Raw genomic sequence first — 57,671 nt, 5'->3', positions numbered from 1 at the left:
AAAAACCTCTCGAAATGAGAGGTTTTAATTATTTATATATTAAAAAGTTACAGTAACAAAGTTAAAGGACTTTCTAAATATGTTTTTAATGTTTGTAAGAACTGAGCTCCTGTCGCTCCATCTACAACTCTGTGATCACAAGCTAATGAAAGCTTCATGATGTTACCTACTACAATCTGACCGTTTTTAACGATTGGTTTTTCAATAATTGCACCTACAGAAAGAATTGCTGCGTTAGGTTGATTGATGATGCTTGTGAAAGTTTCAATTCCGAACATTCCCAAGTTTGAGATAGAGAATGTAGAACCTTCCATTTCGTTAGCTTTAAGACCTTTAGATTTTGCTCTTCCAGCCATATCTTTTACAGCAGCAGAAATTTGCGTATAATTCATTTGGTCAGTATTCTTCAAAACAGGTACTACCAATCCGTCAGGAATTGCAACAGCAACACCAACGTTGATATTTCCTCTGTGAATTACCTTATCTCCTGCCCAACTAGAATTTACCTGCGGATGTTTTCTTAAAGCAACTGCAGTCGCTTTAATCACCATATCGTTGAAAGAAATTTTAGTATCCGGTAAAGAATTGATTTCTTTTCTAGCCTCAATCGCTTTATCCATGTTGATTTCAACCATCAGATAATAATGAGGAGCAGAGAATTTACTTTCAGAAAGACGTTTTGCAATGATATTTCTAACCTGAGAGTTTGGAGTCTCCGTATCTTCACCTTGTACAAAACTTAATGCAACTTGTGCAGCTGGACTTGCGGCCGGAGCTGAAGCAGCAGGTTTTGCAGATGGCTGATAATTTTCAATATCTTTTTTAACGATTCTTCCGTTTTCTCCCGAACCTTGAACACTGTTAATATCAACTCCTTTTTCCTGAGCCATTTTTTTAGCTAAAGGAGAAATTGCTACTCTGTCTGAAGAAGAATTTGCAGTTGATGCAACCGATCTCTCTTCTGTTTTTGTTTCAGATTTTTGTTCAGCTGGTTGATCTGTAGATTTTGCAGCAGCTTTTGGAGCTCCAACCGCAGAAACATCAGTTCCTTCTGGTCCAATGATAGCCAAAACGGTATCAACAGGAGCAGCACCACCTTCTTCAACACCTTGCTTCAAAAGAATTCCGTTAAATTCAGATTCAAAATCCTGAACAGCTTTATCGGTTTCAATTTCAGCAAGAAGATCTCCTTCTTTTACGGTATCACCTACATTTTTATGCCATTTCGCCACTTTACCTTCCGTCATTGTATCAGAAAGTCTTGGCATTGTAATCACTTCTACTCCAGCCGGAACTTCCGCAGAAGTTTCTTCAGTTGCAGTAGTATTAGATTCTGTTTTTGGTTCTTCTTTTTTGTCTTCAGAAGCAGCACTGGGAGCAGCAGCTCCGCCTGTTAATCCTGAAATATCTTCTCCTTCATTTCCGATAATTGCCAAAACTAAATCTACTGCAGCAGCTGAACCTTCTTCAACACCTACATAAAGAAGAGTTCCTTCAACTTCAGATTCAAAATCCTGTACTGCTTTATCAGTTTCGATTTCGGCTAAAATATCTCCTTCTTTTACCTTATCTCCTACTTTTTTATGCCATTTAGCCACTTTTCCTTCCGTCATTGTATCGGAAAGACGTGGCATTGTAATCACTTCTGCCATAATTTATATTGATTTGAGATTCGAGATTCGAGATTTGAGATTAGGGAAACTCAAATTCGAATATCAAATTAATTATTATTTTTTAGTTTTCTAATTTATCTAAGAACGGATAGTTTTCCTGAGCATAAACATACTCGTAAACTTTTTCTGCATCAGGATATGGAGAGTTTTCCATAAACTCGATACATTCTTCTACAAAATCTCTTGATTTGTTATCCAAAGTTTCCAATTCTTCTTCAGTTGCCCAGTTGTTTGCCAAGATTCTTTCTTTGATTAATTCAATTGGATCATCTTTCTTATGAATAGCAACTTCTTCTTTAGATCTGTATGGTTCTGCATCAGACATTGAGTGTCCTCTGAAACGATAAGTTCTAGCTTCGATAAAAGTAGGTCCGTCACCTCTTCTTGCTCTTTCAATAGCTTCGTAAGCAGCTTCAGCCACTTTCTCAGGATCCATTGCATCTACAGCAAGACACGGCATTTCGTATCCTAAACCTAATTTATAGATATCTTCGTGGTTAGCTGTTCTTTTTACAGAAGTTCCCATTGCGTACTGATTGTTTTCAACAACAAATACTACAGGAAGTTTCCAGTTCATTGCCATGTTGAAAGTTTCGTGAAGAGATCCCTGTCTTGCAGCACCGTCTCCGAAGAAACAGATGTTTACAGCTTTTCTGTCGAAAAATTTATCTGCAAAAGCAATACCTGCTCCCAAAGGGATTTGTCCTCCTACAATACCATGACCTCCGTAAAAACGGTGTTCTTTGCTGAAAATGTGCATAGATCCACCCATACCTCCGGAAGTACCTGTAGCTTTACCACAAAGTTCTGCCATGATTCTTTTAGGGTCTACTCCCATTGCCATTGGATGAATGTGACATCTGTAAGCAGTGATCATACTATCTTTAGTTAAATCCATTGCATGCGTAAAACCAGCCGGAATAGCTTCCTGACCGTTGTACAAATGTAAAAAACCTCTGATTTTTTGTTTTAGATAAAGAGAACGGCATTTGTCTTCAAACCTTCTCCACATTGTCATATCTTCATACCACTTCAGGTATATCTCTTTAGAAAATTCTTTCATGTGTTAGCCTTTGCTTATTTATTATGAAATAGTTGAGCAAAAATATAAAAAAAACTTCGTTTTTATTATATGCACAGCAATTGTTTTTTTACTTATAATGTTATATTTACATTTCAAACTTATTTATGGAAGAAAAAAAGACTTCGGCACTACATATTATTTCAAGAATTATCTCAGACTTTTTCAATCCTTTGGTTTCTCTGTTTATCTATTTTCTGTATATGAGTTTTCAGAATTACACCTTTAAACAAGCGACTTCTCATTTTCTTCCGATATTATTAATGGTTATTATTCCGGTAGTTGCCTGGTTGGTTTGGAATGTAAAAACTGGCAGATATACCAATATGGATGTTTCAAACCGGGTACAGAGAAAATCTTTATATATCTTTATTGCAGTCTTCATTATTGCTTATCAAATTTACCATTACGTTATGAATGGTTTTCTTGATTTTGTCATGCTTTTTATTTTAATCTTGCTTTTTGCGCTTCAATACAGTAATTTATATATTAAAAGTTCGATGCATACTGCTTTCAATATATTTGTTGCCACATTGTTTTATGCATTCGACTGGAAAGCAGGAATTTTTTGGTTCGGAATTGCAGCTTTGGTAGGAATTACAAGAGTGATTTTAAAAAGACACACCGTAAAAGAGGTATTTATGGGCGCAGGAATAGCTTTTCTGGTATCTTTTATTTATCTTTATTGCAATATTCAATTTCAACACTAAGAATTTTTTATGAAAATAAATCATCTTACTTCTGCCGAAGAAAATTTAATGAAGTTATTCTGGAAACTCCAAAGCTTTTATTTAAAGGACGTTATGGAGCAGCACGCAGAACCAAAACCGCATCAAAATACTGTTTCAACTTACCTGAAAATACTGGTTGAAAAAGGCTATTTGTCTACCGAAAAAGAAGGCAGAATTTTCAAGTACTCAGTAATTGTACCTTTTGATGATTATAAAAAGTTTTTATTGAAAGAACTTTCACATAATTTCTTTAATGATTCAGGAAAAGAAATTCTGGAGTTTTTATTTAGTGAAAATTTGATTTCACAGAATGATCTTAGAACTTATTTTGACCTTAAAATCGAAATAAAACCTGTAAAAGTAAAAGAAGCCAAACTGGAATATGCTGAAGAAATCTTAAATCCTAAAAAAGACAAGAAAGGAAAGGATAAGAAAAAGAAGAAGAAAAAGAATGAAAATTAGTTGTTGGTTTTTTGGATTTTGAAGTTGAATAAATAAAAGATTTATTGTAAAAACGCTTTGACTCCGCTCAGCGTGACATAAATTCAAATAAACTTTGATCAGACAATTATTATTAGAGATGTCATGCTGAGCGAAGTCGAAGCATATATTTAAATAAAAACTATTAATTTTTATCCATCAATTTTAAAATAAAGACATAAAAAAAGCGGCTTAAAAGCCGCTCCAATTTTTTACCAACGACTTCCGCCGCCTCCGTTACCTCCACGGTTGTTGTTTCCGTAACCACCTCCAGAGTTACCTCCTCCACGGTTGTTACCATAACTTCCACCACCGCTTCTGTTATTATCAAAACTTCTTCTTGGTTTTTCTTCTCTTGGCTTAGCCTCAGAAACGTTAAGAATTTTTCCGTTAAATTCTTTCTGGTTAAGAGCCTCAATAGCTTGACCTCCTTCTTCGTCACCCATTTCGATAAAACCGAAACCTCTAGAACGACCAGTCTCTCTGTCTGTTACAATTTTAGCTGATGATACATCGCCAAATTCTGCGAATAAATCGTGCAACTCATATTCTTTAGTTGCGTAATTGATGTTTGAAACAAAAATGTTCATTTTAAAAAAAAATTAAAAATTAATATATAAAATTGGTATATAAAAGAAAAGCAACATAATAATGAACATGATATTGATTCCAAATATAAACAGGTGCAAGATACAATTAAAAACTTCAAATCAAAACTTTTTAAAGGTTTAATTCACTTCTATTCAAAACTTGTAATAATATCGCAAAAAAATGATGAATTTTTCATTAAATAATCTTTTGAAAAGCTTTTTTTTAAAACTAAATTTGTACTGAAAACAATCATAAAATGAATTATCATACTCGAAAATGGGTAAAACCAGAAGACCTTAACCCAAACCAATCATTATTCGGAGGAAAACTATTACAATGGATTGATGAAGAAGCAGCCTTATACGCAGTGATTCAGTTAGAAAACAAAAAAGTAGTTACCAAGTTTATTTCTGAAATAAATTTTGTGAGCTCAGCAAAACAAGGCGATATTATCGAAATTGGAATTGAAGTTTCATCTTTTGGCTCCACTTCTCTTACACTAAAATGTGATGTAAGAAATAAAATGACCCATCAAACCATCATCACCGTTGATAAAATTGTAATGGTGAATCTTGATGAAAACGGAAATCCTGCAGCACACGGAAAAACAAAAGTAGAATTTGTGAAAGACAGACTCAATAATTCATTATGAAAATTTTCATAAAAAATATGGTCTGTGGAAGGTGCATTGCTGCAGTTTCAAATATTTTTAACGAACATCATATAAAAATTACTCAAATCAGTTTAGGTGAAGTAGAAACCGAGGGTGAAGTTTCAAAAGCAGACATTCAATTCATTGAAAATAGATTAAAGGAAACAGGTTTTGAAAGAATAAAAGATGCAACGCAACAATTAGTCGATAAAATTAAAAACTTAATCATCATTAAAATCGGAAAACTTGATATTGATGAAAACTTTTTACTGTCAAAATTTTTAAGTGTAGAACTCCATAAAGATTACAGTTCATTATCAAAAGCCTTTTCACAAAATGAAAACATTACGGTTGAGCAGTTTTTTATTCTTCAAAAAATTGAAAAAGTAAAAGAACTCCTTCTTTATAATGAATTCAATTTAACAGAAATTGCAGGAAAACTGGGCTACAAAAGTGTGCAGCATTTATCATCACAATTTAGAAGCACTACAGGATTTACACCTACGGAATTTAAAAAACTGAAAGTTCATAACAGAAGATCTTTGGATATGGTGCAAGAAACTGATACTAAAGATTAATAAAAAGACCAAAGTCTTAAAGCCAAATAAAGAAAACACAAAATACAACAAAGTGAAAATAATAATTACCGGAACAACAGGAATGGTGGGGGAAGGCGTTTTAATTGAATGTCTGCAAAACATTAAAGTGTCCGAAATACTAAGCGTGAGTCGTAGGTCTTGTGGTATAAAGCATCCAAAACTGAAAGAACTTATCATCAGTGATTTTTTACAGTTAGACAATTTCCATGATCAATTGATTGGCTATGATGCCTGTTTTTATTGTGCTGGAATTAGTTCGATAGTTTTAGACGAAGAGAAATACACAAAAATAACTTTTGACACTACTCTCCATTTTGCTAAAACCCTGTTGAACTAAACCTTCGGTAGCTTTCCCAATCGCATAAATCAGTTACTTTGTAAAGTTAATTAAAAAATCAATAGAATGGCTACAAAAAAAAGAGTTTAGACGAGCTCAGAGAAAACAAAATCATCAATCAGGCAAAGCGCGAAGTGCCTGGTTTTACAGAACTTTTAAGCCGTTTTGAACGTACGGTTTCGGTGTTGGGACGCAGTCAGAGCACGTTCAATAATTACTCCAGACACGTCGCGGCGGTGTCGCTGCATTTCGGGAAAATCCCGACAGAATTGGATCCTGAGCAGATCCACGATTACCTTTTTTACCTTCAGAAAAAATCAAGATCACCCTCGCAATCGTATTTTAAACACACGGTTTACGGACTTCGGTTTCTGTTGAAATCGGAAGGTTTGAGCTACGATTATCTAAGTCTTCCGGAAATTAAAAAAGAGAAAAAACTGCCTGTTGTGCTCAGTAAACAGGAGGTTTGGCAGATGTTGTCATGCTGTAAACTTTTAAAACATAAAATCTTAATCGGGTTGCTTTACGGTTGCGGATTGCGCTGTCTGGAGGTCAGAAATCTCCGTTTATGCGATTTGGATTTTTACCGAAAACAGCTGAAAGTGGTTCAGGGAAAAGGCAAAAAAGACCGCTATTTGCCTTTGTCGGAACATTTGATTCGGGGTTTGAAAAAATATATTGAAGCGGAAAAACCGGAAGATTTTCTCTTTGGAGAACCTCGAGCAAATCGTGCAGGTGGAGAATTCGATTCAAGATATTCGCAACGTGGCGTACAATGGGCGGTGAAACAGGCTTCAAAAACGGCAAAAATATTGAAAGAAGTGAGTGTTCATACGCTTCGGCACAGTTTTGCGACGCATCTTTTGGAGGATGGGATGAACATTGTGAGCATCAAAAATCTCCTCGGCCACGAAAACATCGAAACGACCCTCGTTTACCTTCAAATCGCCCAACTTTCTACCCAAAAACTCTTCTCTCCACTGGATACTTTGTTTGAGGAATGCAGAGCGAAGTAGTTGGTTTTGAATTTGTTAAAAGCCAAAATTCAAGCTTTAAATTTAATGAAAATCAACGTTTAGAAATCTCAAAAATACAGTCTGCTCAACCTGAATCTCAACCTCGATACGAAGTCGCAGATGTGTTGAATATTTTAGGTTCAAAACTAGAAAATTTAGGATTAAATTCCTGGCAATTAAGAACTTTATTTGCGTTAAAAAAGTGCCGTACATCGGCTTTGGGCGGTCATATTGACGCTTGTGACGAATGCGGAAATATCAGCATCAGCTACAACTCCTGCCGAAACCGGCACTGCCCGAAATGTCAGGGCAAAAACCGCGAAAAATGGATTGAAAACCGGGAAACCGAACTGCTTCCAGTGCCTTATTTTCACGTGGTTTTTACCGTTCCGGAAGTGCTGAACAAAACCGCACTTCATGCTCCGAAAATGTTGTATGATATTTTATTTGAATCGGCTTGGGAAACGCTGCAAACCTTTGGTGAAAATCGAGGTTTAAAAATGGGAATGATCGCTATTTTGCATACTTGGGGACAGAATCTGAGTCTGCATCCGCATTTGCACTGCATCGTTCCGGGTGGCGGCGTGGATGAAAACGGAGTTTGGAAAAACATCAGAAGCGACGGTAATTTTTTGTTTCCTGTAAAGGCTTTGAGCAAAGTTTTCAGGGCTAAATTTTGTGAGAAGCTGAAGGTTCGGTTATCATTAAAATGTAATAAAAATCAGACGGAAAATGATGAAAATCAATTTGAAAACCGAAAAAATGAAGCAGAAACTTATGAAAAACTCAGACAAAAACTTTGGGAAAAACCTTGGGTAGTTTTCGCTAAAAAACCCTTTGGCAGCCCGAAATCTGTGGTGGAATATTTGGGAAGATATACGCACAAAATCGCGATCAGCAACCAGAGAATCAGGAAAGTTGATGCGGAAAATGTAACGTTGGAGTACAAAGATTACCGCCAAAAAGGCATCAAAAAGCAGATGGTTTTGAGCCATGAGGAGTTTATCCGCCGTTTTGCGATGCATATTTTGCCGAAAAGATTTGTGAAAATCCGCCATTACGGTTTTCTCAGCAGCACATGGAAACGAATGAAGCTAAAAAATCTGCAACAGAATTTAGGCATTCAGCCCAAAGGAAAATTTCCACCCAAAACTTTTCAGCCGAAATGTAGTTGCTGCAAAGTTGGGAATTTGGTAACGATTGCAACGTTCGATTTGCGCGGTCCGCCCCTTTGGTTTTTGGAGATGAGCCAAAACTTTGAAAAGCCAAAAATCTAGCATTTTGGGTAAGGGTATTTATGCCTAAAAGTGAAGGAAAACACGATAAAACCAAGAAAAACCATCAAATTCACCCACAAAAAAAGAGACCTTTCTGAAAGTCTCCTGTATATCTTTAAAATCCTTCGTCGGTAAACCCATAATGCTGAAAAAAGCTCCCGAAGCTTCCGTTCAACAGGGTTTTCATTGTTCGTGCTTCGCACGCAACGAAAACTTAGCTATTAGATTTGAACCCAAATATGACATTCAATTATATATCCGGTAAAAGTACAGACAGCTCAGAAAAAGGCAAAATAATGTGGGCAAGAGTAAAAGGAAAAACTGAAAATGCCTTAATGAAATTGAATTTTAAAGGACAATACAATTTCCGACCAGGTTTTATGAAACATTTTAAAGAGCAGAAAAACGTAAAAACAATTTTTAAAATTTTCGGGGCATTCTACCCTACACTTTTTCCGAAAAGCTCATTAACATTACAAGAAGTCGGTAGAGCAATGATTAATATCTCAGAAAAAGGCTATTCAAAACAAATTCTGGAAGTAGCAGATATTAAAAAAATTGCTCAATAAAATCTTGCTTAAAAACAACTTAACTTATTGTATAAATTAGGTTATCTGTAAAATGTCAACCACAAAATTTTATAACAATTATCCTTAAATCTATAACAGTCTTCAATCTATATTTTGGAAATTTGTACCATAAATTATGACTTATGCTACAAAAATATAATATCCTCGGAATGACCTGTTCTGGTTGTCAGAAAAAGATTTCAGAAAAACTAAACAGTGTAAACGGAATTTCGGCTGATGTCAATCTTGAAACCAGCTCTGTAGAAATCACTTCTGATGCAGAAATCAATCTTAATGAATTGAATAAAGCACTTTCAGAAATTGGAAATTATAAATTAGAAGATCCTAATAAACCTGAAAACACATTTGTAAAACCTCAAGACTGGGTTTCGCCTTCTTCCGTCTATTATTGTCCAATGGAATGTGAGGGAGACAAAGTATATTTTCAACAGGGAAAAAGATGTCCAGATTGCAATATGTACCTAGTTCCGATTGAGGAAAAATTAGCAAAAGATCCTAATCATAAACCAACGTACTCTTCGACCAACTTGCCTGAAAATTTCAAAGACCATATCGGAAGCTTTTATTGTCCGATGTTCTGTGAAGGCGATAAAGTGTACGAAGAAAAAACAGATTGCCCGGTTTGCCAAATGCATCTGGAAGAAATTACCGAAGATTTGGTTAAAAATTCAGCTTCCCATTCACATCACCATCATCATAATCATCAACAACACGAAACCCCAAAAGTTACGGATGATATGGCAGGAAGATATTACTGTCCGATGTTTTGTGAAGGTGATAAAACTTACGACAGCAATGTTGGTTGCCCGGTTTGCGGAATGGATTTGGTAAAATATCCTGAAAAAGGCGAAGAAGAAACCGATGATACTTATCTTATTTTAAAAAGAAAATTTATTATTTCTTTGATTTTCACTATTCCCGTTTTTATTCTTTCAATGGGTGGAATGTTGATCGATTTTCCTTTTTCACACAATCTTCAGGGAATTTTTGAATTGATTTTAACCATTCCTGTTTTATTTTATTCCGGGTGGTTTATTATGAAAAGAGGTTGGGTTTCATTTAAAACATGGAATCTGAATATGTTCAGCTTAATTGCTTTAGGTGTCGCTGCAGCTTTTATTTTCAGCATTGTTGCTTTAGTTTTTCCAGATTTGCTTCCTCATGAGATACAAGGTCACAATCAAAAAGCACCATTATATTTTGAAGCCGTTTCCGTTATTCTGACTTTGGTTATTTTAGGCCAATTAATGGAAGCTTTAGCGCACAAAAAAACAGGAAATGCCATCAAAGAATTGATGAATCTTTCTCCTGATGAAGCCAATTTAATGGTAAATAATGAAGAAAAAAGAGTTCCGCTTTCTGAGGTGAAAATTGGAGATCTATTGAAAGTAAAACCAGGCGAAAAAATTCCTGTTGACGGAAAAATAATCGAAGGAAATTCTGTAGTTGACGAAAGTATGATTACCGGAGAGCCTATTCCTGTTGAGAAAAATATTGATGACCAGGTAACTTCAGGAACAATTAACGGAAATCAGGTTTTCCTGATGAAAGCAGAAAAAGTAGGCGACGAAACCTTGCTTTCGAAGATTATAAAAATGGTGAATGACGCAAGCAGAAGCCGTGCTCCGATCCAAAAACTGACTGATAAAGTGGCTAAAGTTTTTGTTCCGACTGTTATTGTTGTTGCTATTATTACTTTTATTTTATGGCAGATCTTTGGTCCGGAAGGTCAGAAAACTCTATTTGCTTTTATCAATGCAGTTGCGATTCTTATTGTCGCTTGTCCATGTGCTTTAGGATTGGCAACTCCAATGTCTTTGATGGTAGGAATTGGTAAGGGTGCTAAAAACGGAATTCTTATAAAAAATGCAGAAGCTCTTGAATTAATGCACAAAGTAAACATCTTAATTACAGATAAAACAGGAACTTTAACTGAAGGAAAACCATCTTTAGAACACATCGAAATTATTAATAATTCTTCTGAAAATTTAATTTTAAAACTAGCTTATTCTTTAAATCAAAATTCAGAACACCCTTTATCAAGTGCTGTCATCAAGAAAGCAAAAGCCGAAAATATTTCAGCCGAAAAAGTTGAAAAATTCGAAAATATTTCTGGTCAAGGCGTGAAAGGAATCATTAATGGTAAAACGGTTTATTTAGGAAACGAAAACCTTTTAGTTTCTAATGGAATTCAAATTCCGGAAAATTTAAAATTAAAAGCGAAAGAAGTTCAGTCAAAAGCACATACACTTTCTTATATTGCTCAGGAAAATGAGACTTTAGGTTTTGTAAGTTTTAGCGATAAAATTAAAGAAAGTTCCAGAAAAGCGGTTCAGCATTTAATGAATGAAGGAATTGAAGTGATTATGATGACCGGTGACAACGAAAATACTGCAAAAGCTGTTGCAGATGAATTAGGAATTAAAAATTACAAAGCAAGCTGTCTTCCGGAAGATAAATTGAATGAAGTAAAAAAACTTCAAGAGCAGGGAAAAATCGTAGCAATGACCGGAGATGGAATTAACGATTCTCCTGCTTTAGCACAATCCAACGTCGGAATTGCTATGGGAACAGGAACCGATGTAGCGATAGAAACTGCAGAAATTACCTTACTGAAAGGTGATATTTTAGGAATTGCCAAAGCAAAGATCTTAAGCGAAAAACTCTTGAGAAACATCAAAGAAAACCTGTTCTTTGCTTTTATCTACAATGTTTTAGGAATCCCGGTTGCGGCAGGATTGTTGTATCCATTTTTCGGAATTTTATTGTCTCCAATGATTGCAGCAGCAGCAATGAGCCTGAGTTCTTTATCGGTGATTTTAAATTCATTACGATTGAATTCTGTGGATTTAGAAATTAAATAAGGTTTAAAAAATTCTCGCAGCCTTATTGGGTAACACAGATTTTTGAAAAAAAATAATTAATCTGCACAATCCGATAAATCTGCGAGAAAAATAATATAAGTATGAAAAAAGAAAGTTTTCACATTGGTTGTTCAGGTTTCTACAATAACGATTGGAAAGGTTCACTGTATCCGGAAGATGCTAAAAGTAAAGACTTTTTGATTTTATATTCAAAAGAGTTTAATGCTGTAGAAATTAATTCTACATTTTACAGAAAGCCAACTGCAAAAACACTTCAAAAATGGTTTGACGAAACGCCTGATGATTTTAGATTTTTCATTAAAATTCCTAAAGTAATCTCTCACGAAAAACGCTTAAAAGATTGTAAAGAGGAAATTGCAGAATTCTGTTCGCATATTCAAAAACATTTGGGTGAAAAGCTTTCAGGCTTTCTGTATCAGTTTCCACCATCGTTTAAAAATACACAAGAGAATCTGGATTTAATTTTAAATAATGTAGATTTTAATTATTTAAATGTTATTGAATTTCGTCATGAAACGTGGTGGCGTGATGATATTTACAAAATCTTAAGTTCAAAAAATATAATCTTTTCTGGAGTAAGTTTTCCAGGAAATCTTCCTGATGATTTCATTATCAATCATTCTGAACTATTCTATTACCGACTTCACGGAAAACCCATACTCTATAAATCTGAATATTCGGAAGATGAAATAAAATCTCTAAGTGAAAACATCCTAAAATCAGGAAAAAAAGGTTTTGTATTTTTTAATAATACCTGGGGAAATGCAGCGGTTAAAAATGCTATTCAACTTAAAAATTATTTAGCTAAATAATTTTAATTAAAAAATCCTTAAAAAGTGATATTTATATAAAAATTGGCATTACCTTTGTTAACTAAAATTTGTAAAACTTAACATTTTTTAACAACTTAATTTCCAACAATCTTTATGAAAAAAACTTTTGCGGAAAAGTCTATGAATAAGACTTTTCTAAGGATGTTTACAGTAATGACTGTAACATCAACACTATTTACAGGATGCAATCAGAAAACTGAAGTAAAAGAAACCGAAAAAATTCTTACCAAATTGTCTCCCGTCGCAAAAGTCGCTCAAATAGATGATGAGAATGTACCCACCGATAAAAGAGTAATCTATCTTACCTTCGACGATGGACCGAATCGCGGCACTGAAAATCTTTTAAAAATATTACACAAAAGAAATGTTTGTGCGACAGCTTTTGTCGTAGGAAAACATGCATCAGACAGTAAAAGACAGAAAGAAGATTTCGAAAAAATGAGAAGAGATCATTTAATTGAGCTTGCTAATCACAGTCATACTCATGCTCACAATAAATATTCAGATTTTTACAAAAATCCTGAAGCGGTAGTTAATGATTTTAATATTGCCAAAGACAGCTTAAAACTTCCCGGGAAAATTGCAAGAACACCAGGAAGAAATATCTGGAGACTCAATAATATTAATGTTACCGATATTAAAAGTTCTTCTGAAGCAGCAAATAGATTAAAAAACGCAGGCTACAAAGTGATAGGTTGGGATCTGGAATGGAAACCTACCAATAAAATGACTTTAAAGGGAAATCACGAAGCGATGCTTAAAAAAGTAGATAGCATCTTCTTTAACGATCTTGAAAAAACGTCAAGACATTTGGTTCTTCTTACCCACGATCAATATCTTAACGATTCAGATTCCATTAACGAACTTGATTTATTTATTGAAAAATTACAGAAATCAAACCGGTTTGTTTTCAGAAAAGTTTCGGCTTATCCGAAGATCAATGAGATTTTGAATTAATATTTTTCACTTATATGCTTAGACTTCGCTCAGCATGACATCTCTAATAATAACTTTTAAAATTGAACCATTAAGGAAATTTAAGAAGTTAAGCATCATTAAGAAAAATCAAATAGATTTAAAAAAAGCAAAGCTCAACTTAATATTCTTAACTCCTTAATAAAACCTTAATGGTTTAAAAAATTATTTAAATCCTTAAAATTTATTTTAAAATTCAGAAATTTGCAGTTATGAGTATTCAGGAAAATTACAGAGATATAAAAAGCCGTCTTCCGGAAAATGTACAATTGGTTGCCGTTTCAAAAACGCATCCCGTTTCTTCTATTCAAGAGGTTTATGATTTGGGTCAAAAAGTTTTTGGTGAAAATAAAGTTCAGGAATTGGTTGAGAAATACCCTCTCCTTCCGAAAGACATTCAATGGCATATCATCGGACATCTTCAAACCAACAAAGTAAAATATATTGCAGAGTTTGTTGATACCATTCAAAGTGTAGATTCTGAAAAGGTTTTAAATGAAATCAATAAAGAAGCGGGAAAACACAACCGTAAAATAAAAGTTTTACTTCAGGTAAAAATTGCCGAAGAAGATACAAAATTCGGACTTGAGATTTCTGAAGCTAAAGGTTTATTTCAAAAATTTATTAATGGAGATTTCCCTAATACCGAAATCACAGGTTTGATGGGAATGGCAACTTTTACTGAGGATGAAAATCAAATCAAAAAAGAATTTTCAGTTTTAAAAAATCTGTTTGATGAACTAAGCCAAATCAAAAAACTGGAAACATTATCGATGGGAATGAGTGATGACTTCCCGATCGCCATTGAATGCGGTGCCAATTCTGTGCGTGTAGGATCTGCAATTTTTGGAAGAAGAGATTACTCAAACTAAAGATTTAGGAATGATATTTGCTAATACTCAAGCAAAAAATACCTAAATTTGCAACTATGCAAAAAATCCTTATTGTAGAAGACGAAAAAGCAATTTCCGGAGTACTTCACAGTATCCTTTCGGACGAACTAACTGACTATGAATTTGTCATTGCCGACGATGGCTTAGAAGGCTATAAACAAATAGAGAAAGAAGATTTCGCATTGGTGATCTCAGACATCAAAATGCCAAAACTTTCCGGAACTGAGCTTTTAAAGCAAAGTTTAGCTCTTAAACCCGAGACTACTTTTATTATGATTTCCGGGCATGCCGACATTGATTCTGCGGTTTCTTGCTTAAAGGACGGTGCATACGATTTTATTTCTAAACCAATTGATATCAACCGATTGATTACAAGTGTGAAAAACGCTTTGGTGAAAGAAACATTAAAAAAAGAAAATAAAAATCTTCAGACCGAAAATAAAACCCTGAAAAAGAAAGTCAACAAGAAATACCAAATGATTGGTGAATCTGCGGCTTTAAAGAAAATTCAGGAAATGATCGAGAAAGTAGCTGTTTCTAATGCAAGAGTTTTGATTACCGGACCCAACGGAGCTGGAAAAGAATTGGTAGCTCATGCTATTCACAATTTAAGTGAAAGATCGAGAGGACCAATGGTGGAAGTAAACTGTGCGGCAATACCTTCTGAATTGATTGAATCTGAACTTTTTGGTCACGTAAAAGGATCATTTACAGGAGCTATCAAAGATAAGCAGGGAAAATTTGAACAAGCGAACGGCGGAACCATTTTCTTAGATGAGATTGGAGACATGAGCTTAATTGCACAGGCAAAAGTTTTGAGAGCATTGCAGGAAAGTAAAGTTTCTCCGGTAGGAAGCGACAAAGAAATCAAAGTTGATGTAAGAGTTTTGGCTGCAACCAATAAAAATATGCAGACAGAGATTGAAGCTGGAAGATTCAGAGAAGATTTGTATCACAGACTTTCTGTAATTGAGATTTATGTACCGCCTTTGGATGACAGAAAAGAAGATATCAGTCTTTTGGTAAGCCATTTTTCGGGAATGATTGCTGATGAGCACGGTACTGCTTTGAAAAAATTTGATGAGTCTGCAATTGACGCATTAAAAGCCCTTTCCTGGACTGGAAATATCAGAGAACTGAGAAATGTTGTGGAAAGATTAATTATTCTTGGAGGAGCTACGGTTTCCGAAGAGGACGTTGCAAGTTTTGTTAGAAAATAATTTAATTATAAATTAAAATACATTATAAAAATTTGCAGTACCTATACTGCAAATTTTTTTTGAACTATTATGAGCTTTTTAAATAAAAATTACACGAAAGAAGCCTTAACGCTGGCTCTTCCGGTAATGCTTACGCAGGTGGGACAGGTATCTGTCAACCTTTTTGATAATATCATTGTAGGAAAACTCTTGGGAGCAGATGCTTTGGCATCGGTTTCTTTGGGAAATGCCGTGTTTTTCTCGATGTTTGTTTTGGCATTGGGTTTCTCTTTTGCCATTCCGCCATTGGTTTCTGAGGCACATTCTAAAAATGACCACAAAACAATTAATTCAGTTTTCAGTCACGGTTTTATCATCAACATGACTGTAGGCATTATTTTAATGTTGATTTTATTTTTAGGATTACCACTACTCTATCACTCTGGTCAGCCGGCAAAAATTATTCCTGATACGGTAGATTTCTTATGGATTATGGCGATCAGCATTGTTCCGTTTATGGCATTTCAGACTTTGAGGGAGGTTTCTGAAGGTTTATCTTATACCATTGGGGTAACCAAAGCAACAATTATTGCTAACGTAATCAATATTGTACTCAATTATGTATTGATTCAAGGAATTTGGATTTTCCCAGAAATGGGCGTAAAAGGTTCTGCTTTAGCAAGTTTAATTGCCAGAATTTTCATGGTTTTCTTTCTTTATTTTGTTTTAATGAAAGAACCAAAAACCAAACAGTACATCAAAGATTTTTCATTAAAATTGCAGGTTTTTTCTAAGAAAATGTTCGAAAAAATGGTAAGATTAGGTTTCCCGACTGCATTACAGATGTTTTTTGAAGTAACGGCTTTTGCTGGAGCAGCGTTTATCTGCGGATTGATTTCATCGCATGATATTGCTTCACACCAAATCGCTTTGAGTATGGCGTCATTTACCTTTAATTTATGTATTGGTTTTAGTGTGGCTTCAACGGTTATGATTGGTAGAAAATTGGGTGAACAAAATTTTGTGGAATTAAGAAAAATAGGAATCAACAACTTAAAAATCGCATTTCTCTTTATGTGTTTTTGTGGAGTTATATTTATCTTAGGACGAAATATTTTACCTACATTTTTCACAAAACCAGAAGAAGTTGAAGTAATTATGTTAGCTTCAAAGCTTATGATTATTGCAGCATTATTCCAGCTTTCTGATGGAATTCAGGTAACTGCTTTAGGAATGTTGAGAGGTTTACAGGATGTAAAAATCCCGTCAATTATTACATTTATCGCGTATTGGTTAATTACAATTCCTTTAGGATATTTCCTTTGTGTAACCTTGGAAATGGGTGCTTTTGGAATGTGGATCGCACTTGGATTAGGATTAACGATTTCAGCATTTATGCTCGTTAAACGTTTTCTCAATATGTCTGCCCGAAGAATTAAAGCAAACAAAATATAATATTGAAAGCGGTCTGTGGCTCGCTTTTTTTTATTTGTTATCTTTAAAATTCAAATATTTACCATGAAAACAATACTAGAAACCGACCGTCTTTTGCTTAGAGAATTTTATGTTAGTGATGCAGAAAGTTTTTATGAATAAAATTTAAATCCAAACGTTATAAAATATACCGGAAATTCTGCTTTTAAAAATATTAAAGAGGCTAAAGCCTTTCTGGAAAACTATTCAGATTACCAAGGAAATGGTTTTGGAAGATGGGCAGTGATCAATAAATCGACCCAACAATTTATCGGTTGGTGCGGATTAAAATATGATGAAAATCTAAATGAAACAGATATTGGTTTCCGTTTTTTTGAACATTTTTGGAACCGCAGATTTGCTACCGAAAGTGCAGAAGCCTGCATCAATCATGGTTTTGAAAAATTAAATTTAAAAACAATTGTAGGAAGAGCAATGAAAGAAAATACAGCATCTGTAAAAGTTTTAGAAAAAATCGGACTTCAATATGAAAAAGGCTTCGATTTTGATGGGCAAGAAGGTGTGATTTATACAATTAAAAATAAAATGATAAGATAAGTATGGAAAATATAGTCATTGAAAAAATTAAAATCGACGATATTGAAAAGCTTCAGCGCATCGCGAAAAAGACTTTTTTCGAAACCTTTTCGCCCTATAACAGTGCAGAAAATATGGAAAAATATCTTAACGAGAAATTTTCTGAAGAAAAATTGCTGTCAGAACTTAAAAATAAAGATTCTGAATTTTTCTTTGCTATCTATCTTGGTGATGTTGTCGGCTATTTGAAAGTCAACTCAGGAGATGCACAAACTGAATTACAGGATAAAAATTCCCTTGAAGTTGAAAGAATCTATGTTTTAAAAGACTATCATGGTCAAAAAGTTGGGCAGATCTTATACGATAAAGCATTGGAAATTGCACAAAATAAAAATCTACAATACGTTTGGTTAGGTGTTTGGGAAGAAAACCACAGAGCCGTTCAGTTTTATAAAAAGAATGGTTTTGTAGAATTTGATAAACATATTTTTAAGTTTGGAGATGAAGAACAGACGGATTTGATGATGAGAAAAGATTTATTTCAATGATAAATTATACTTCTGAAAAATTTAATTTGCCAATAATTAAAATGGTAAAATTGTTTTTCGTCTCGGAATTGACCTTAAAAAAATACTTGCCATATTAAAGTTTGAAAAAGCTATAAAAAGGTGGCGTGCTTTTCATAATTACACGCCTGTTTTTTCTAAAAGCTCGCGTGGATTTGTGTAAATCGACGGGAGCTTTTGGTATAATCTTCATGAAAAGTTTATGATTATTTAATCAGATAAAAACTATACTTTTAAAGTAAAATTCCTCCGTAACCTAAATAAAGCTAAGTTTGCATCTTTAATAAAATATTCAAAGCTGGTATTTTCACCAGCTTTTTTTAATTTCGAAAAAATAAATATTTGGATTTAATTTATACCTTCTTTTTCTTTTCATAATCTTTTATGGCTTTGGTAAGGCTTTTTACAGTTGTTCCCAAGTAGGAAGCCATATCTTCTTTTGAAATTTTCATTTCTTTAGCTTTGAGATCTAAAAGCTGAGACAACGTATGTTCTGTAGCATGAAGTTGCTGATAAGACGATCGGTTTGAGGTATTTGCAATACGTTCTGCAAAAACATCTAACAGTAAATTGTTTAAATTAAGATCACTTTTAATCAACGACTGGAAATACGGAATCGTTATGGTAAATACAGTAACCTCGGTAATCGCTTCAATGCTGCAGATACACGGAACATTTTTCATCATCTCAATTTCCCCAAGTATTTCTCCTTTTCCCAAAAACTCAACGATGTATTCCTCATCACTTTCTTCTGTAAAAAAGCATTTGGTAATTCCGCTTTTTATAAGCATTATTTTGTCGGAAACTTCGCCTTGCGTTAATAATTTTTCGTCTTTTTCGAAGAATTCTAAAATAATATTTCCTTTATGTTCCTGGTTATGAAAAAGTATCTCAAGATAATTTAGAAATGGTTGGTTCGTTCTTAACATTATTTTTTATTTCAGATAGATACCTTTCGGAATCTATTATTTATACTCACTTTTATCAGCAGAAAATTACAAAAACTAAAATGAATAGAATATGAATTATTTAAATTAATCCATAAAAAAACTCGCTCCTAAGAACGAGTTTTAAATATAATTATTTCTTCAAACATTTTTCCAGGAACTGATCTTGTTCCCAAAGCAAATGCAGAATATTTTCTTTGGCTGCATAACCATGAGATTCTTTTGGAAGAAGAACCATTTTCACAGGCGCTCCGAGGTTTTTTAAAGCCTGAAAATATCTTTCGGTCTGCAAAGTAAAAGTTCCGGGATTGTTATCGGCATCACCATGCACCAATAACATTGGAGTTTTCATTTTATCAGCATTCATAAATGGTGACATTTTGTTGTAAATTTCCGGAACATCCCAATAGTTTCTTTGCTCACTTTGGAAACCAAAAGGCGTTAATGTTCTGTTGTACGCTCCACTTCTTGCAATTCCACACGCATAATCTTTAGAATGTGTTAAAAGATTTGCCGTCATAAAAGCTCCGTAAGAATGTCCTCCAACTGCAACTTTTGTCCTGTCGATATATCCTAACTGATCTACCGCATCAATCGCAGCTTTTCCGTTAGCAACCAACTGTGGAATGAAGGTATCATTCGGCTCAGTTTTTCCTTCTCCGATAATTGGAAACGCCGCATCATCAAGTACAGCATATCCTTTTGCCGTCCAATACACAAAAGAACCGTAATAAGGGAAGGTAAAATCATTTGGATTCTGAGTATTTTGTCCTGCAGTATTTTTGTCTTTATATTCTGTAGGATAAGCCCAGATTAATAAAGGTAACTTTTCTTTTTTAGCTTTTCTGTCGTAGTTTGCCGGCAAATAAAGTGTTCCTGTCAAAGTAACTCCATCATTTCTTTTGTAAGTAATCACTTCTTTGTAAACATCTTTAATGCTTTCAAAAGGATTGGCAAAATTGGTTACCGCTTCCGTTTTATTAGATTTAATATTTTTCTTGAAATAATTCGGATACTGACTTGCCGATTGCTGAATCGTCAACACCTCTCCTCTTGCAGGATTGATAATATCGATGATTTCTTCTTTAGCATTTTTAAGATTTGAGGTGTAAAGTCTTTTCTTTTTTAAAGATTTCATATCCATTTCATCGATAAAAGGATGTTGGCCATCTTTTGTAAATCCGTCTCCAATAAGATAAGATTTTTCGCCTTTCATATCTACAACATATCTTCCGAAGTCATTTTTTGTGGTGTTAAAATTTCCGGGATCACTGTAGACATCCTGATAATTTCTATCTTCTATTACTTCAGATCTCCCTGTATTTAAATCAACTAAATAAGATTTTGTATTTCTTGTATCGTACCAGCTTTCACCAACGATAGCATAGTGATTGTTGGTCCAGCTTACGCCACCATATCTTTGTTTGGTTTTAAAGAAAGATTTTGGCTGAGCTGTAAACGGTGCTTCCCAAGTGAAAACTTCATCTCTGAAATCAACAGTTTTAGACTGATCTCCACCATCCAAAGCTTCGGTATAAACCAAAGTAGCAGGTTGATCTGCTCTCCAACCCATATATCTTTTTCCGGTTCTTACAGATGAAAATCCTTTCGGCATAATTTCATTTAAAGGAACTTCATTCACTACTTTTACTGTATTTCCTTTTGCATCGTAAACCGTTGTGGTCATTGGAAATCTATTGAGCGGAACAATGTATGAATATGGTTTTTTAATGGTTGTTACCATTAAAAAATTTCCATCAGGAGAATATGTTAAATCCGAAAAAATATCTTTGTCTTTAAACTTTTTAAGATCGCCATTCAAATCAACATGATACAATTCTGAAGCGGTAAGAATATCAAAATTTTGTTCGTCTTGCGGATTTTTAAGCAAATCCTGATATGTTCTGTTTTGAGAAACTTTTCCGTCTGCTGTTGAAACAATTGGTCCTGTTGGAAGATCTTTAGAGGGATCAATTAATTGAGGTCTATTTTCTGGCAAAATTTTAATTAGAAAACTCTGGGAATCTTTCATCCAAACGAATGGATAATGCAAGTTTGCATTAAGATTATCTTTAGTGATCTTTTTTGCTGTTGCTGTTTCAAGATCAACGATCCAAAGCTCAACTCCTTTATCAGTAGTATTAGTAAACGCTAATTTCTTTTCGTCTGGAGAAAAAGAAGTATTGGTAATTTTGGGATTTTGCGGAAGACCTTTTACCTGAACCTCCGTTTTATCGTTCATTTTACGAACTTTTAGATTATTTGAATACGTAATTGTACTCGAAATATTTATCACTGGATTAATTCTTAACCCTCCCAATTTCATTTCCTGTTGATTGAGATCGTATAACGTTTTATACGTTGGTCGATACACAAAAACAACCCAGTCTTTTTTAGAATTGGTCAAAACACTTGGCGGTCGGTCGTAATCTGCAAGTTTTAAAATTTCTGCAGAAGGTTTCTGATACGAGATATTTTCCTGAGCTTCATAAAAATTAAGAAACGCAAGAAGACAGATGGTCAATTTGATCTTCATTATCTTTTTGATTTTTAACGAATTTAATGAAAGTTTCGAATCAAAAAAAATCTATCTATTTATCTTTTAGAAATTGTTGAAATATTATTTCAAACTCTTGTGTAAAATATCAGAAACCTTTTCAATTTCTTCTAAAGTATTGAAATAATGAGGTGAAAGTCTTACTGCACCATCAACCTTCTTATCTGTAAAATCAATCAATGCTGAATTTTTATAGCTTACAGAGAAGAAAACATTATTTTTTTTCAAAACTTTCTGAATATTATCCAAATCATTATCAGGTCCGCAAAAAGTAACAATACTGCTTAAGTTTTTTCCTATATCTAAAACTTTAAAACCACCTTTTTCAAGATACTTTCTAAGTGTTTCAGCTAATTTTTTATTATAGTTTTCTATATTATTTAAACCAATAATATTGGCATATTTTACAGCCTCCATCATTCCTAAAACAGCAGCGTAAGAAACTTCCCAATGTTCAAATCTTTTGGCAGTTTTAAACAATTCGTAATTATTGTATTCCGACCAATGCGCACCTCTCATATCCAACAAAATCGGTGCATAATCCTGTTCTAAAACTCTGTCTGAAACATATAGAAACCCACTTCCTCTTGGTCCTCTCATAAACTGTCTTCCGGTTGCAGTTAAAAAATCACAACCTATTTTTTCTACATCAACAACCATTTGTCCAACCGATTGGCAACAATCTGCCAGATATAAAATATCATATTGACGACAGGTCTTCCCAACCGCTTCAATGTCCTGAATCAATCCTGAATTGGTCGGAATATGAGTTACAGCAACTAATTTAGGATGATTTTGTTTGATTAAATTTTCAAGATCTTCTAAATCGAGTTCATTATTCTCCAGTTTTTTAATTCGGATAATCTTTACGTTTAATCTTTTTTGAAGTGAAATAAATGTAATCTGATTAGAAATATAATCATCAACCGTGGTAATAACTGTATCTCCTTCTTTAAAAATAATACTTGAAAGTGCTTTTGAAAATGCTTCTGTTGCACTTGTCATAAAAGCAATATTTGAAGGTTTGCAATTGATGAGTTTTGCCGTTTCGGTATAGAAATTTTCAAGCAATTCTGTATTTCTGTTAGCAACTTCATAACCTCCGAACTGCTCTTCTTGTTGAAGATAATCAATCATAGAATCTACCACAATATTGGGCATTAAAGATGAACCGGCATTATTAAAGAATAATTTTCCGTCTGATAACCCTCTTGTTTCCTGTCTTATTTTATCTGTATTCATTTTTTTACTATTATATTTTAACTATAAAACCTGTATAATCTGCGTGAATTATATTTTATCCCACTGATTACACAGATGTTCACAGATGATAATTTACTTTAAACGTAACAATTTTATACAAAAAATCCCGAATTTGAAGTATCGGGATTTATCTATTTTTAAAATTATTTTGCTAGTCCAAAACACTCCAACCTCTTTTCGGATTGGTGTTTGAAGATACTTCCTGTTCATTAACAATAATGTTTTCTCTTCTTTGTCCAATGTAATCCAACTCGCTCAGTTTTGAGAAAATAGTTTCCAGACTTCTCAACATTTGGCTGATGTATAAAAGTGGTTCACCGGAATTGTGATGATCATAATTGGTTTCTGCCACAGTAGAAAGTTGGTTTAACAAAGTGTGTGGTGCAATTTCGCTCCATTCTAAACTGTAATTCAGCATTTCTTCCAATTCTCCGGGAACTAAAACCTGCGTTGAATTATACATTCTTAAAGCTAATGTGGCAAAAGTTTCGATTAAGAAAACCGGTGGTTGATAAGGAATAATATTTCTGAATTGGAAATACATATCTCCAAAAGTATTTACCAAAACATTACACAAAGCTTTTACATTCAATGCTAAAGCTGTATTCTGATTTTTATGCGAAGCTTTCTGAATAATTTTAAATGCGTATTGTTGTAAATTTCCAATAGATTTTGCAAATCCATTATAATAATCAATCAAAACCGGATGGCTTTGAATCGATGTACACGGCGGAATAAAGTTAGTATTTACCTGCGCGATATTTCCTTTAAAATCTACCTTTCCAACAACCAAATAATTTCCACCAGAATGATTACTGTTCAGTGAACTTACCGGAAGCAATTCAATGTGATAATTAGCGTGCGAATTCGGATGTCTAGGTGGAATTTCTTCGGGGTCAATATCTCCAAAGGGTACTTTATCAAACGGATTTACAGATATCAAAATATAATATTCTCCATCCATTTGGTTTTCATCAAGATTTAAAGATTTAGCCAAAGATTTTACGCTCACTCTCCTATCTTTCAGCTCCAATCTGTAACCGGCTAAAGTTACAGCACTGCAATTTTTGATAAACAACTGTACATCATTAGTTGCCGTATTATGAACATCAAAAATAGTTTTATCTGTAAACTCGTTCGACAAAGGCAGCAAACCGTAGTTATAATTGGTAATCCCAAGAGAATTACCATCTCTTATCGTATCTATTAAAAAATTATCCTGATCGTTGAGATGTCTCTGCGAAACTTTCATTCCATCAACCCAGTTGATAGCAAAATGTTTTATGGGCTGTATCATATTGTAATACTTTTATTTGTGTGATTTTGATTTGATTTATTTTTTTCCTTCTTCTTCGTGCTGAATAACTCTTTTGCAGATCACTACTTCATTTTCTGAAATGGTATTCGTCGTAATATCCTGATCGAAATCGATGTATTTTCTAAAGCTGAAAAACGATTTCTTGGTATAGAAAATCCAGTAATAAGATTCTTTGTCTTCGTCTGTTAAGTGAATAACAGATTTAGGGTTTTTGTGATTGTAATCGTCAACGACACGGAAAAACCAGTCTCCGAAGGTTACTCCTGTCGGTAAAGTTTTAGCCTTAATTCTAAAACGGTTTGCATCTTCAAGGTTTTTACTCAGTTCAACGTTCAAAACCATTAAACGGTCAAAGTCTGCTCCGTCAAAATCCGGTGGTTTCTGATCCGGAGAATACCTCCACGTTTTATAAATATCAACCGGAATACTGATAAACTGAATATAACAGTAATAAAAAACCATCGGTACAAAAAATATAAGAACGCTGGTTGCAGACATTACAGGATATCCTGCTCCTTTGCTGATCCATCCGAAAATCAGAACAAAAAGATAAGCTCCTACCAAAGCGCAGGTTACCGATAAAATAGCTTCAAAAGTAATACTTGAAGTCTGCGACTGAAAGTGCTTTCTGAAAAATGTATGCATCAAATTAACATGGATAATCCCAAAAATAAGATAAATAACCTGTGAAATAAGATACCAATACGGATTAAACGAGTTTCCTGAAAAACCAAAAAGCCCAGGTAATGCAAGACACAAACTGCACAAGAGTACATAAATAATAATAACTCTGATTTTTATTGCAGGTTTGTTTTTTCTGATTACCCCTAAAATTACCATCATGATAATAGCAATAAGCGGGACGAAAATATACCTGAAAAATATACCTTTTACTGAAGAAATTTCCATTTATTTCTTTTAATATTTAGTTTGATTGATGAATTGTAAATATAATAAAATATTTTACAGAAAAGTAGAATAACCGAGCCTGTTTGCATTTCTTTGGTCGTCTTCCAGCACAAAAGAATAGTCTTTTTTTTCTGTAATAAAATTTTCTTCAACATCTACAGAAACTGGAAGGCAATAATCGTACAAAGCTTGTAAAACTTTTCTGAAAGGATGTCCCGGAATATAATTTTTCATATCGTCATAAGGAATCGGACCTACATTTACAATCCAGTTTCTTTCACCATCCATATGTTTTCCGCTTGCAATGTAAGTGACTCCCAATCTTGAATTTCCCAGAAGAATAGACGAATCGTCTTCTTTCATTCTGTCGATTTCGTTGGGTGTAAAAGTAATCTCAACGGGAACTTTCAAAAAAGCAGTCATGCAACGCTCAAACCATTTTTTATCACCTCTGATGTTATGAAAAAAGGGTAAAACATGAAGAAAAATATAAGCATTCTGCTTATCAAGCATTTTAATAATCGGCCAAAGTTCACTGAAGATCGTAAGAAGCGAATCTGTATCACTCGCCAAATCAAAATCATATTCTTTCAGTAAAGCGCTGATTTCTGTAAAAAAAATCTCTAACTCAAAAGGTCTGAAAAACTTTCGCGCATCGTCTTCTACTCTTTTCTGCTTACGGATTTCTTTTACAACACTTTCTACATTTTTTCTTGAAGTATTGAGTGACGGCGGGTGAAAAATCCCCTCCGGAAGATAATCGTAAATGCCTTCGCGATACGTTTTAATATTGAGAACTTCCTCGTCAAAGCCTAAATAATGACTTGAAATACTTTTAATATCTTTAAGATAAGCTCTGTCGTTTATTCCTATTCTGTCAATAAAAATATTGCTTACAGATCTGTGATATTTAAGGAGATTTACAGCAACTGCTTCAGCCTTAAAATCTGTCTGCAGCTTATTGTAATGCATATCTATTGTGCTGTTGTCGTACATATTTTTTTTCCTGTGATCATGTTTGGTATCGTAAAGATAAAATATCTCTTTATATTGAAAAAGTATTTATCTCAAATTTTCATATTTAAAGATGTAATTTAATATAAAATATTGATTTTCTTGTGTATTAATCTTTATTAAAATAGAAATATTTAAAGTTTAAAGTGAATTCCGGCAAGCTTAGAAATAAACTTTACATAAAATTAACAGTGCTTAAAGCAACAAAAAGGAATTTTAAAGTCAAATTTACATAAGGCTGACTTATCTTTGCAATTCGAAAATTATTTAAAGAAATGAAAAGTATTTATTCTAAAATTTTGCTTTTGGCATTCGTTGCAAGTTCAGTGTATTCTTATGCATGGGGATTAACGGGTCACAGAGTGATTGCTGAGATTGCAGAAAATCATCTTTCCGGAAAAGCAAAGAGAGAAATCAGAAAAATGTTGGGGCAGGAAAAAATGGCGTATTGGGCAAACTGGCCAGATTTTATTAAATCTGACACTACAGGTGCCTGGAAACAGGCTTCAGCTTGGCATTACGTAAACATTGATCCACAGACAGATTTTACAGCATTTGAAAAAGATTTGAAAGCGCAGGCCGGAGCTAATCTTTATTCGCAAATCAAAGTATTATCTAGCCAGATCAAGGATGAAAAAACTTCTGAAAAAGACAGAAAAATTGCTTTGATTTTCCTTATTCACATGATGGGAGATTTGGCACAACCAATGCACACCGGAAGATCAGGAGATTTAGGTGGAAACAAAATTAACGTTACTTATTTTGGAGATAAAACAAATCTTCACTCAGTTTGGGACGGAAAATTGGTAGATTCACAAAAATACAGCTACACAGAATATGCAAAGCTTCTAGATATTAAATCTAAAGACGAAGTAAAACAAATTCAATCTGGAACTTTAGAAAACTGGTTGTATGATTCTCATCAGATTGCCAATAAAATCTATGCTCAAACTCCGGATGGGTCTAAATTATCTTACGATTATCAGTACAAATTTAATGATACCATGGAAAGACAGCTTCTTTACGGAGGTTTAAGGTTAGCGAAATTGTTGAATGATTTGTTTTAAGAGTTGATAGTTGATAGTTTTTAGTTGATTGTCAAACTATTTTACATTATAGAGCGGAACCTCGGTTTCGCTTTTTTTGTTTTAAAAAGTAATGATTTTTCACATACTTTGTTATGCTGAAATCTTTAGGTTCGACGGAGTCAAAACATCTCAATATAGTATAAAAAAAGGATGGAAAGGGTTGGGTCTAGATCCTTTCAGGATGACAAACCATGGGTATATTTTTTTTCGAATGTTCAATTTATGACTACAACCATAGCTCCGATAGAAACGACATCCTTTTTGGTGGCGGACGGAACGAAGTGGAGACCGCTACCAAAAAGATACAGTGGATAGCGGGAAAAAGCTCCTTATAAAAAATTTCAGATTCATTTTTTGAAAAAACATATAATTTTTTTTATAAATGCAAAGGGTAATAATTTACAACTAAATTCTCAACTTCGTTTTAATTAAATAAAAAATAATTGTAATCTGTGTAACCTTTTTAATGTTTCAAACGTATAATATAATAGCAACTCTATTTTTGAGAATAAAATAAATGAGACAATTAAAAATAACCAAGCAGGTTACCAACAGGGAAACCGCTTCACTAGACAAGTATTTGCAGGAAATTGGTAAAGTAGAACTAATTACGGCAGACGAAGAGGTAGATTTGGCACAAAAAATCCGTGCTGGCGACAGAGTCGCATTGGAAAAATTAATCAAAGCCAACCTTCGTTTCGTAGTATCCGTATCGAAACAGTACCAAAACCAAGGTCTTTCTTTACCCGATTTAATTAATGAAGGTAACTTAGGACTGATGAAAGCTGCAAAAAGATATGACGAAACCAGAGGTTTCAAATTTATCTCTTATGCGGTTTGGTGGATTCGTCAGTCGATTTTACAGGCTTTGGCAGAGCAGTCTAGAATTGTAAGATTGCCTTTGAACAAAATCGGATCGATCAACAAAATCAACAAAGCTTACGCTCACCTTGAGCAGGAAAACGAAAGACCACCTTCTCCGGAAGAATTGGCTGAAGTTCTTGATATGAGCGAGGAAGATATTAAAGAATCGATGAAAAACTCCGGAAGACATTTGTCTATGGATGCGCCTTTGGTAGAAGGTGAAGATTCTAACCTTTATGATGTTTTACGTTCTGGAGAATCTCCAAGCCCGGATAAAGATTTGATGCTTGAATCTCTTCAAATTGAAATTGAAAGAGCATTGAATACTTTAACTCCGAGAGAGGCTGATTTGGTAAGATTGTATTTCGGATTAAACGGAAAACATCCAATGACTTTGGAAGAAATTGGTGAAACTTTTGATCTTACAAGAGAAAGAGTTCGTCAGATTAAAGAAAAAGCAATTAAAAGACTGAAACATAATACAAGAAGTAAGATTTTGAAGTCTTATTTAGGTAAATAGTTTTTAGTTTAAATAATTATTAAGCGGAGTTTGATTTTTTCAGGCTCCGTTTTTTTGTATTTTTAAACCATGGAAATATATTTTATTTTCGGTGCTATGATTTCTTTTTTCATTTTTGGAAACTTGGGAATCCACCTTTATTATAAGAAAAAACATGAAAATTTTCTTGATTCTTTAAAAGGTAAAGATTTTACTTTAATTAAAAATCTTGACATGGAAATGGAGTCCTCGGGCAAAATAGGGTATAGATATCAATTTAATAAATCTGATGTTGTCATATTAGAAAATGAAATATTCCTCTTACTTTACAACAAACCCATAAAACAAGCTCAGCCCATTTTACAAATAAGCAATAGTAATTTTGTATCTGACAATATTTCTAAAAAAATCACTTTTGATTCAAAATTTAGAGTACAAGGTAAGCTTAGAATACAAGGAACTTTTGGAAAAGGTATAACAAGTGAAAAATATAAAATATTTTTAGATTTTAATAAAACTGATTTTGATTTGAATGTAATTTTTGAATCTTGTTTAAATGAATAATTTAGTGCAAATAAAAGAGGAGTTTGAAAAAATCAAACTCCTCTTTTTTATAAAAATTTTTACAGTATCTTCAACTCATTAAAATAAAAAATTAACCACCACGTTTGTCATTCAGAAAGAAGCGTAGCGAAGTGAAGAATCTCAATATTTTAAACCATTAAGAGATTTCTCCTATCGTCGAAATGGCAAATTCAATAAAAAAACAAACATGAAAAAAATAATTATTACCTCTACTCTATTTTTATTAATAGTTTCCTGTAATCAAAAAGGCGCAGAAAATAAAATCGTTGATACAGCAGCCGAAAATACAGAATCAAGTTTCCCAATTAAAAGAATGAGCAATGCTCAAAATATTTTAGATGGAATTTATTCTGAATTAATAAAAAACGATGCAGAACTTCAAAAACTTGACAAAAAAGTTAATGCAATTACCAGCGACAGCAAAATAATGAAGGAACTCTATAGCGATATAATTAATAATTCAAATGATTATTACAACATTGCGGAGTCTAATGCAAAGGCGATAAATGATTCTTTACTGAAAAAAGAAATTCTTGCTATTGTAACAAATAGTTCAGAAAAATTCACTCAAAAGAAGATTAAATTTGAAGAACTAGTAAAACAAGTTAACATAAATAATCACAAAATTTATAGTTTTTATCAAGCATTTAAAATCAGAAAAACACTTCCCGAAATTGAAAAATACCAAAATGCTCATCCTTTAAAAACAGATAGCTTAAATAATTTCATCAACAAGCAAAATGAATTGTTGAACGAGTTGAAAAATTTGAAGTAAATATTTGCCACGAATGCACGAATTTTCCTAATTATTATTTAAAATTATTCGTGCATTCGTGGCTTATAAATTTTAAAAGCAAAACTAAAATCATTAAATGAATCAAATTTCAATCATCGGAGCAGGAATTGGAGGTTTAACGTTAGGAAATATTCTAAAACAACACTATTTAGATTTTACCATTTATGAATCTGCCCCGGAAATAAAACCTGTCGGAGCCGGAATTATGATGGCTGTTAATGCGATGCAGATTTTTAATAAATTAGGCTTAAAAGAGAAAATTGAAAATGCAGGAAATAAAATTCACGGAATATTTATTACCGATGAAAAGCTGAAAATTATTTCTACAACGAATGTTTTGGCTTTAGAAAAGAAATTTAATTCTTGTAATGTTGCGATTCACAGAGCAGAGCTTCAGAATATTTTAGCCGAAAATTTAGGCTTAGAAAATATCAAGCTTAATCATTCATTACAACAAATTCAGAATAAAGAAAATTATCTTTTAGAATTTGAAAATGGTTTTACAAGAGAAAGTAAAATTGTTTTTGGAGCAGATGGAATTCATTCTAAAATCAGAAACCAGATTTTTGGAAATGGAAATATCAGAAATGCCGGACAAAAATGTTGGCGTGGTTTAACCGATTTTGAACTTCCCGAAAAATACAATCATCATGCTTTGGAAATCTGGGGAAAAGCAAAACGTTTTGGTTTTGTAAAAATCTCAGCCAAAAAAGTCTATTGGTATGCTTTGGTGAATGAAAATAAATTTACAGAAAATATTGATTTAACAGAAACCTTCAACGATTTTGATTCTTTGGTTTTGGACATTTTAAAAGCCACAAAACCGGAAAATATTATTCTGAATGATATTATCGACCTTGCTCCTATTCCAAAATGGTATGCTGAAAATATTTGTCTGATTGGCGATGCAGCTCACGCAACAACTCCAAATATGGGACAAGGCGCTTGTCAGTCAATTGAAGATGCTTATGTGATTGGTAAATTATTAGAAAAAAATCAAAACTTCAATTCTGTTTTTGAAGAATTTCAGAGTATCAGAAGAAAAAAAGTAGATGAGATTGTTAAAAATAGCTGGACAATCGGTAAAATTTCTCAATGGGAAAAAGGGAATCAGCTAAGGAATTTTTTGATGCGTTCAATTCCTGAAAGTATCAATCAGAAAATGGTAGAAAAGATTTTAAAACTGGAGATATAAAAAAAGAAACTCAATTTGAGTTTCTTTTCATTTATTATTTTATTTCAGATTTTACGGAACCGCATTTAAGCATTGAGCTTCCGTAGTAAGGATTTACAATCTGTTTTTCGTTACTCAACCAGCTTCCTTCTGCCATCGGACAATATTGTACAAAAATGGTTTTATCAGAAATTTTATTTTCTTTAGCAACGGCAATCATTACTTCAGATAATCTGTAAAACGGTTTTCTCTGTGCATCGATATTTTTTGCTGACGAAATTGTTTTTGCATCTGATTTTAAAGAGCTTAGTTTCTTTGCATCTAAAGATTTTGAATTGACTGATGAAACTGTTTTCAAAAATTCTCCGGCTGCAGCCGATGTTTTCTTAAAATCATCAGAAGCTAAAGCAGATTTTACAGAAATGTAATTCTGATATAGTTTTGATAATTGAGGGTTAGTTTTCGATTGTGCAGTTACAGATAGAACGGCAAATATTGAAAACAGAAAAGTGATGATATGTTTTTTCATTTTAATTTAACAAATTATGGTTTTTAAAATGCCACGAATGCACGAATCATTTTTAATAAATTAATTTAAATATAAAATTCGTGTATTCGTGGCAAAAAAACTTTTATATATTTTATTTAAGCTTAAATTCAAGCTTTACATTAAAGAATCTTCCAGTCAAACGTACCGGAACAGGATACATGATACTACTATTTGCATCGGTAATCCATTGATTGGCAATCGTATTATTAATATTAAATGCGTTGAAAACCTGCACTCCTAAAGTTAGTTCATCAAAATTACTTAAGAAACCATAGGTTTGTTTTTTTGCTTCAGCATCTACAAATGCATACGAAAGTCCTAAATCTACTCTTTTATAAGAAGGCAAGGTTTTTTGATACTGATAAGGATCTGTGAAAACCGGAGCTCCGTTTGGTAATCCCATCGCATATGTTAGGGTAAGATTTACACGCATTTGTGGAAATTTCGGCATATAATCCTGGTAAAACATTGCAAATCTGAAACGCTGATCTGTCGGTCTCGGAATATTTCCTCTTCCGTCAATATTTTCAAAAACTCTTGCATAACTTGCAGAAAGCCAAGAATCTACACCCGGAACAAATTCACCAAATAATCTTGTATCAATTCCGTAAGCGTAACCAGAAGCATTATTTTGACCCGAATAACGAATTCTAACATTATCCATATAATACGGAATTACATTATCCATTTTTTTATAATATAATTCTGTGGTTAGCTTAAATGGTCTGTTTTCAAACTCAAATTCAGTTTCATTCGCTAAAATTGCCTGAATAGATCGTTGAGATTTTATATTAGGATTAAAATTACCATTCAGATCTTTAATTTCTTTATAAAAAGGAGCCTGATAATAAACACCTCCAGAAAGTCTGAACCACATTTCTGTATTCCAGTCAGGTTTTATTGCAAACTGAGCTCTTGGCGAGAAAATGGTTTCGTCATTGAAACTCCAGTGTGCAACCCTTGCTCCTCCATTTACCAAAACTTTACTTGCTCCCCAATAAAACTTCTGAGAATACTGTGCATAAGCCGATAATCTTGTCGGTTGAATGTGATTTGCTCCTGAAATACTGTAAAATAAATCTAAATCTGAAGCATCTGGAAATCTAGGATCATCAACCGGATGCGGAATACTGTAACCTGAAGAGTCCACCAATTTCCATTCGTTGGTTAAATCCTGAAGATTTTCTTTTTCATATTTAAATCCTAATTCAATATCGGTATTTACATTCGGTGAAAAACGGGTTCTGAACTGTGTTCCATACGTTCTTACAAAAAGATCATTTCTTGCATGCTCTATTTGTCCGCCAACATCATAAGACGTTATCGGAGTTCCTGTAATCGGATCAAAAGTCTGCAGAATATAGCTTGATGCAATAGAATAATATTCTCTTTCACGATTCTGATAAGAAAAACTGTCGAGCGTAAATCTCCATTTATCCGACGGTTTATAGTTTACAGAAAACGTACCCATCATGTTTTTATACTGGTCATTTTCTTTACCATTATAAAAAACAGACAGGTTAATCGGCTGATTTATCGTTCCAAAATCTACGCTTCTTTCTTTAGGAACCATTTCGTAGTCATTCTTAGAATAATATCCGATAAATGAAAGTGAAAGTTTGCTGTTCACATGATAATTCAGATACGACTGAAAATCATAATATGTTGGATTAAAATCGGTGTCTTCATTTAAAGTATTCAGAACCAGATTGGTATTTCTGTATCTTCCCGAAAATAAAGCCGTAAATTTTTTGTTTCCGTTTTCATCTTCTTTTCCTGATACAAAACCTGTGGTTAATCTTCCGCCAATTAAACTCGCTTCACCGGAAAGTTCAAACTTTTTAGGTTCACGATAATAAATATTTAAAGCAGAAGACATTTTATCACCATATCTCGGCTCAAAACCTCCCGCAGAAAAGTTAACCGCAGAAACCATATCCGGATTGATGATACTTAAACCTTCCTGCTGAGAATTTCTGATCAGAAAAGGTCTGTAAATTTCAATATCATTAATATAGATAAGGTTTTCGTCATAGTTTCCACCACGCACCATGTATTGTGAAGAAAGCTCGGTGTTTGAATTTACCGACGGAAGTGTTTTTAGCATTCCCTCTACACCGCCAGAAATACTTGCGACATTTTTGGCATCTTTAGCTGAAATTCTTACTGCAGTAACATCGTTGGTTCTCCCGGTAACTTTTTTCTGGAAAACAACTTCCTCAATATTGGAAACCCTTGTCGTCGTAGTATCTCTTTTTCTTGCTTGTGAGAATACCAAGACAGGTACCATAAGGCTTAGTGGTAAAACTAGTTTTTTCAAAAGGAATTATTTATAATTTCTAAAATTAAGTATTTTTTAACAATTATAGTATAGATTCTCTAACTCTTGTGAGTTTTTGTAATAAATCTTCCAATAAATCTAATCTTAGCATGTTTGCTCCATCAGAAAGCGCTGTTTCCGGAGTTGGATGAGTTTCTATAAAAAGTCCGTCTGCACCAACAACAATTCCTGCTTTAGCAATCGTTTCGATAAGATCTGGCCTTCCACCTGTAACTCCTGAACTTTGATTAGGCTGCTGTAAAGAATGCGTAACATCTAAAATTACCGGAGCATATTCTCTCATCGTAGGAATTCCTCTATAATCAACGATTAAATCGGTATATCCAAAAGAATTTCCTCTTTCTATGATTGCCACTTTTTGATTATTTGAATCAGTAATTTTCTGAACGGCAAACTTCATTGATTCCGGAGAAAGAAACTGCCCTTTTTTTAAAGTAACGCACTTTCCTGTTTCAGCTGCAGCTACCAAAAGATCGGTTTGACGAACTAAAAATGCAGGAATCTGCAAAACATCCACATATTGTGCAGCCAAAGCAGCGTGCTCATTTTCGTGAATATCTGTTGTGGTAGGAATATTAAAAGTCTCTCCTACTTTTTTAAGGATTTCCAAAGATTTTTCTTCACCAATTGTTGTGAAAGAATCTACTCTACTACGGTTTGCTTTCTTAAAACTTCCTTTAAAAATATAAGGAATATTATATTTATTGGTCAGCTCAATTACTTTTTCAGCAATTCTTAATGCCATATCTTCGCCCTCAATAATACACGGACCGGCAATTAAGAAAAAGTTTTTTGAATCTTTGTGCTGTATGTTATCTAAATGTTGAATCATTATTTTTATTTAAATTAAAAAGTTCAGTAAAAATACTGAGAAAGTTTTATAATTGGAAATTATTTATAGACTTAACCTGTAAACGGTTTTTGGGATTAAAAATTACTTTAAAAGAGAAAAATGTTAAAGATTGCTTCATTCCTCACAAAGACAACAAATAGTATTAGAATTTCTTAAGAATCTTCTCAAAAGTATTAATATTTCTGCTGGTAAACTGATCTTTCAGGCTTTTTTTACCTAAAACTTTTCCAAAGCTGGAATCTAATGTATTTCCTTTTGAAACCTGCCAATAAAATATATTGCTTGCAATCTCTGCTTTTTCGTTTTCAGATTTTGAAGCATTTTCAAACTCATTCATTAGAATATTTGCTACATTTTCGTTTCCAACAAATGCATACGTATGAAAATTTTCTTTCTTTTCAAAAGGATTTTTAGTCCAAAACAATTCTGTTTCTTCTGCTGTCTTTACAAACAGAAATGCTTCATAATTAAAATATTCAGACATTGCTTTTTCGAGAATTGCCTTAAGCTTATCTGTATTTTTATCTGAACTGAAAACAATATTTCCCGAAGCCAAAACCGAACTTACATTTTCCATTCCTGAATTTTTGAAAACTTGACAGACTTCCGCCATTTTCATATTGGTTCCTTTTACATTGACGCCGCGGAGAAAAGCACAGTATTGCATAAGTTTAGGGTTTAGGGTTTAGGGTTTAGGGTCAAATTTACTTTTTACTTTTTACTTTTTACTTTTTACTTTTTACTTTTTACTTTTTACTTTTTACTTTTTACTTTAATACAAATTACTTTACCTTTTCATATAAGTTATAATCTGTTCCTGAAGGTTTCAGTTTATAAATTTTTTCTAAAACTGGGTATTCACTTTTCAGATAATCTTTTATTCTGAATTCATTCAAAACACGGTAATTTGTTTTATAATATACTGAATCTTTATCTTCAAACAAATCTCTGTAAGAAAGCATATATTTTGGTTTTCTGTTTTTCACCGTATTGATCCAAGAATTGGGTTTATCTTTTTTAATTTCTTCCTGAATTTGCTTATCAACCAACCCTACTTCGTCAATCGTTTTTAAATGTGAAAAATAAGGAACATAACCAGCCGGTTCTAATAAAATCCACTGTTTTTTATCTTTTTCATATATATTTAAAAACAATCCGATTGATCTTCTGTAGTTCCATTCTCCATTTCCTGTGGCAATAGAATGTATGGTTTGGAAAGCAAGCATTGGTAAAATATAAATCAAAATTAATAAAGTCAACCAAAGGTTTCTTTTTACCTTCTGTTCTAAAACAAAAATTAAAACCGGAACGAACAATAAAATCTGCGGAACCCAATAATACCAATCGAACAAGCTCTTTTGCGAAAGAAAAACAATCTGTTTTGTCCACGCAAACAGAAAAATAATCCAAAGAAAATAGTTTCTTTTTTCTCGCTGTCTTATTAAATAAATAAAACAAAGAAGTTCAAAAAACGCAATCACAATCGTAATCGGATTAAAATCTCCAGGTAATTTCAACATTCCCCAAAAGTTCCCGTAGTTTAATCTGAAATATTCTATATTTTGTTGCAAAGTAAAAATCTGATCATACGCCAATTTCTTTGCAACAATCGTATTATTGACCAATTCACCGAAGTAGAACCAATTGAAAGAAACACAAAGTGCAACTCCCAAAATTCCACCTAAAATATAACTCCATCTGATTTTTTTATTCCAAAAAACATCCACTAAAAATACAATTCCGAGGAAAATAACTGTGTCGATTCTGGTAAATAATATGAATGTGGGAAGTAAAATAAAAGCCCATTTTTTCTCTTTTTTGAAACCATAATACAGCAATGCCATTTCAAGGAAAAACAGAATTCCGTATTCCATTCCGAGAATTGAAATTTTTATTGAAGGCGGCAAAATTCCAAATAAAAAGATGAAAATTGCTTTATGCCAATTGTTTTTAAACAAAAGATGTGACAACAATAAACTTCCTATTGTAAAAAACGTCGTATTAAAAATAAGCAACGGTTCTATAAAATTTTCTTTCCCGAAAATCAGATTAAAAATATAGGACACAAAAACGTACAAATGCGTTGTAGATGCTGAAATTTTCGTAGCTCCGTTGAAACCGATCACTCCGTAATCCATTAAATTCTGAGCAACCCGCCAAGTGATAAATGCATCCTCCTGAATGTGGTGCGTCAGTAAAAAATAAAGCTTTGCAATAATTGCAAAAAATACAGCGTAGATTGGGAGATTCTTATTTTGAGATTCAGCCATTGCGTTTTTTTAGTTACACAAAGATAATCCTAAATTTCAGGAATATCAAACATAAAAAAACGGAACCGAAGTTCCGTTTTAAGTATTTATTTTATTGAGTTGCTTTGATGATCGCCGTGGTAATCTGATCTTCTTTTTCTTTAGCATAAGTAGAATCGAATGGTTCCATCACATCAAATAAATATTGATAAAAAGGTGTGATTTTCTGCACATTTTCAGATTCTTTCATTGCTTTTTCTTTACCCATTTGCTGAAGATCTTTAATGAATACATTAAATTTCTTATCAATCGGCTCAATAGATTTTACAAGATAATTGTAAGCTTTATCCTTCTGACCTATTTTTTTGTAAGCATCGGTTACTGAAGTCACAACTAATGAATATTCCATTGGTTTTGATCTCATCGGTCTTCCTACATATCCTTGTTCAGACGGGCTTAAAGATAAATAATAATCGTATTCTTCAAAAATTCCTTTTTTAAGAACTTCGGCTAATTTCAGACCTTTTTCTTCTTGTCCGGCAACGATATATCCGTAAACCATTGAGCTTAAAGAACGAGGATCATTATATTTTTCTGCAGGAATTTCCTTTGCAGCAATATCTAATATTTCTAAAGCTTTTGCTTTCTGACCAGATAATGCCAAAGCAGCTGCTGCTCTACTTGCAGAACTTCTGTAGGCCATAATGTTTGAAGTTGCTGTTTCATCAAAATGAACTTTCAAGTTTTTGAAATTACCCCATCTGTAGTTTTTCACAACATTATATAATGAGTTTGCATCTACTCTTCCCATTTCTCCCTCGCTACTTCTTGGTGTATGAATCGGAACCAATCTGTAACTGAAACCGTCAAACTGAAGATATTCGTCTAAGAAGAAAATGTTTTCGCTTTCATAAACTCCACCTGAAGAGAAGTTAATCGGACGTTTCCAATCGAAGTTTGCCAAAATATCAAACATCATCAGGTTATTCTTGTATAAAGTTCCAGATTTATAATTAACAACAATCTGATCTACTGCATTTGGAAGGTCTGAAGCATTGATGATTCCTGCTTTTACTGCATTAGCTTTGTTTACAGGAATTACAAATTTACTTACCGGAAGGAAATTGTATTTTTCGTAACGCTCTTCTCCAAAAATCATTTTTAAAACTTCATCTTTTTCAGGAGATTTCATTTTAATAAAATTCATTGCTTCTTTCAAAGTCATAGAATCCTGAACTAAATATTTTTCAAAAGGCTGAATCATACTTTGCGGAGCTCCTCCTTCCTGAAGATTAGCAATAATATTTTTCCAATCGCTGTTTTTCATCAGATAAATCTGGTCATTCACACCGTCTCTGTAATCTTCGTGAGTAAGCTGACTAGGAATTGGGTTTGAATTGTACGTTTTTCTCTTTACCTGATCGATATTCCAAGGAGTTGAAAGCAAAGTAAAGTTAACTACTTTTACGTCATCTCTGAATCTTTCAGTTTCCTGCATTGCCCAAACCGGATACGTATCGTTATCACCATAAACAAATAAAATATCTTCTTTTGGTAATGATTTTAATACTGAATAAGAATAATCATACGCTGTATATCTATTGCTTCTGTCATGTACATTATAGTTTTGGAAGCCCATCATAAATGGAACACCCAACAAAATAACTCCGAAACCGATATTTGCTGCATTTGATTTTACTTTAGACTGTAAATACCAGAGAATTGCTCCGGCTCCCAAACCAATCCAAATGGCAAAAGCATAGAACGAACCCACCATTGCATAATCTCTTTCTCTTGGCTCGAAAGGTTTTACTCCGGTGTAGAAAATAATCCCGACACTTGTTAAAACAAATAAAGATAAGATTGCATAGAACCTTCCAAAATCTCTACTGAACTGGAAATAGCATCCTAAAATTCCTAATAATAATGGTAAAAAGAAAAATGCAACTGTACTTTCATTTTTATATTTCGCAGGCATTGCATCCTGATTTCCTAAAATTGCATTATCAAGTGGAGCAATTCCTGAAATCCAGTTACCTCTTGTAGTATCTCTTGTTCCTTCAAGATCATTTTGTCTCCCCGCATAATTCCACAATAAATATCTTAAGAAATAATATCCGTTTTGGAACGTAATAAAATAATCCATATTCTGCATCAAAGATGGCTTTTGAACAGTGATTAAATTATAAGGTCTTACTTTTAAATAATCTGAAGCAGTAATAGATCCGTCTTCATATTTAGCTCTCAGTTCATCAAAAATCTGTTTTGCTTCCGGGCTGTCTGCAACATCTTCGTTTGCATAATTAAACTGAAAATCTGGTGCGCCGTACATAGAAATGTAATTTGACATTACATCTTTATCATCATTAAACATTCTCGGCATTAAGCTTACATGAGACTTATCAAAAATATAATTGAAACGCTCACTTGTTTTTCTGTAAGTTCCTGTTTTTTCGTCTTTCTCGTAAACATCTCCGGTCTTTTTAGTTTTAAAACTACCGTCTTCGTTTTTCTGAATTCCGTTTGCATCCAAAAATGCAGTATAGTTCTGACCGTAAATTGTAGGCCAGTCTCCATATTGCTCTCTATTGTAATAATCTAGCATACCGATTGCAGTATCAGGATCATTAAGGTTCATTGGTGGATTTGCATTTGCTCTGATCGGAATTACCATCCAACAAGAGAAACCGATCATCATATAAACCACAGACAAAGCTACCGTTTGGAAAATATTTTTCTTCGTTTGTCTGGCATATTTTATAAAGAAATAGCAAAGTGCTACCATAATAATAAAACCAGCAATTGTTCCTGAATGGAAAGGCAATCGTAAACCATTCACAAAGAATATTTCTAATTTCCCGAATAATGACATGATTACAGGGAAAATAATTTTAAATACAATAATTAAAATTCCTAAAGTAATCAGGTTGGCAAAAATGAAATTCTTCCAGGTAAATTGGTAGTTTCTTGCATAATAAACCAAACAAACAGCAGGAATTGCAAGCATTCCCATCATGTGAACTCCCACAGAAAGTCCTAAAATAAAGAAAATTAAAATAATCCATCTTTCATTGTCTTTCTCAAGATATTCGTTTTCCCATTTAGTAATTAACCAAACTAAAAGCGCAATAAACATCGATGCCATTGAGTACACTTCACCTTCCACCGCTGAAAACCAAAACGTATCAGAAAAGGTGAAACATAAAGCTCCAATAACTCCTGCAAAAAGAATAGAAATCTCTTGGTGTTTTGTGATTTCTTCAAAATCTTTGTTAAGTAGTCTTCTCACAAAGTGAGTAATCGTCCAGAACAGAAACAAAATTGTAAATGCGCTGAATAATGCCGACATTGCGTTGATCACGATAGAGTAATTTTCACCTTTACCTAAAGCAAAAATGGCAGCTACGGCTCCCACAATCTGAAATAAAGCAGCTCCGGGAGCGTGCGTTACTTCTAATTTTACTGCTGAAGAAATGTACTCACCACAATCCCAAAAACTAAAGTTGGGTTCTATCGTTGATAAGTACGTGAAAAATGCAATAACGAAAGTCACCCATCCGAGAAGGGTGTTCCATTGCCTAAAAGTCCAGTTTTTCATAGTATAAAATCAATTATGCGAAAATAGGGTTTTTAGATTAGTTTAAATTAATTTTAACAAAATTTAAAAATTATGGCGTGGTTTTTGTCTGGTTCGGTGGGCTGCAAGCAAAAATAAATCACCTATTTACACAATTAGCGAACTTATAATTGACTAAAAGTTTAAAAATTATTTATTTTTTTGTATTTTTGCGGTCAGATTTTTATTGAAAAATAACAAATAATGAGTAATGTTTACGATAATATTCTTGGCTTGATTGGGAGTACTCCTTTGGTAAAACTAAATACCGTAACTAAAGAAATTCCTGCAACCATTTATGCTAAGTTAGAATCATATAATCCTGGACATTCCACTAAAGATAGAATCGCACTTCATATTATAGAAAACGCTGAGAAAAAAGGTTTATTAAAGGAAGATTCTGTAGTTGTAGAAACCACTTCAGGAAATACCGGTTTTTCACTTGCAATGGTTTGCATCATTAAAGGATACAAATGCATTTTGGCAGTGAGCGACAAGACAAAACCCGAAAAAATAGCTTATCTGAAAGCTCTTGGAGCTACAGTTTATGTATGTCCTGCGAATGTACCTGCGAATGACCCGAGATCATATTATGAGGTAGCTAAAAGAATTGCTGCTGAAACTCCAAATTCGGTATACATCAATCAGTACTTTAATGAGCTGAATATTGATGCGCACTATCATACAACTGGTCCTGAAATTTGGGAGCAGACTCAAGGAAAAATCACTCACCTTTTTGCTTGTACAGGAACTGGTGGAACTTTATCAGGTTCTGCAAAATTTTTAAAAGAGAAAAATCCGGATATTAAAATTATCGGTGTTGATGCAGACGGATCTATTTTAAAAAGTTTCCACGAAACAGGAGAAATTCACAAAGAAGATGTACATCCTTATCAGATTGAAGGAATGGGAAAAAACTTAATCCCTTCTGCTCTACTTTTTGATAAAATCGATGAGTTTGTAAGAGTAAACGACGAAATGTCTGCTTACAGAACCAGAGAAATTGCATTAAAAGAAGCAATTATGGGAGGCTACACAACCGGTGCAGTTACTCAGGGATTAATGCAATATGCTAATTCTCATCAGTTTTCAGAGACTGATTTGGTTGTTTTAATCTTCCCTGATCATGGATCGAGATATATTACCAAAGTGTACAGTGATAAATGGATGGCTGAGCAAGGTTTCATCAACAATTGTTTCCACAATTACGAAGAAGTCTTTAAGACAGAAATCATCAAATAAAATTTTAATACAAATATAAGTAAAGCCTTTTTTGTAATTCACAAAAGGCTTTTTTACTTAAAAATTACGAATATAATGTTGGATATTTTTGAAAGAATAAAAGAAAATCCAGGACCTCTTGGACAGTTTGCAGATTATGGTGAAGGATATTTTATTTTCCCTAAACTAGAAGGTCCTATCGGTCCGAGAATGCAGTTTCAGGGAAGAGAAGTAATTTTCTGGAGTGCCAATGACTATTTGGGAATGTGTAATCATCCTGAAGTTTTGGAAGCAGATGCTAAAGCTGCCGCAGAATACGGAATGTTTTATCCGATGGGAGCAAGAGCAATGTCTGGTGAAACGCATCAGCATTTGCAGCTGGAAAAAGAATTGGCAGAATTTGTACAAAAAGAATCAGCATATTTATTAAATTTTGGTTATCAGGGAATGGTTTCTACCATCGATGCTTTGGTAAGCAGAAATGATGTAATTGTTTACGACGTAGATTCTCACGCTTGCATCGTAGACGGTGTAAGACTTCATGCCGGTAAGAGATTTACTTACAGACACAATGATATCGAAAGTCTTGAGAAAAATCTTCAGAGAGCGACGAAAGTTGCAGAAGAAACTGGTGGCGGTATTTTGGTAATTACTGAAGGAGTTTTCGGAATGAGAGGACAACAAGGTAAACTGAAAGAAATCTGCGAGCTAAAATCTAAATATCAATTCAGACTTTTAGTAGATGATGCACACGGTTTCGGAACTCTTGGTGAAACCGGAGCCGGAGCTGGAGAAGAGCAAGGATGTCAAGATCAGATTGATGTTTATTTCTCAACTTTTGCAAAATCAATGGCTGGTTTCGGAGCATTTATCGCAGGTGATAAAGAAATCATCAGATATTTAAAATTCAATTTAAGATCTCAGATTTTTGCTAAATCTTTAACAATGCCAATGGTAATCGGAGGTTTGAAAAGATTGGAATTGCTAAGAACAAGACCTGAAATTAAAGCTAAACTTTGGGAAAATACCTTAAAATTACAAAACGGACTTAGCGAAAGAGGTTTCAACATCGGTGATACCAATACTTGTGTAACTCCGGTAATGATGCAAGGTTCGCCGGTAGAGGCAACTCTGTTGGTAAAAGACTTGAGAGAAAATTACGGAATCTTTACATCTGTAGTGGTTTATCCTGTAATACCTAAAGGAATGATTTTATTAAGATTAATTCCTACCGCTTCTCACACCGATGCAGAAATCAACGAAACATTGGCTGCATTTGATGCTATTCATGACAAATTGAAAAATGGATACTACAAAGAGCAGGAGCAAAAATTATTATCTGAAAAAGGTTTAAGTTTCAAAGAAATTTAATTTAAAATACTAATGAGTGTTCAAAAATTTTGGACACTCTATTTTTATTTTTTTGCCACGAATACACGAATTTGTTTACTATTTGTAAAAAAATATTTGTGTATTCGTGGCAAAACTTTTCAAAACCTAAACAGATTCATAAAGATTTAGAATAAATTTGCAAAAAAAATTTCCTTTGAAAGATCTTCTTCTTATTACTCCACCATTCACGCAACTCAACACTCCTTATCCTGCGACAGCTTATATTAAAGGTTTTCTTAATACCAAAAATATTTCAAGCTATCAAATTGATTTGGGGCTCGAAGTTATTTTGGAGTTATTTTCAAAAGACGGAATTCAGAAAATTTTTGATACCGAAATTGATCTGAAGAATATTTCGGAAAACTCACAGCGAATTTTTGCTTTAAGAGATGAATATTTAAAAACAATCGATCAGGTTATTTTATTTCTACAGAATAAAAATCCTACCTTGGCGAGACAGATCTGTTCGATGAATTTTCTTCCCGAAGCTTCCCGATTCAACCAATTGGATGATATGGAATTTGCTTTCGGAAATATGGGACTTCAGGATAAAGCAAAGCATTTGGCAACTTTATATTTAGAAGATTTATCCGATTATATTGTTGAAAATGTAGATTCAGATTTTGGATTTAGCAGATATGCAGAAAGATTAGGAAAATCTGCCAATTCTTTTGATGAATTATATTCAAAACTAAATGATTCTCAAACATTTATTGACGATTTTACTTTAAAAATTCTTCATGAAAAATTAGAGCTGGTTCAGCCGAAATTAGTATGTTTTTCAATTCCTTTTCCCGGAAACTTATACTCTGCTTTTCGGTCAGCAAAATTTATAAAAGAAAATTATTCGCACATTAAAACTGCGATGGGTGGTGGTTTCCCGAATACTGAATTAAGAGAAATTAAAGATCAAAGAGTTTTTGAATTTTTCGATTTTATTACTTTAGATGATGGTGAAGTTCCTTTAGAATTAGTTTATGAAAATGTTTGCCATTCTGAGCAAAGCGAAGAATCTCATTTCAAAAGAACTTTTTTAATTGAAAACCAAGAAGTTACCTATAAAAATAATTCTACCAAACACGATTACAAACAATCAGAAATTGGAACTCCAGATTATACTGATTTACAATTAGATAAATATATTTCAGTTATTGAAATTGCCAATCCGATGCACAGTTTATGGAGCGATGGAAGATGGAATAAATTGACAATGGCACACGGTTGCTATTGGGGAAAATGTACTTTTTGCGATATTTCTTTAGATTACATAAAAATTTATGAACCCATTTCTGCCAAAATTTTAGTTGACAGAATGGAAGAATTAATTAAAACAACCGGCGAAACCGGATTTCATTTTGTAGACGAAGCCGCTCCTCCCGCTCTGATGCGAGAAGTTGCTTTGGAAATTTTACGAAGAAATCTTGTGGTGACTTGGTGGACCAATATTCGTTTTGAAAAAAGTTTCACTCAGGATTTATGCTTTCTTTTAAAACTTTCGGGTTGCGTTGCGGTTTCTGGCGGGCTTGAAGTTGCGAGTGATCGATTGTTAAAGTTAATTGACAAAGGAGTTTCTGTAGATCAGGTTGCGAAAGTTACCAAAAACTTTACCGAAGCGGGAATTATGGTTCATGCCTATTTAATGTATGGCTACCCTACTCAAACCGTTCAGGAAACTGTGGATTCTTTGGAAATGGTTCGTCAGCTTTTTGAAATGGGAATTTTACAAAGTGGTTTTTGGCATCAGTTTGCAATGACCGCACATTCTCCAGTCGGACAAAATCCTGAAGAATTTGGCGTGACCCCAATTAAGCAGGAAATTAAGTTTGCCAATAATGATATTGATTTCAAAGACAAAACCGGAATCGATCACAGTAAATTTAGTTTTGGTTTAAAAAAATCTCTGTTCAATTTCATGCACGGAATTAATTTTGAAATTCCTTTGCAGAATTGGTTTGATTTTAAAATTCCGAAAACAACTATTCATCCCGATTATATTCACGACTGTTTGTTAGATGAAGATCAATTTAGTTTTAAAGGAAATTCTAAAGTTATATTTTTAGCGAAAAACGTAATCGCTGAGAATTACGTAAAAACAAAAAAACAGAACTCATGGACGTATACGAAAATTACGTTCCATTTACGAACCAACATTGTTAAAGTAGATTTAGAACAGGAAAAAGCAGATTGGCTGATAAAAATTATTTCTGAAAATACTTTTGAAAATCCGAAACGTATCACGCTTCAGCAACTTAAGGTAAATTTTGAAGAAAACTTTGAAGATTTTGAGCTATTTTGGTTTTCAAAACCAATGCAGCAACTAAAAGAGAACGGAATTATTTTGAGTTTGTAAAAAATGATTGAACTTACAAAAAATATTGAATCACATTATATAACTTCTTATGGAGAAGAAATTAGTGAAGTTATTTGCTATATTGTTGATCGAACCATAGAAAATGATCCATTTCAAGATTTTATTTTTTCAACTAAAGATTATAATTATTTTTTGATTCAATAAAAATCAATAAAAATAATTTCGAAAAATTACCCTTTCATGACGCTAATAATATAATGGCTTCTGCAATAATTAAAGAAGTAAAATATGATGAGCATTTTATGTCTTGGGAAAAAGGTAAAGAATATTTAAAAGTCTTTCTTAATAATCTTGAAAACATTGAAGAAATTTATACAAATTCATTTTGGGAAAAAAATAAAATCGATAATACAAACATTGATGAATTTAGTTTAATAGCTTGGACAGGAATAAGTCATAATTACTGGTATGATTATGGTTTCGTAATCGTTACTCCAACAAAAATTGGTGTTTTATGGTTTGGAGATGATAGCTAAAAAATCTTGAAAACAATTTCAGGATTTATATGTTTTGGCTAAAGCCATTAGAATTCTTTTTTTAATCAAACGGGCTAAAGCCCGTTCCTATTGAATTTCTTAAATTATAGAGATTTATTTTTTATCTTTTTCAACTCCGTCTTTTACCACTTCACCAACAATTATTTTATCCTGAACTTTAATAAAATTGGGATCAAGAATTGCCATTCTTTCAGCAAGAGCTTTGTAAGTAGGAAATTTCAGAATAGAAGCCCGACCTGACATTTCTCTGTATAAAGTAAAAACTTTTCCGCCTGCTGTAGTAATTCTTTTCGTTGTTGTACTATATCGCCCAACCAACTTACTTTTAGCATCATACATTTCAATATCAATAAATGTTTTATCTGAAATTGTGTCATCAGAGCCAAAACTTACAGGTAAATTAGTGAAATATCCTACCGGAACACCGTTGCTTAAAATTTCGCCTACATTATTGACGGTAATATTTAATCTGTCGATTTTAGATCTTATGGTATAAGCTTCTTTTGTTTTGGTATCGAGCTTGCGTTTCGGCATGTTTTTGAAAAGTTCATCTAAGTTTTTTACGTTGATTCCTCTTTCATCGATAATTTTCAGCGCTCTAATGCATGTATAAACTGCAGATTTTTCGTCACCTGAAAATGCGGATGGAGAGATATAATCCAAATCTAAAGTTTTTTCGCGGTTATATACACGATTCAACTTCACATAACTATCTCGTACAGAATCTACTACGCTCTTGTCTACAAACTCCATCGTGAAAATAGGAGTTTCCTTCAAATCCATAAAAGTATATTCTCCAGATTTGCTTGAGATTTTCGCAACATGAATTCCGTCTAAACTAACAATCCCTCTTTTCGTTTTAATAATTTGAGCATTTAGAATGAAGCCCAAAACAGTAAAGAACATGACTAAACTTTGTTTCATAAAATCAGATTTTACAAAGCATAAAAAAAAGTGTAACCAAAGTTACACTTTTTTGAAAATATATTTAGCTTCGATTTTAATTATTCGCAAAGGATAATTCCTTTATCATTATTAAATTCTACAACACCGCTTTTTATAGGATACGTAAAAACTTCGTTTTGATTTTCATTTTCTTTGGTAAAGTTTTTAGCATAAGCTTCATCTACAGACTTTGTAAATAGCTTTACTTTACCGTTTGATAATGAAGAAACAATTCCTGCGTGGTTTTTCATCAGGTGAAATTCACCATTCTTTCCAGGCAGCAATACTGAGTCTACTTCTCCTTCAAAAACTACGTATTCTGGTGTTAAAATTTTTATATTCATTTTAATTTAGATTAAAAGATTAAAAGATTGAAGATTAAAAGATTTTTGACAAAAACTGTCTCTCATCTCAGGTCTAAAAATCTTATGTCTAATTTATTAAGCGTTATCCGCTAACATTTTTTGTCCAGCTTCGATCGCTTCTTCGATAGTTCCTTTCAAGTTGAAAGCAGCTTCCGGTAAGTGATCCAATTCACCATCCATAATCATGTTGAATCCTTTGATGGTATCTTTGATATCTACCAATGATCCCGGAATACCTGTAAACTGTTCAGCAACGTGGAAAGGCTGAGATAAGAATCTCTGAACTTTTCTAGCACGGTAAACTACAGATTTATCTTCTTCAGAAAGTTCTTCCATACCAAGAATTGCAATGATATCCTGAAGAGCTTTGTATCTCTGAAGAATTTCTTTTACTCTCTGAGCACAGTTATAATGTTCTTCACCGATAATTTCCGGAGCCAAGATTCTTGACGTAGAAGCCAATGGATCTACCGCTGGATAAATACCTAATGAAGCAATTTTTCTATCTAGTACAGTTGTTGCATCTAAGTGAGCAAACGTTGTAGCAGGAGCCGGGTCAGTTAAGTCATCCGCAGGTACGTAAACCGCCTGTACTGAAGTAATTGAACCATTTTTAGTAGAAGTAATTCTTTCCTGCATCGCACCCATTTCAGATGCCAAAGTTGGTTGGTAACCTACCGCAGAAGGCATACGACCCAAAAGTGCAGATACTTCAGAACCAGCTTGTGTAAAACGGAAGATATTATCTACGAAGAAAAGTACGTCTCTTCCTTGTCCTGTTTCACCACCGTCTCTGTAGTACTCAGCTAAAGTAAGACCAGAAAGTGCTACTCTCGCTCTTGCTCCAGGTGGCTCGTTCATTTGTCCGAAAACGAATGCAGCTTTAGAATCTTTCATTACTTCTAAATCTACTTTAGAAAGATCCCAACCTCCGTTTTCCATAGAGTGCATGAAATCATCACCGTATTTAATAATACCTGATTCTAACATCTCTCTCAAAAGGTCATTTCCTTCTCTCGTTCTTTCACCTACACCGGCAAAAACAGAAAGACCACCGTGTCCTTTTGCAATATTGTTAATCAACTCCTGGATCAATACAGTTTTACCTACACCTGCACCACCAAACAAACCAATTTTACCTCCTTTTGAGTAAGGCTCTACTAAGTCGATTACTTTAATACCTGTGAATAAAACTTCTGCAGAAGTTGAAAGTTGATCAAATTTTGGAGCTGGTCTGTGAATAGGAAGACCACCTTCCTTAGAAATATTCTGAAGTCCGTCGATAGCATCCCCAACAACGTTGAATAGTCTTCCGTTTACCGCATCACCGATTGGCATGATAATAGGATTTCCGTATCCAATTACATCCTGACCTCTTTTAAGACCATCAGTTGCATCCATCGCGATACATCTTACCGTATCCTGACCAATATGCTGCTCTACTTCTAATACTACTTTTTCACCGTTTTCTTTTGTAATCTCCAAAGCATCATAGATACTTGGAATAGCTTCTACATTATTAAAAACTACGTCGATTACAGGACCAATAATTTGAGAAATTTTTCCTTTAATTTGGTTTGCCATTGCTAAATTTTTTCTTGGTGCAAATATAATGAATCTTCACAAACCTGCAATTGCTAAAAAAAAGATTTTTATCATGCTTTTTTAACAGTTTAGCTATCTAGCAATTTACCAATAAATGACTCAATAAAGTGTCTATTTTTATTGTTACATTATTACATTGGTAAATTGTTACATTAATAAGTACATTATAACTATATTTGCAGTCAAAATTTTTTCATCTTGAAAGTTTTCAGAAATTTTAGTGATTATCCCTCTCAAAAGCCTTTGGCGTTATCATTGGGAATGTTTGACGGAGTTCATCTTGGCCATAAATGTATCATCGATGAGCTGAAAAAAGTGGGCTCTGCCCATCATCTGGAAACTGCAGTTCTTACTTTCTGGCCACATCCGAGATTTGTTTTTAATCCAAATGAAGACTTGAAACTTCTTAATACTTTGGATGAAAAAACTTTACTGATGGAGAAATATGGCATCAATAATTTGTTTTTAAAAGAATTTGATGACGAATTCAGAAACCTTACCGGTGAAGAATTTGTGCGTCAGATTTTAATTGAGAAATTAAATGTCAAATATTTAATCATAGGTTACGATCATTCTTTCGGTAAAAATAAAAGCGGAAATTTTGAATTGCTTCAAAAACTTTCTAAAGAATTAGATTTTGAAGTAGAGCAAATGGAAGCGATCAACATCCACGAAAATAACATTAGCTCTACAAAAATCAGAAATGCTTTATTAGCAGGAAATATTTTGGAGGCCAATGAAATGTTGGGTTACTCCTACTCTGTTTCCGGAAAGGTTGTGCATGGAAAGAAATTAGGCAGAACTATCGGTTATCCAACCGCCAATATAGAAACTGAAAATATAAAATTACTTCCAAAAAAAGGTGCTTATATTGTTGAAGTTCTTGTAAACAACCTGCAATATAAAGGAATGTTGAGCGTAGGAACCAACCCTACCGTAAACGGAGAAAAACTAACTGTTGAAGTTTACATTCTTGATTTTGAAGGAGATATTTATGACGAAAAAATCACTGTGAAATTCAGAGATTTTCTTCATGAGGAAATTAAATTTGAAGGTTTAGAAAAATTGATTGAAAGGTTGGATGAAGATAAAAGATTGACTGAGAATTTTCTTTTTTGAAGCAAAATTTTCACTATTTTTAATTTTCTAATTCTAACGGGTTTGCAAATTTCCGGCTTTCTTCTCTTGCCTTTTCTCTCTCTTTCTCTCTTTGTCTTGCTATTTGCTGTCCTTCCACAATGGTTGTTCCATAGCTTGCAAGTACGGCAGCAGCATTTGCATTGGCATTTTCTTGTGCCTTTTTTAGTTTTGCCTGTGTTGTTTCTATTGCTTCAATATATCTGCTTTTCTTTATATTAACCAATTTTCCTTTTAATTTAGAATCAGATACAGATTTTACCAGTTCAAAATCAAAGTCTCCTTTATCATCTGTTATTTTTACGATTAATCCGGGTAATCCGCTAAATTTCATCGGACCATACGGAAACGGAATTTCCTGAGAATACCATGCGATCCAGTTTCTTCCTTTAAAGGTGACTTCTGCTTTTTTACAATTAATAGAATTAATTATTTTTGTTTCATCAACAAGTTTCCAATTTTTTATAACCGGTTCTTTATAGGTTAATAGAGACAATCCTGCTAAATCAAAAAATTGTATATTTTCGTTTGACTGTATAATGGTAAAATTAAAATTTGTTTTTGGAATCACGGTTCCTTTTTTCCAACCCAAAGTTATACTCCCATCTGAATTTTCTCTCCTTGTTCCGGAATTCGCCATTACCGAATCGCCTTTCAACGATATGATGCTTGCAAAAAACGAATGCTTATCGGTTATTTGTAATAAAAAAAGTTCTTCTTTTCTATTTTCTGTTCGTGTGTCAAATTTAGCTTTTAACAAATAAATAAACTCACCACGCAAAGTATCTTTTTTGTATAAATGAGCATGAAAAAAAACAGCACAAAATAAAAATAAAAGACTAAATGATTTTTTATGATAATACATAGAAATTGTTCTCGGTTAAATTTTACTTATAGCTATTTCGCTATAAGTGCAGAATATAAATTAAGCTAGATGTTCAACATCAGAACCACTGTAAACTGGTTTTTTACAGTAATACGCTTCAAGCCTTGCTTCCCATTCGTCAACTTGCTGATAAGTCCAATCTTGAGTAGTCATAGCTGATACTCCACAAGAGGTTTCTACAAAAAAAGTTCTCTTTTCGCCTGCCTTTACTGTTCTAAGATCATTGCGAGATAATTTTTTAAATTTTTTCATTGTAATAAATTTTTTAATAATTAAAATTGTGTTTAAACTTTTTTGCGCATTTGGGTTTGAACTCTTCAAAGAAATAGAAAAAAACTAATTAAAAAAAAATAAATTATCACTTTTTAAAGATAAATTAATTATGTTAAACACCTTATACAATGTATATTATATATTATTTTAATTCACTAAACAACATAATATTTATATCAACTAGTTTAAAGCAATAAAAGTTAAATATCTTTATTTTATTCATATTAAGAAAAAAAATAATATTTTAATTCGCTATATGAGAGATAAGTAACTTTATTTAAGAATTTCAATTTCTTCTTTTGCTTTTTTTGTTAAAGATTTAAAAACCAAATCATAAGACTGATCTATCATTTTTAAAACTAAATGTCTTTTCAAACCATCTAAAGAAACAGAATTCCAATGGGTTTTATTCATGTGAAATGCACCTGTAATCTGTGGATGTTGCTCACGAAGTTCCTCGCTCCATTCAGGATCTGTTTTTACATTGATGCTTAAAGGCTGTCTTTCTAAAGACATCAACAGAAAAATTTTAACTCCTACTTTTAAAACTAAAGTTTCGTTATCGAACGGAAAACTTTCTGTCACTCCTTTTTTTGCAAGACAATAATCTAAAATTTCGTTGGCATCCATTTCGTATGGGTAATAATTGGTAATGAATAATAATTGATAAGTGATAAGTGATAAGTGATAAATTATGATTGATGATTTAATTTACCTAAAGATCTTTTATCTTTTATCTTTTATCTTTTATCTTTTATCTTTTATCTTTTATCTTAAATAATTACTTCAAATTTAGTAAATTTAAAAAAGGAATTGATCATCACGCAAAACTATTTATTATGAAAGCTTTAGTAATCGGTGCTACAGGTGCGACAGGAAAAGATTTGGTAAATCAATTGTTACAGGACAACGATTTTGAGGAAGTGAATGTTTTTGTAAGAAAGCCATTATCCATCACCAATGAAAAATTAAAAACTCATGTTGTTGATTTTGAAAAATATGAAGACTGGAAAAATCTTGTGAAAGGTGACGTTGCATTTTCTTGTCTCGGAACCACACTTAAAGATGCAGGAAGCAAAGATGCACAGAGAAAAGTTGATTTCGATTATCAATATCAATTTGCAAAAGCTGCAAAAGAAAATAATGTGGATGATTATATTTTGGTTTCTGCTTACGGAGCCAATCCTAAATCAAAAATTTTTTATTCTAAAATGAAAGGCGAGCTTGAAGAAGCTGTAAAAAAACTTCATTTTAATAAAATTACCATTTTCAAACCCGGAATGCTCGAAAGAAAAGATTCTGAAAGAACAGGAGAAGTTTTGGGGAGCAGAATTATAAAATTTGCCAATACATTGGGGCTTTTCGAAAGCCAAAAACCTTTACCAACCAATATTTTAGCTAAAGCAATGATTAATTCTTCCAAAATAAAAAGTAATGGCTACTCGAGTATAAAACTGGGAAATATTTTCTGTTTTGCTGAGAAAAGTAATACTTAAAACCGATGAGAAATTTCAACTAGAATGAATTTATTTTTCGCAGATTTTACAAATACCGATTTTTTCATGCTTTTATTAAATTGCCACGAATACACGAATGTTTTTTTGATAAGTATATTCGTGCATTCGTGGCAATTCTACTTTTATACTTTTAAATAATAAAATTTAAGCAAGCTGTTAATTATTTAAAACAAAAAATCGCCTCGAAATGAGGCGATTTTCTTTATTATAAATTTTCAAAGATTACTTCGCTTTAGCTTCAAGCTCAGCTTCTTTAGCTTTCATTTCAGCAAGCTTTGTCTGATTTTTAAGTATTCCGTAAATATCTTTCAAAGTACTGACAGCATCCAAATTATTAGGATTTGCCTGATACCATTTTTCAGCATGAGGTAATGCTTTATTAAATCTCTCTTTTCTTGCTTCAATTAACGTTGTAGCTTTATCTGGATCAGATTTTCTTACTGCATTGATTTCTTTTACAGCCTTATCATCATCACCAATAGAAGTATATACTAAATTTTGATAAGCATTATTAATCAATTTCGGGTCATTTGAACCTAACTCAATCGCTTTATTGAAAGATGCTATTGCATCAGCTGTAGCTGGGGTTTTTGATTGTAAAACTCCTAAGTTATACCAATTAGTAGCATCATTAGGTTTTTTTGCCAATTGCTCCTTAAGATTTACCATAAATTGATCAGTTTTACCTGTCGCGTATAATGCAGAACCATGATATTCTTTTAATTTAGCATTATTAGGATACTTTGCTAAACCTTTTTCAATTATTGCTAAAGCTTCATCATTTTTCTTTGCATTTAAAAGCAATGTCGATAAAGTTTCATACAAATCTGGCTCAACACTTTGCGTTTGCTCTGTTTTAAAATCAGAATAATCTTTTGAGGTTTTTTTAATTAAATCCCATGTAGCTTTATCGTAAGCTGAAACTTGTCCGGTTTTATTTTCTTTTGCCGTGTAAGTTGTCTGAACTCCTGTATACCCAGAATTAATTAAATCAGTATAAATTTTTATAGATTCATCTAAGTTGTTTGCCAAAGCATAACTCAAACCTGCATAATACTTGTAAGTTTTATCCTCTTGACCGTTTGCTTTTAATAAATCATAAAGTTCTATGAACTTTGGTCCTGCAACCGTATAATTTTTTGCATTATATGCATCCATCGCCGCTTTATTAGTAGCTTGAACTTGAGCATTTACATCTTTTTTATCTTCTTTTTGCCCAAAAGCAAAAACCGAAGAAACGATTGCTATACCTAAAATTAGCTTTTTCATAAATAAGAATTTTAATTATATTTTTATATTATTCTTCAGAATCTGAATTTTCAGTTCCATCAGTCGGGTTTTCTTCTGTATTTTCTGCTTTTGGCGAAGCATTTTCTTCTGTTGAAATATTTTCTTCAGATTCTTCTCCTTCAATAACTTCCTCTTCTACATCTTTATCCATTGATACTTTTGCAATAGCTGCAATCTCGTCATTCTTTTTAAGATTGATCATTCTTACACCCTGAGTATTTCTACCCATCACACGCATTTCGTCCATATTCATTCTGATAGCAACCCCGGATTTATTGATAATCATCAATCCATCTTCATCTGTAACATTCTGAATAGCAATAAGATTACCCGTCTTTTCAGTGATATTTAAAGTAATAACTCCTTTTCCACCTCTGTTGGTAATTCTATAATCTTCAACTGCGGTTCTTTTACCATATCCTTTTTCAGAAACTACAAGAACTGTATCATTTTCCAAATCGTTGACAACAATCATACCAATAACCTCATCGTTCTCTTCCATCGTAATACCACGAACTCCGATAGATCCTCTACCAACTTCTCTTACTTTTTCTTCAGGGAAACGGATACATTTACCATTTTTGGTAGCAATCATAATCTGAGATTCACCATTCGTAAGATAAGCACTTAATAACTGATCGTTTTCTCTGATTTCGATAGCATTAATACCATTTACTCTCGGTCTTGAATAAGCTTCTAAAGATGTTTTCTTAATCGTACCGTTTTTAGTAATCATTACAACGCTCATTTGATTGATGTAATCTACATCTTTCAGATCATTGGTTCTGATGTATGCTTTAATCTTATCATCCGGTTCGATGTTGATTAAGTTTTGTACCGCTCTTCCTTTTGCCGTTTTAGAACCTTCTGGAATTTCAAATACTCTTAACCAGTAACACTTACCTTTTTCAGTAAAGAACAACATGTATTGGTGATTGGTTGCAGAAACGATATACTCCAAGAAATCTGAATCTCTTGTTGTAGCCGCTTTATTACCAACTCCACCTCTACTTTGAATTTTATATTCTGAAAGCAACGTTCTCTTTACATATCCTGCATGAGAAATAGTAAGAACAACCGCTTCATTCGGAATAATATCTTCAATAGACATTTCACCTCCAGAATAATCGATTTCTGTTCTTCTTTCATCACCGTATTTTTCTTTTACTTCAGCTAATTCTTCCTTAATAATTTGAAATCTTCTTGGTTCATTAGCCAAAATATCTTCTAAATTATTAATTTCTTTCATAATAGCATCGTATTCGTCACGGATCTTATCAAGCTCCATTCCTGTAAGACGAGCCAAACGAAGATCAAGAATTGCCTGCGCCTGAATTTCTGATAATTCAAATGCTTCAATTAATCCTTCTTTTGCACCTTGTGGATTGGCACTGTGACGAATAATTGAAATTGCTTTATCTAAAGAATCCTGAGAACCAATCACTTTCATGAAACCTTCAAGGATGTGGGCTCTTTCTTTAGCTTTTCTAAGTTCGTATTCAGTTCTTCTTACAATCACCACATGTCTGTGCTCAACAAAATGGTGAATAATATCTTTCAAATTCAGCTGCTCCGGTCTTCCGTGTACCAAAGCGATATTGTTTACACTGAAAGAAGTTTGTAGCGAAGTATATTTATATAATAAGTTCAGAACAACATTAGGAATTGCATCATTTTTCAATTCATAAACGATACGCATCCCGTTTCTGTCTGATTCATCTCTGATTTCGTAGATTCCAGGAATTTTCTCATCTTTTACCAACTCAGCTGTTCTGGCAATCATTTCAGCTTTGTTTACCTGATAAGGTATTTCGGTTACGATAATTGCATTTCTGTTGTGTACTTCCTCGAAGCTTACTTTTGCTCTAAGAACCACTCTTCCTCTTCCTGTATGGAAAGCATCTCTTACACCATCATATCCGTAGATAATTCCACCTGTAGGAAAATCCGGAGCAACAATGTGCTGCATAAGTTCATCGATGCTAATTTCTTTATTATCAATATATGCAGTAATTGCATCTACAGCTTCAGAGAGATTGTGAGGCGCCATATTCGTTGCCATTCCTACCGCGATACCAGAAGTACCGTTCACCAAAAGATTTGGAATTTTTGTAGGCATTACAGTAGGCTCTGTTAAGCTGTCATCAAAGTTATTTTGAAAGTCAACTGTTTCTTTATCAAGATCTGATAAAATTTCGTCCGAAACTTTTTTAAGTCTTGCCTCAGTATAACGCATTGCTGCAGGTGGATCACCATCCATCGAACCGAAGTTACCCTGACCGTCAACCTGTGGATAACGTAAACTCCAAGGCTGAGCCATTCTTACCATTGCGTCATAAACTGAAGAATCTCCATGTGGGTGATATTTACCTAAAACATCCCCAACAATTCTCGCTGACTTTAAGTATTTTCTGTTTGAGAAAACCCCTAAACCATACATACCATAAAGCACTCTTCGGTGTACTGGCTTAAGACCATCTCTTACGTCCGGTAATGCTCTCGAAACAATAACCGACATCGAATAATCAATGTAAGATGATTTCATTTCATCAACAATGTTGATAGGAATTAATCTTTCTCCTTCTTTTTGCATATATAAGTTTTATTGTAATGATAATCAGACTTTTAAAAATCGGTCTGAAAACTATTTATTTTGAATAATTAATAACGTGCTAAGTTACAAAATTTTTACCGATTTTTGCCTGAGAAATCAAGCAAAATATCTTAAAAAAAATTAAAATATGAGTGTATTAAGTATAACTTTTCATTGCATAAACAGCAGCATAGATGAGTGGGAAAACTATGTGGATGAAACTTTAGTTTTAATGACGGAAAACCTTATGGATGTTGATAAATACATCTTATCTGAAGTTCACAGTGATTTTATTGATGAAGGAAAAAATTATAACCTTCTTTTAATCTTTGATAACGAAGAAAAAAGAACAGAATTTATGGAAAGTGAATTATTAAACATCTCCGAAAGAATCGAAACTAAATTTGGGCAGGATGTGATGATTTTCAATACTTCTTTAAATCCTAAGAAGAAAAATCTTTAGTAAACCTCAACTTAAAGGATAAATAAAAAGGCTGTCTCAAAAATTGAAACAGCCTTTTTTTTATAAATTAACGACAATTACCGGTCTGCTATGATAAACTCGCGG

52 protein-coding genes and 1 pseudogene (1 of these 53 running past the window's edge) are annotated in these 57,671 nt (G+C 33.1%); 29 read left to right on the top strand and 24 right to left on the bottom strand.

The annotated features are described in order from the left end of the window. Positions 1–47: 47 nt before the first annotated feature. The gene (locus tag FDY99_RS20615) at positions 48–1,652 is read right to left on the bottom strand and encodes a pyruvate dehydrogenase complex dihydrolipoamide acetyltransferase (RefSeq protein WP_139423530.1); all 1,605 of its coding nucleotides are present in this window, start codon (positions 1,650–1,652) and stop codon (positions 48–50) included. A gap of 82 nt (positions 1,653–1,734) precedes the next feature. Beyond that, positions 1,735–2,736 carry a pyruvate dehydrogenase (acetyl-transferring) E1 component subunit alpha gene (gene pdhA / locus FDY99_RS20610; RefSeq protein WP_139423529.1) on the bottom strand — a complete coding sequence of 334 codons (1,002 nt, stop codon included), beginning with the start codon at positions 2,734–2,736 and terminating at the stop codon, positions 1,735–1,737. A 125-nt stretch (positions 2,737–2,861) separates the two neighbouring features. On the opposite strand from pdhA, the gene FDY99_RS20605 reads away from it, so the two are divergent. Then, positions 2,862–3,464, top strand: coding sequence for a phosphatase PAP2 family protein (locus FDY99_RS20605; protein WP_139423528.1), 603 nt, complete (start codon positions 2,862–2,864; stop codon positions 3,462–3,464). A 9-nt stretch (positions 3,465–3,473) separates the two neighbouring features. Then, the gene (locus FDY99_RS20600; protein WP_139423527.1) at positions 3,474–3,947 is read left to right on the top strand and encodes a BlaI/MecI/CopY family transcriptional regulator; all 474 of its coding nucleotides are present in this window, start codon (positions 3,474–3,476) and stop codon (positions 3,945–3,947) included. A 230-nt stretch (positions 3,948–4,177) separates the two neighbouring features. Here FDY99_RS20600 and FDY99_RS20595 read toward each other — a convergent pair whose 3' ends face one another. After that, positions 4,178–4,555 carry an RNA recognition motif domain-containing protein gene (locus tag FDY99_RS20595; protein ID WP_074228499.1) on the bottom strand — a complete coding sequence of 126 codons (378 nt, stop codon included), beginning with the start codon at positions 4,553–4,555 and terminating at the stop codon, positions 4,178–4,180. Positions 4,556–4,812: 257 nt separating this feature from the next. Here FDY99_RS20595 and FDY99_RS20590 point away from each other — a divergent pair, with 257 nt between their 5' ends. The 14 genes and pseudogenes from FDY99_RS20590 (at position 4,813) to FDY99_RS20525 (ending at position 18,370) form a co-directional block, all read left to right on the top strand. After that, the gene (locus tag FDY99_RS20590) at positions 4,813–5,208 is read left to right on the top strand and encodes an acyl-CoA thioesterase (RefSeq protein ID WP_066680486.1); all 396 of its coding nucleotides are present in this window, start codon (positions 4,813–4,815) and stop codon (positions 5,206–5,208) included. Then, positions 5,205–5,786 (top strand): helix-turn-helix domain-containing protein, encoded by a 582-nt coding sequence (locus tag FDY99_RS20585; protein ID WP_139423526.1) that lies wholly within the window; start codon positions 5,205–5,207, stop codon positions 5,784–5,786. The genes FDY99_RS20590 and FDY99_RS20585 overlap by 4 nt, the downstream gene beginning before the upstream one ends. 52 nt (positions 5,787–5,838) lie before the next feature. Beyond that, positions 5,839–6,144 carry an NAD-dependent epimerase/dehydratase family protein gene (locus tag FDY99_RS20580; RefSeq protein ID WP_139423525.1) on the top strand — a complete coding sequence of 102 codons (306 nt, stop codon included), beginning with the start codon at positions 5,839–5,841 and terminating at the stop codon, positions 6,142–6,144. 134 nt (positions 6,145–6,278) lie between these two features. Further along, on the top strand, positions 6,279–7,160 hold the full coding sequence (locus FDY99_RS20575) for a tyrosine-type recombinase/integrase (protein ID WP_228448715.1): 882 nt from the start codon (positions 6,279–6,281) through the stop codon (positions 7,158–7,160). Then, positions 7,145–8,437, top strand: a complete 1,293-nt coding sequence (locus FDY99_RS20570; RefSeq protein ID WP_228423886.1) for an IS91 family transposase — start codon at positions 7,145–7,147, stop codon at positions 8,435–8,437. Before FDY99_RS20575 ends, FDY99_RS20570 begins: the two co-directional genes overlap by 16 nt. A gap of 239 nt (positions 8,438–8,676) precedes the next feature. Then, positions 8,677–9,006 carry a Rossmann-fold NAD(P)-binding domain-containing protein gene (locus FDY99_RS20565; RefSeq protein ID WP_139423524.1) on the top strand — a complete coding sequence of 110 codons (330 nt, stop codon included), beginning with the start codon at positions 8,677–8,679 and terminating at the stop codon, positions 9,004–9,006. A 143-nt stretch (positions 9,007–9,149) separates the two neighbouring features. Beyond that, positions 9,150–11,891 carry a heavy metal translocating P-type ATPase gene (locus FDY99_RS20560; RefSeq protein ID WP_139423523.1) on the top strand — a complete coding sequence of 914 codons (2,742 nt, stop codon included), beginning with the start codon at positions 9,150–9,152 and terminating at the stop codon, positions 11,889–11,891. A 101-nt stretch (positions 11,892–11,992) separates the two neighbouring features. Further along, on the top strand, positions 11,993–12,724 hold the full coding sequence (locus FDY99_RS20555; RefSeq protein ID WP_139423522.1) for a DUF72 domain-containing protein: 732 nt from the start codon (positions 11,993–11,995) through the stop codon (positions 12,722–12,724). A 114-nt stretch (positions 12,725–12,838) separates the two neighbouring features. After that, complete coding sequence (locus FDY99_RS20550; protein WP_139423521.1) at positions 12,839–13,702, top strand: polysaccharide deacetylase family protein; 864 nt, start codon at positions 12,839–12,841, stop codon at positions 13,700–13,702. 230 nt (positions 13,703–13,932) lie between these two features. Beyond that, positions 13,933–14,592, top strand: coding sequence for a YggS family pyridoxal phosphate-dependent enzyme (locus FDY99_RS20545; RefSeq protein ID WP_139423520.1), 660 nt, complete (start codon positions 13,933–13,935; stop codon positions 14,590–14,592). A gap of 56 nt (positions 14,593–14,648) precedes the next feature. Then, positions 14,649–15,833, top strand: coding sequence for a sigma-54-dependent transcriptional regulator (locus FDY99_RS20540; protein WP_139423519.1), 1,185 nt, complete (start codon positions 14,649–14,651; stop codon positions 15,831–15,833). A 69-nt stretch (positions 15,834–15,902) separates the two neighbouring features. Then, positions 15,903–17,267, top strand: a complete 1,365-nt coding sequence (locus FDY99_RS20535) for an MATE family efflux transporter (RefSeq protein WP_139423518.1) — start codon at positions 15,903–15,905, stop codon at positions 17,265–17,267. A 63-nt stretch (positions 17,268–17,330) separates the two neighbouring features. Beyond that, positions 17,331–17,843, top strand: a pseudogene (locus FDY99_RS20530) (GNAT family N-acetyltransferase). A 2-nt stretch (positions 17,844–17,845) separates the two neighbouring features. Continuing rightward, on the top strand, positions 17,846–18,370 hold the full coding sequence (locus tag FDY99_RS20525) for a GNAT family N-acetyltransferase (protein ID WP_139423517.1): 525 nt from the start codon (positions 17,846–17,848) through the stop codon (positions 18,368–18,370). A 371-nt stretch (positions 18,371–18,741) separates the two neighbouring features. Here FDY99_RS20525 and FDY99_RS20520 read toward each other — a convergent pair whose 3' ends face one another. The 6 genes from FDY99_RS20520 to FDY99_RS20495 form a co-directional block, all read right to left on the bottom strand. After that, on the bottom strand, positions 18,742–19,317 hold the full coding sequence (locus FDY99_RS20520) for a Crp/Fnr family transcriptional regulator (protein WP_139423516.1): 576 nt from the start codon (positions 19,315–19,317) through the stop codon (positions 18,742–18,744). Between the two features lie 151 nt (positions 19,318–19,468). Next, entirely contained in the window at positions 19,469–21,871 is a 2,403-nt protein-coding gene (locus FDY99_RS20515; RefSeq protein ID WP_139423515.1) for an alpha/beta hydrolase family protein, read from the bottom strand. Between the two features lie 84 nt (positions 21,872–21,955). Continuing rightward, entirely contained in the window at positions 21,956–23,134 is a 1,179-nt protein-coding gene (locus FDY99_RS20510) for an aminotransferase class V-fold PLP-dependent enzyme (protein WP_139423514.1), read from the bottom strand. A gap of 172 nt (positions 23,135–23,306) precedes the next feature. Continuing rightward, on the bottom strand, positions 23,307–24,452 hold the full coding sequence (locus FDY99_RS20505; protein WP_102978871.1) for a hypothetical protein: 1,146 nt from the start codon (positions 24,450–24,452) through the stop codon (positions 23,307–23,309). 36 nt (positions 24,453–24,488) lie between these two features. Continuing rightward, positions 24,489–25,382, bottom strand: coding sequence for a TssN family type VI secretion system protein (locus tag FDY99_RS20500; RefSeq protein ID WP_139423513.1), 894 nt, complete (start codon positions 25,380–25,382; stop codon positions 24,489–24,491). A 54-nt stretch (positions 25,383–25,436) separates the two neighbouring features. Further along, positions 25,437–26,378: a type VI secretion system baseplate subunit TssG gene (locus tag FDY99_RS20495; RefSeq protein WP_139423512.1), complete on the bottom strand. Its 942-nt coding sequence runs from the start codon at positions 26,376–26,378 to the stop codon at positions 25,437–25,439. Between the two features lie 293 nt (positions 26,379–26,671). Here FDY99_RS20495 and FDY99_RS20490 point away from each other — a divergent pair, with 293 nt between their 5' ends. The 5 genes from FDY99_RS20490 to FDY99_RS20470 all read left to right on the top strand — a co-directional run bounded on the left by FDY99_RS20490 (position 26,672) and on the right by FDY99_RS20470 (position 31,423). Then, the gene (locus tag FDY99_RS20490; protein WP_139423511.1) at positions 26,672–27,463 is read left to right on the top strand and encodes a S1/P1 nuclease; all 792 of its coding nucleotides are present in this window, start codon (positions 26,672–26,674) and stop codon (positions 27,461–27,463) included. A gap of 538 nt (positions 27,464–28,001) precedes the next feature. Further along, entirely contained in the window at positions 28,002–28,868 is an 867-nt protein-coding gene (locus tag FDY99_RS20485) for a sigma-70 family RNA polymerase sigma factor (protein ID WP_034757900.1), read from the top strand. Between the two features lie 69 nt (positions 28,869–28,937). After that, on the top strand, positions 28,938–29,411 hold the full coding sequence (locus tag FDY99_RS20480) for a hypothetical protein (RefSeq protein WP_139423510.1): 474 nt from the start codon (positions 28,938–28,940) through the stop codon (positions 29,409–29,411). A gap of 208 nt (positions 29,412–29,619) precedes the next feature. Beyond that, positions 29,620–30,207, top strand: a complete 588-nt coding sequence (locus tag FDY99_RS20475; protein WP_139423509.1) for a hypothetical protein — start codon at positions 29,620–29,622, stop codon at positions 30,205–30,207. A gap of 97 nt (positions 30,208–30,304) precedes the next feature. Continuing rightward, positions 30,305–31,423, top strand: coding sequence for an FAD-dependent monooxygenase (locus tag FDY99_RS20470; RefSeq protein ID WP_139423508.1), 1,119 nt, complete (start codon positions 30,305–30,307; stop codon positions 31,421–31,423). A gap of 34 nt (positions 31,424–31,457) precedes the next feature. Here FDY99_RS20470 and FDY99_RS20465 read toward each other — a convergent pair whose 3' ends face one another. From FDY99_RS20465 to FDY99_RS20440, 6 genes are all read right to left on the bottom strand, one after another. Next, the gene (locus FDY99_RS20465; RefSeq protein WP_139423507.1) at positions 31,458–31,931 is read right to left on the bottom strand and encodes a DUF3347 domain-containing protein; all 474 of its coding nucleotides are present in this window, start codon (positions 31,929–31,931) and stop codon (positions 31,458–31,460) included. A gap of 112 nt (positions 31,932–32,043) precedes the next feature. Continuing rightward, a complete protein-coding gene (locus tag FDY99_RS20460) occupies positions 32,044–34,272 on the bottom strand; it encodes a TonB-dependent receptor plug domain-containing protein (RefSeq protein ID WP_139423506.1) in 2,229 nt (742 codons plus the stop codon). A gap of 43 nt (positions 34,273–34,315) precedes the next feature. Beyond that, positions 34,316–35,125 carry a 3-deoxy-8-phosphooctulonate synthase gene (gene kdsA / locus FDY99_RS20455; RefSeq protein WP_066676633.1) on the bottom strand — a complete coding sequence of 270 codons (810 nt, stop codon included), beginning with the start codon at positions 35,123–35,125 and terminating at the stop codon, positions 34,316–34,318. 163 nt (positions 35,126–35,288) lie between these two features. Beyond that, complete coding sequence (locus tag FDY99_RS20450; RefSeq protein WP_139423505.1) at positions 35,289–35,813, bottom strand: DUF1697 domain-containing protein; 525 nt, start codon at positions 35,811–35,813, stop codon at positions 35,289–35,291. A gap of 115 nt (positions 35,814–35,928) precedes the next feature. Further along, entirely contained in the window at positions 35,929–37,416 is a 1,488-nt protein-coding gene (locus tag FDY99_RS20445) for an LTA synthase family protein (RefSeq protein WP_139423504.1), read from the bottom strand. 91 nt (positions 37,417–37,507) lie between these two features. Further along, positions 37,508–40,993 (bottom strand): glycosyltransferase family 117 protein, encoded by a 3,486-nt coding sequence (locus tag FDY99_RS20440; RefSeq protein ID WP_139423503.1) that lies wholly within the window; start codon positions 40,991–40,993, stop codon positions 37,508–37,510. 222 nt (positions 40,994–41,215) lie between these two features. On the opposite strand from FDY99_RS20440, the gene FDY99_RS20435 reads away from it, so the two are divergent. The 5 genes from FDY99_RS20435 to FDY99_RS20420 all read left to right on the top strand — a co-directional run bounded on the left by FDY99_RS20435 (position 41,216) and on the right by FDY99_RS20420 (position 46,471). Then, on the top strand, positions 41,216–42,253 hold the full coding sequence (locus FDY99_RS20435) for a PLP-dependent cysteine synthase family protein (protein ID WP_074229034.1): 1,038 nt from the start codon (positions 41,216–41,218) through the stop codon (positions 42,251–42,253). Positions 42,254–42,328: 75 nt separating this feature from the next. Then, positions 42,329–43,603: an aminotransferase class I/II-fold pyridoxal phosphate-dependent enzyme gene (locus FDY99_RS20430; RefSeq protein WP_074229036.1), complete on the top strand. Its 1,275-nt coding sequence runs from the start codon at positions 42,329–42,331 to the stop codon at positions 43,601–43,603. A 175-nt stretch (positions 43,604–43,778) separates the two neighbouring features. After that, a complete protein-coding gene (locus FDY99_RS20425; RefSeq protein ID WP_139423502.1) occupies positions 43,779–45,974 on the top strand; it encodes a B12-binding domain-containing radical SAM protein in 2,196 nt (731 codons plus the stop codon). A gap of 3 nt (positions 45,975–45,977) precedes the next feature. Further along, complete coding sequence (locus tag FDY99_RS23075) at positions 45,978–46,139, top strand: hypothetical protein (RefSeq protein WP_162304193.1); 162 nt, start codon at positions 45,978–45,980, stop codon at positions 46,137–46,139. Positions 46,140–46,192: 53 nt separating this feature from the next. After that, positions 46,193–46,471, top strand: coding sequence for a hypothetical protein (locus FDY99_RS20420; RefSeq protein ID WP_139423501.1), 279 nt, complete (start codon positions 46,193–46,195; stop codon positions 46,469–46,471). A 114-nt stretch (positions 46,472–46,585) separates the two neighbouring features. Here FDY99_RS20420 and FDY99_RS20415 read toward each other — a convergent pair whose 3' ends face one another. From FDY99_RS20415 to atpD, 3 genes are all read right to left on the bottom strand, one after another. Next, the gene (locus FDY99_RS20415) at positions 46,586–47,416 is read right to left on the bottom strand and encodes a hypothetical protein (protein WP_139423500.1); all 831 of its coding nucleotides are present in this window, start codon (positions 47,414–47,416) and stop codon (positions 46,586–46,588) included. An 80-nt stretch (positions 47,417–47,496) separates the two neighbouring features. After that, positions 47,497–47,781, bottom strand: coding sequence for a FoF1 ATP synthase subunit delta/epsilon (locus FDY99_RS20410; protein ID WP_102978859.1), 285 nt, complete (start codon positions 47,779–47,781; stop codon positions 47,497–47,499). Between the two features lie 96 nt (positions 47,782–47,877). Then, entirely contained in the window at positions 47,878–49,386 is a 1,509-nt protein-coding gene (gene atpD / locus FDY99_RS20405; protein ID WP_074229042.1) for a F0F1 ATP synthase subunit beta, read from the bottom strand. 219 nt (positions 49,387–49,605) lie between these two features. Between atpD and FDY99_RS20400 the strand changes: the two genes are divergently transcribed. Beyond that, positions 49,606–50,526 (top strand): bifunctional riboflavin kinase/FAD synthetase, encoded by a 921-nt coding sequence (locus tag FDY99_RS20400; RefSeq protein WP_139423499.1) that lies wholly within the window; start codon positions 49,606–49,608, stop codon positions 50,524–50,526. Between the two features lie 19 nt (positions 50,527–50,545). On the opposite strand, the gene FDY99_RS20395 is transcribed toward FDY99_RS20400, so the two are convergent. The 3 genes from FDY99_RS20395 to FDY99_RS20385 all read right to left on the bottom strand — a co-directional run bounded on the left by FDY99_RS20395 (position 50,546) and on the right by FDY99_RS20385 (position 52,333). Next, positions 50,546–51,409 (bottom strand): GLPGLI family protein, encoded by an 864-nt coding sequence (locus FDY99_RS20395; RefSeq protein WP_139423498.1) that lies wholly within the window; start codon positions 51,407–51,409, stop codon positions 50,546–50,548. Positions 51,410–51,469: 60 nt separating this feature from the next. Further along, positions 51,470–51,682 carry a bacteriocin-like protein gene (locus FDY99_RS20390; RefSeq protein WP_139423497.1) on the bottom strand — a complete coding sequence of 71 codons (213 nt, stop codon included), beginning with the start codon at positions 51,680–51,682 and terminating at the stop codon, positions 51,470–51,472. Positions 51,683–51,976: 294 nt separating this feature from the next. Then, on the bottom strand, positions 51,977–52,333 hold the full coding sequence (locus FDY99_RS20385) for an MmcQ/YjbR family DNA-binding protein (protein ID WP_139423496.1): 357 nt from the start codon (positions 52,331–52,333) through the stop codon (positions 51,977–51,979). Positions 52,334–52,542: 209 nt separating this feature from the next. Here FDY99_RS20385 and FDY99_RS20380 point away from each other — a divergent pair, with 209 nt between their 5' ends. Next, positions 52,543–53,199, top strand: coding sequence for an NAD(P)H-binding protein (locus FDY99_RS20380; RefSeq protein WP_139423495.1), 657 nt, complete (start codon positions 52,543–52,545; stop codon positions 53,197–53,199). A 243-nt stretch (positions 53,200–53,442) separates the two neighbouring features. Here FDY99_RS20380 and FDY99_RS20375 read toward each other — a convergent pair whose 3' ends face one another. Both FDY99_RS20375 and gyrA read right to left on the bottom strand, forming a co-directional pair. Then, the gene (locus FDY99_RS20375) at positions 53,443–54,489 is read right to left on the bottom strand and encodes a tetratricopeptide repeat protein (protein ID WP_139423494.1); all 1,047 of its coding nucleotides are present in this window, start codon (positions 54,487–54,489) and stop codon (positions 53,443–53,445) included. A 28-nt stretch (positions 54,490–54,517) separates the two neighbouring features. After that, on the bottom strand, positions 54,518–57,103 hold the full coding sequence (gene gyrA / locus FDY99_RS20370; RefSeq protein WP_139423493.1) for a DNA gyrase subunit A: 2,586 nt from the start codon (positions 57,101–57,103) through the stop codon (positions 54,518–54,520). A 148-nt stretch (positions 57,104–57,251) separates the two neighbouring features. Here gyrA and FDY99_RS20365 point away from each other — a divergent pair, with 148 nt between their 5' ends. Then, positions 57,252–57,566, top strand: coding sequence for a DUF4286 family protein (locus FDY99_RS20365; RefSeq protein ID WP_139423492.1), 315 nt, complete (start codon positions 57,252–57,254; stop codon positions 57,564–57,566). Positions 57,567–57,626: 60 nt separating this feature from the next. On the opposite strand, the gene FDY99_RS20360 is transcribed toward FDY99_RS20365, so the two are convergent. Then, positions 57,627–57,671, bottom strand: the 3' portion of a protein-coding gene (locus tag FDY99_RS20360) for a hypothetical protein (RefSeq protein WP_139423491.1). The gene runs 237 nt beyond the window's last position; the window shows 45 of its 282 coding nt (coding positions 238–282); its start codon lies beyond the right edge, outside the window — the gene reads right to left on this strand; the stop codon is at positions 57,627–57,629.

The sequence above is a fragment of the Chryseobacterium mulctrae genome (assembly GCF_006175945.1).
GTDB classification, from domain to species: Bacteria; Bacteroidota; Bacteroidia; order Flavobacteriales; family Weeksellaceae; genus Chryseobacterium; species Chryseobacterium mulctrae.
Note: the sequence above shows the minus strand (reverse complement) of the source record. Positions and strands in the feature narration are given on the sequence as shown.

Excerpts from the sequence above, each read along its gene's own strand:
- FDY99_RS20605 (WP_139423528.1), top strand. The coding sequence starts at position 2,862 with ATGGAAGAAAAAAAGACTTCGGCACTACATATTATTTCAAGAATTATC.
- kdsA (WP_066676633.1), bottom strand. The coding sequence starts at position 35,125 with ATGATTCAACATTTAGATAACATACAGCACAAAGATTCAAAAAACTTT.
- FDY99_RS20555 (WP_139423522.1), top strand. The coding sequence starts at position 11,993 with ATGAAAAAAGAAAGTTTTCACATTGGTTGTTCAGGTTTCTACAATAAC.
- FDY99_RS20570 (WP_228423886.1), top strand. The coding sequence starts at position 7,145 with ATGCAGAGCGAAGTAGTTGGTTTTGAATTTGTTAAAAGCCAAAATTCA.
- FDY99_RS20520 (WP_139423516.1), bottom strand. The coding sequence starts at position 19,317 with ATGTTAAGAACGAACCAACCATTTCTAAATTATCTTGAGATACTTTTT.
- FDY99_RS20545 (WP_139423520.1), top strand. The coding sequence starts at position 13,933 with ATGAGTATTCAGGAAAATTACAGAGATATAAAAAGCCGTCTTCCGGAA.
- FDY99_RS20600 (WP_139423527.1), top strand. The coding sequence starts at position 3,474 with ATGAAAATAAATCATCTTACTTCTGCCGAAGAAAATTTAATGAAGTTA.
- FDY99_RS20550 (WP_139423521.1), top strand. The coding sequence starts at position 12,839 with ATGAAAAAAACTTTTGCGGAAAAGTCTATGAATAAGACTTTTCTAAGG.
- FDY99_RS20390 (WP_139423497.1), bottom strand. The coding sequence starts at position 51,682 with ATGAAAAAATTTAAAAAATTATCTCGCAATGATCTTAGAACAGTAAAG.
- FDY99_RS20490 (WP_139423511.1), top strand. The coding sequence starts at position 26,672 with ATGAAAAGTATTTATTCTAAAATTTTGCTTTTGGCATTCGTTGCAAGT.
- FDY99_RS20560 (WP_139423523.1), top strand. The coding sequence starts at position 9,150 with ATGCTACAAAAATATAATATCCTCGGAATGACCTGTTCTGGTTGTCAG.
- FDY99_RS20480 (WP_139423510.1), top strand. The coding sequence starts at position 28,938 with ATGGAAATATATTTTATTTTCGGTGCTATGATTTCTTTTTTCATTTTT.
- FDY99_RS20525 (WP_139423517.1), top strand. The coding sequence starts at position 17,846 with ATGGAAAATATAGTCATTGAAAAAATTAAAATCGACGATATTGAAAAG.
- FDY99_RS20585 (WP_139423526.1), top strand. The coding sequence starts at position 5,205 with ATGAAAATTTTCATAAAAAATATGGTCTGTGGAAGGTGCATTGCTGCA.
- FDY99_RS20365 (WP_139423492.1), top strand. The coding sequence starts at position 57,252 with ATGAGTGTATTAAGTATAACTTTTCATTGCATAAACAGCAGCATAGAT.
- gyrA (WP_139423493.1), bottom strand. The coding sequence starts at position 57,103 with ATGCAAAAAGAAGGAGAAAGATTAATTCCTATCAACATTGTTGATGAA.
- FDY99_RS20450 (WP_139423505.1), bottom strand. The coding sequence starts at position 35,813 with ATGCAATACTGTGCTTTTCTCCGCGGCGTCAATGTAAAAGGAACCAAT.
- FDY99_RS20565 (WP_139423524.1), top strand. The coding sequence starts at position 8,677 with ATGACATTCAATTATATATCCGGTAAAAGTACAGACAGCTCAGAAAAA.
- FDY99_RS23075 (WP_162304193.1), top strand. The coding sequence starts at position 45,978 with ATGATTGAACTTACAAAAAATATTGAATCACATTATATAACTTCTTAT.
- FDY99_RS20615 (WP_139423530.1), bottom strand. The coding sequence starts at position 1,652 with ATGGCAGAAGTGATTACAATGCCACGTCTTTCCGATACAATGACGGAA.
- pdhA (WP_139423529.1), bottom strand. The coding sequence starts at position 2,736 with ATGAAAGAATTTTCTAAAGAGATATACCTGAAGTGGTATGAAGATATG.
- FDY99_RS20410 (WP_102978859.1), bottom strand. The coding sequence starts at position 47,781 with ATGAATATAAAAATTTTAACACCAGAATACGTAGTTTTTGAAGGAGAA.
- FDY99_RS20535 (WP_139423518.1), top strand. The coding sequence starts at position 15,903 with ATGAGCTTTTTAAATAAAAATTACACGAAAGAAGCCTTAACGCTGGCT.
- FDY99_RS20385 (WP_139423496.1), bottom strand. The coding sequence starts at position 52,333 with ATGGATGCCAACGAAATTTTAGATTATTGTCTTGCAAAAAAAGGAGTG.
- FDY99_RS20595 (WP_074228499.1), bottom strand. The coding sequence starts at position 4,555 with ATGAACATTTTTGTTTCAAACATCAATTACGCAACTAAAGAATATGAG.
- FDY99_RS20495 (WP_139423512.1), bottom strand. The coding sequence starts at position 26,378 with ATGTACGACAACAGCACAATAGATATGCATTACAATAAGCTGCAGACA.
- FDY99_RS20470 (WP_139423508.1), top strand. The coding sequence starts at position 30,305 with ATGAATCAAATTTCAATCATCGGAGCAGGAATTGGAGGTTTAACGTTA.
- FDY99_RS20590 (WP_066680486.1), top strand. The coding sequence starts at position 4,813 with ATGAATTATCATACTCGAAAATGGGTAAAACCAGAAGACCTTAACCCA.
- FDY99_RS20415 (WP_139423500.1), bottom strand. The coding sequence starts at position 47,416 with ATGAAACAAAGTTTAGTCATGTTCTTTACTGTTTTGGGCTTCATTCTA.
- FDY99_RS20445 (WP_139423504.1), bottom strand. The coding sequence starts at position 37,416 with ATGGCTGAATCTCAAAATAAGAATCTCCCAATCTACGCTGTATTTTTT.
- FDY99_RS20505 (WP_102978871.1), bottom strand. The coding sequence starts at position 24,452 with ATGATACAGCCCATAAAACATTTTGCTATCAACTGGGTTGATGGAATG.
- FDY99_RS20515 (WP_139423515.1), bottom strand. The coding sequence starts at position 21,871 with ATGAAGATCAAATTGACCATCTGTCTTCTTGCGTTTCTTAATTTTTAT.
- FDY99_RS20500 (WP_139423513.1), bottom strand. The coding sequence starts at position 25,382 with ATGGAAATTTCTTCAGTAAAAGGTATATTTTTCAGGTATATTTTCGTC.
- FDY99_RS20540 (WP_139423519.1), top strand. The coding sequence starts at position 14,649 with ATGCAAAAAATCCTTATTGTAGAAGACGAAAAAGCAATTTCCGGAGTA.
- FDY99_RS20380 (WP_139423495.1), top strand. The coding sequence starts at position 52,543 with ATGAAAGCTTTAGTAATCGGTGCTACAGGTGCGACAGGAAAAGATTTG.
- FDY99_RS20395 (WP_139423498.1), bottom strand. The coding sequence starts at position 51,409 with ATGTATTATCATAAAAAATCATTTAGTCTTTTATTTTTATTTTGTGCT.
- FDY99_RS20485 (WP_034757900.1), top strand. The coding sequence starts at position 28,002 with ATGAGACAATTAAAAATAACCAAGCAGGTTACCAACAGGGAAACCGCT.
- FDY99_RS20420 (WP_139423501.1), top strand. The coding sequence starts at position 46,193 with ATGGCTTCTGCAATAATTAAAGAAGTAAAATATGATGAGCATTTTATG.
- FDY99_RS20440 (WP_139423503.1), bottom strand. The coding sequence starts at position 40,993 with ATGAAAAACTGGACTTTTAGGCAATGGAACACCCTTCTCGGATGGGTG.
- FDY99_RS20475 (WP_139423509.1), top strand. The coding sequence starts at position 29,620 with ATGAAAAAAATAATTATTACCTCTACTCTATTTTTATTAATAGTTTCC.
- FDY99_RS20375 (WP_139423494.1), bottom strand. The coding sequence starts at position 54,489 with ATGAAAAAGCTAATTTTAGGTATAGCAATCGTTTCTTCGGTTTTTGCT.
- atpD (WP_074229042.1), bottom strand. The coding sequence starts at position 49,386 with ATGGCAAACCAAATTAAAGGAAAAATTTCTCAAATTATTGGTCCTGTA.
- FDY99_RS20510 (WP_139423514.1), bottom strand. The coding sequence starts at position 23,134 with ATGAATACAGATAAAATAAGACAGGAAACAAGAGGGTTATCAGACGGA.
- FDY99_RS20435 (WP_074229034.1), top strand. The coding sequence starts at position 41,216 with ATGAGTAATGTTTACGATAATATTCTTGGCTTGATTGGGAGTACTCCT.
- FDY99_RS20465 (WP_139423507.1), bottom strand. The coding sequence starts at position 31,931 with ATGAAAAAACATATCATCACTTTTCTGTTTTCAATATTTGCCGTTCTA.
- FDY99_RS20430 (WP_074229036.1), top strand. The coding sequence starts at position 42,329 with ATGTTGGATATTTTTGAAAGAATAAAAGAAAATCCAGGACCTCTTGGA.